General features: G+C 72.1%; 47 protein-coding genes and 1 pseudogene (1 of these 48 cut by a window edge). 16 read left to right on the top strand and 32 right to left on the bottom strand.

Annotation, left to right across the window (positions count from 1 at the left end; translation table 11 throughout):
- A protein-coding gene (locus tag EJF31_RS12785) for a Calx-beta domain-containing protein (RefSeq protein ID WP_125037394.1) crosses the window boundary here: on the bottom strand, nt 1-371 show its 5' portion. Its footprint begins 1,702 nt before the window's first position; 371 of the gene's 2,073 nt are visible here — the first part of the coding sequence; its start codon is at nt 369-371; the stop codon falls past the left edge of the window.
- Between the two features lie 166 nt (nt 372-537).
- On the opposite strand from EJF31_RS12785, the gene EJF31_RS12780 reads away from it, so the two are divergent.
- On the top strand, nt 538-2,439 hold the full coding sequence (locus EJF31_RS12780) for a glycerophosphodiester phosphodiesterase family protein (RefSeq protein WP_260430813.1): 1,902 nt from the start codon (nt 538-540) through the stop codon (nt 2,437-2,439).
- A complete protein-coding gene (locus EJF31_RS12775) occupies nt 2,436-4,058 on the top strand; it encodes a phosphodiester glycosidase family protein (protein ID WP_125037393.1) in 1,623 nt (540 codons plus the stop codon). Before EJF31_RS12780 ends, EJF31_RS12775 begins: the two co-directional genes overlap by 4 nt.
- 108 nt (nt 4,059-4,166) lie before the next feature.
- On the opposite strand, the gene EJF31_RS21890 is transcribed toward EJF31_RS12775, so the two are convergent.
- Entirely contained in the window at nt 4,167-7,838 is a 3,672-nt protein-coding gene (locus EJF31_RS21890; protein WP_185736235.1) for a hypothetical protein, read from the bottom strand.
- A gap of 156 nt (nt 7,839-7,994) precedes the next feature.
- On the opposite strand from EJF31_RS21890, the gene EJF31_RS12770 reads away from it, so the two are divergent.
- The 3 genes from EJF31_RS12770 to EJF31_RS12760 all read left to right on the top strand — a co-directional run bounded on the left by EJF31_RS12770 (nt 7,995) and on the right by EJF31_RS12760 (nt 13,791).
- Nucleotides 7,995-11,201, top strand: coding sequence for a response regulator (locus EJF31_RS12770; protein ID WP_185736234.1), 3,207 nt, complete (start codon nt 7,995-7,997; stop codon nt 11,199-11,201).
- A 38-nt stretch (nt 11,202-11,239) separates the two neighbouring features.
- Nucleotides 11,240-12,610: a hypothetical protein gene (locus EJF31_RS12765; protein ID WP_125037391.1), complete on the top strand. Its 1,371-nt coding sequence runs from the start codon at nt 11,240-11,242 to the stop codon at nt 12,608-12,610.
- 89 nt (nt 12,611-12,699) lie between these two features.
- Complete coding sequence (locus tag EJF31_RS12760) at nt 12,700-13,791, top strand: Glu/Leu/Phe/Val dehydrogenase (RefSeq protein WP_125037390.1); 1,092 nt, start codon at nt 12,700-12,702, stop codon at nt 13,789-13,791.
- A gap of 99 nt (nt 13,792-13,890) precedes the next feature.
- Here the strand turns inward: EJF31_RS12760 and EJF31_RS12755 are convergent, their stop codons facing one another.
- From EJF31_RS12755 to purF, 3 genes are all read right to left on the bottom strand, one after another.
- Complete coding sequence (locus EJF31_RS12755; RefSeq protein WP_125037389.1) at nt 13,891-14,076, bottom strand: DUF3073 domain-containing protein; 186 nt, start codon at nt 14,074-14,076, stop codon at nt 13,891-13,893.
- A gap of 177 nt (nt 14,077-14,253) precedes the next feature.
- On the bottom strand, nt 14,254-15,330 hold the full coding sequence (purM, locus tag EJF31_RS12750; protein ID WP_125037388.1) for a phosphoribosylformylglycinamidine cyclo-ligase: 1,077 nt from the start codon (nt 15,328-15,330) through the stop codon (nt 14,254-14,256).
- 34 nt (nt 15,331-15,364) lie between these two features.
- Complete coding sequence (gene purF / locus EJF31_RS12745; protein ID WP_185736233.1) at nt 15,365-16,909, bottom strand: amidophosphoribosyltransferase; 1,545 nt, start codon at nt 16,907-16,909, stop codon at nt 15,365-15,367.
- Nucleotides 16,910-17,104: 195 nt separating this feature from the next.
- Here purF and EJF31_RS12740 point away from each other — a divergent pair, with 195 nt between their 5' ends.
- Complete coding sequence (locus tag EJF31_RS12740; protein ID WP_185736232.1) at nt 17,105-18,916, top strand: ATP-binding protein; 1,812 nt, start codon at nt 17,105-17,107, stop codon at nt 18,914-18,916.
- Nucleotides 18,917-18,931: 15 nt separating this feature from the next.
- Here the strand turns inward: EJF31_RS12740 and EJF31_RS12735 are convergent, their stop codons facing one another.
- The 6 genes from EJF31_RS12735 to EJF31_RS12710 form a co-directional block, all read right to left on the bottom strand.
- On the bottom strand, nt 18,932-19,408 hold the full coding sequence (locus EJF31_RS12735) for a (2Fe-2S)-binding protein (protein ID WP_125037386.1): 477 nt from the start codon (nt 19,406-19,408) through the stop codon (nt 18,932-18,934).
- Nucleotides 19,409-19,418: 10 nt separating this feature from the next.
- On the bottom strand, nt 19,419-21,776 hold the full coding sequence (locus tag EJF31_RS12730) for a molybdopterin cofactor-binding domain-containing protein (protein ID WP_125037385.1): 2,358 nt from the start codon (nt 21,774-21,776) through the stop codon (nt 19,419-19,421).
- Between the two features lie 156 nt (nt 21,777-21,932).
- Nucleotides 21,933-23,117 (bottom strand): CdaR family transcriptional regulator, encoded by a 1,185-nt coding sequence (locus EJF31_RS12725; RefSeq protein ID WP_185736231.1) that lies wholly within the window; start codon nt 23,115-23,117, stop codon nt 21,933-21,935.
- Nucleotides 23,118-23,131: 14 nt separating this feature from the next.
- A complete protein-coding gene (locus EJF31_RS12720; RefSeq protein ID WP_125037383.1) occupies nt 23,132-24,490 on the bottom strand; it encodes a dipeptidase in 1,359 nt (452 codons plus the stop codon).
- A gap of 56 nt (nt 24,491-24,546) precedes the next feature.
- Complete coding sequence (locus EJF31_RS12715) at nt 24,547-24,906, bottom strand: sterol carrier family protein (protein WP_125037382.1); 360 nt, start codon at nt 24,904-24,906, stop codon at nt 24,547-24,549.
- A gap of 17 nt (nt 24,907-24,923) precedes the next feature.
- Nucleotides 24,924-25,496 carry a helix-turn-helix domain-containing protein gene (locus tag EJF31_RS12710; protein ID WP_125037381.1) on the bottom strand — a complete coding sequence of 191 codons (573 nt, stop codon included), beginning with the start codon at nt 25,494-25,496 and terminating at the stop codon, nt 24,924-24,926.
- Nucleotides 25,497-25,565: 69 nt separating this feature from the next.
- On the opposite strand from EJF31_RS12710, the gene EJF31_RS12705 reads away from it, so the two are divergent.
- Nucleotides 25,566-26,837: an MFS transporter gene (locus EJF31_RS12705; protein WP_125037380.1), complete on the top strand. Its 1,272-nt coding sequence runs from the start codon at nt 25,566-25,568 to the stop codon at nt 26,835-26,837.
- Here EJF31_RS12705 and EJF31_RS12700 read toward each other — a convergent pair.
- Complete coding sequence (locus EJF31_RS12700; protein WP_125037379.1) at nt 26,821-27,561, bottom strand: S9 family peptidase; 741 nt, start codon at nt 27,559-27,561, stop codon at nt 26,821-26,823. The two genes, EJF31_RS12705 and EJF31_RS12700, sit on opposite strands and share 17 nt — an antisense overlap.
- 144 nt (nt 27,562-27,705) lie before the next feature.
- Here EJF31_RS12700 and ppk2 point away from each other — a divergent pair, with 144 nt between their 5' ends.
- Complete coding sequence (ppk2, locus tag EJF31_RS12695) at nt 27,706-28,503, top strand: polyphosphate kinase 2 (RefSeq protein ID WP_125037378.1); 798 nt, start codon at nt 27,706-27,708, stop codon at nt 28,501-28,503.
- Nucleotides 28,504-28,513: 10 nt separating this feature from the next.
- Here ppk2 and purL read toward each other — a convergent pair whose 3' ends face one another.
- On the bottom strand, nt 28,514-30,775 hold the full coding sequence (gene purL / locus EJF31_RS12690) for a phosphoribosylformylglycinamidine synthase subunit PurL (RefSeq protein ID WP_373994713.1): 2,262 nt from the start codon (nt 30,773-30,775) through the stop codon (nt 28,514-28,516).
- A gap of 67 nt (nt 30,776-30,842) precedes the next feature.
- Complete coding sequence (locus EJF31_RS12685) at nt 30,843-31,394, bottom strand: TetR/AcrR family transcriptional regulator (RefSeq protein WP_125037377.1); 552 nt, start codon at nt 31,392-31,394, stop codon at nt 30,843-30,845.
- 112 nt (nt 31,395-31,506) lie between these two features.
- Between EJF31_RS12685 and EJF31_RS12680 the strand changes: the two genes are divergently transcribed.
- Both EJF31_RS12680 and EJF31_RS12675 read left to right on the top strand, forming a co-directional pair.
- Nucleotides 31,507-32,973 (top strand): MFS transporter, encoded by a 1,467-nt coding sequence (locus EJF31_RS12680; protein WP_125037376.1) that lies wholly within the window; start codon nt 31,507-31,509, stop codon nt 32,971-32,973.
- A 221-nt stretch (nt 32,974-33,194) separates the two neighbouring features.
- Nucleotides 33,195-34,565: a glycoside hydrolase domain-containing protein gene (locus EJF31_RS12675; RefSeq protein WP_125037375.1), complete on the top strand. Its 1,371-nt coding sequence runs from the start codon at nt 33,195-33,197 to the stop codon at nt 34,563-34,565.
- 119 nt (nt 34,566-34,684) lie between these two features.
- On the opposite strand, the gene EJF31_RS12670 is transcribed toward EJF31_RS12675, so the two are convergent.
- The 3 genes from EJF31_RS12670 to purS are packed head-to-tail and all read right to left on the bottom strand — an operon-like array spanning nt 34,685 to nt 36,062.
- Entirely contained in the window at nt 34,685-35,125 is a 441-nt protein-coding gene (locus EJF31_RS12670; protein ID WP_125037374.1) for a DUF3817 domain-containing protein, read from the bottom strand.
- Nucleotides 35,122-35,790, bottom strand: coding sequence for a phosphoribosylformylglycinamidine synthase subunit PurQ (gene purQ / locus EJF31_RS12665; protein WP_125037373.1), 669 nt, complete (start codon nt 35,788-35,790; stop codon nt 35,122-35,124). Before purQ ends, EJF31_RS12670 begins: the two co-directional genes overlap by 4 nt.
- Nucleotides 35,787-36,062: a phosphoribosylformylglycinamidine synthase subunit PurS gene (gene purS, locus EJF31_RS12660; RefSeq protein WP_125037372.1), complete on the bottom strand. Its 276-nt coding sequence runs from the start codon at nt 36,060-36,062 to the stop codon at nt 35,787-35,789. The genes purQ and purS overlap by 4 nt, the downstream gene beginning before the upstream one ends.
- 71 nt (nt 36,063-36,133) lie before the next feature.
- Here purS and EJF31_RS12655 point away from each other — a divergent pair, with 71 nt between their 5' ends.
- Nucleotides 36,134-36,631: a general stress protein gene (locus tag EJF31_RS12655; protein ID WP_221767581.1), complete on the top strand. Its 498-nt coding sequence runs from the start codon at nt 36,134-36,136 to the stop codon at nt 36,629-36,631.
- 9 nt (nt 36,632-36,640) lie between these two features.
- Here the strand turns inward: EJF31_RS12655 and EJF31_RS12650 are convergent, their stop codons facing one another.
- Nucleotides 36,641-38,233, bottom strand: coding sequence for a long-chain fatty acid--CoA ligase (locus EJF31_RS12650; protein WP_260430811.1), 1,593 nt, complete (start codon nt 38,231-38,233; stop codon nt 36,641-36,643).
- A gap of 92 nt (nt 38,234-38,325) precedes the next feature.
- Here EJF31_RS12650 and EJF31_RS21885 point away from each other — a divergent pair, with 92 nt between their 5' ends.
- Nucleotides 38,326-38,499, top strand: a complete 174-nt coding sequence (locus EJF31_RS21885; RefSeq protein ID WP_185736230.1) for a hypothetical protein — start codon at nt 38,326-38,328, stop codon at nt 38,497-38,499.
- Here the strand turns inward: EJF31_RS21885 and EJF31_RS12645 are convergent.
- From EJF31_RS12645 to EJF31_RS12630, 4 genes are read right to left on the bottom strand one after another with little or no spacing between them, the layout of a single operon-like run.
- On the bottom strand, nt 38,496-38,903 hold the full coding sequence (locus EJF31_RS12645; protein WP_221767536.1) for an SRPBCC family protein: 408 nt from the start codon (nt 38,901-38,903) through the stop codon (nt 38,496-38,498). The genes EJF31_RS21885 and EJF31_RS12645 overlap by 4 nt on opposite strands.
- Nucleotides 38,904-38,908: 5 nt before the next feature.
- Nucleotides 38,909-39,793 carry a phosphoribosylaminoimidazolesuccinocarboxamide synthase gene (locus EJF31_RS12640; protein WP_125037369.1) on the bottom strand — a complete coding sequence of 295 codons (885 nt, stop codon included), beginning with the start codon at nt 39,791-39,793 and terminating at the stop codon, nt 38,909-38,911.
- A gap of 9 nt (nt 39,794-39,802) precedes the next feature.
- Entirely contained in the window at nt 39,803-40,702 is a 900-nt protein-coding gene (locus tag EJF31_RS12635) for a hypothetical protein (protein WP_260430810.1), read from the bottom strand.
- A gap of 37 nt (nt 40,703-40,739) precedes the next feature.
- A complete protein-coding gene (locus tag EJF31_RS12630; protein WP_221767535.1) occupies nt 40,740-41,267 on the bottom strand; it encodes a hypothetical protein in 528 nt (175 codons plus the stop codon).
- Nucleotides 41,268-41,323: 56 nt separating this feature from the next.
- Here EJF31_RS12630 and EJF31_RS12625 point away from each other — a divergent pair, with 56 nt between their 5' ends.
- Nucleotides 41,324-41,935, top strand: coding sequence for a hypothetical protein (locus EJF31_RS12625; RefSeq protein WP_125037368.1), 612 nt, complete (start codon nt 41,324-41,326; stop codon nt 41,933-41,935).
- Nucleotides 41,936-41,945: 10 nt separating this feature from the next.
- Here EJF31_RS12625 and EJF31_RS12620 read toward each other — a convergent pair whose 3' ends face one another.
- The 6 genes from EJF31_RS12620 to EJF31_RS12595 all read right to left on the bottom strand — a co-directional run bounded on the left by EJF31_RS12620 (nt 41,946) and on the right by EJF31_RS12595 (nt 49,333).
- A complete protein-coding gene (locus EJF31_RS12620) occupies nt 41,946-42,503 on the bottom strand; it encodes an antibiotic biosynthesis monooxygenase (protein WP_125037367.1) in 558 nt (185 codons plus the stop codon).
- A 91-nt stretch (nt 42,504-42,594) separates the two neighbouring features.
- Nucleotides 42,595-42,879 carry an acylphosphatase gene (locus EJF31_RS12615; protein WP_125037366.1) on the bottom strand — a complete coding sequence of 95 codons (285 nt, stop codon included), beginning with the start codon at nt 42,877-42,879 and terminating at the stop codon, nt 42,595-42,597.
- 34 nt (nt 42,880-42,913) lie between these two features.
- Nucleotides 42,914-45,169, bottom strand: coding sequence for a M57 family metalloprotease (locus EJF31_RS12610; protein WP_125037365.1), 2,256 nt, complete (start codon nt 45,167-45,169; stop codon nt 42,914-42,916).
- A 70-nt stretch (nt 45,170-45,239) separates the two neighbouring features.
- The gene (gene purB, locus EJF31_RS12605; protein WP_125037364.1) at nt 45,240-46,658 is read right to left on the bottom strand and encodes an adenylosuccinate lyase; all 1,419 of its coding nucleotides are present in this window, start codon (nt 46,656-46,658) and stop codon (nt 45,240-45,242) included.
- 1 nt (nt 46,659) lies between these two features.
- Nucleotides 46,660-47,895, bottom strand: coding sequence for a phosphoribosylamine--glycine ligase (gene purD / locus EJF31_RS12600; protein ID WP_125037363.1), 1,236 nt, complete (start codon nt 47,893-47,895; stop codon nt 46,660-46,662).
- Between the two features lie 151 nt (nt 47,896-48,046).
- Entirely contained in the window at nt 48,047-49,333 is a 1,287-nt protein-coding gene (locus EJF31_RS12595) for an adenylosuccinate synthase (protein ID WP_125037362.1), read from the bottom strand.
- Nucleotides 49,334-49,497: 164 nt separating this feature from the next.
- Here EJF31_RS12595 and EJF31_RS12590 point away from each other — a divergent pair, with 164 nt between their 5' ends.
- Entirely contained in the window at nt 49,498-50,409 is a 912-nt protein-coding gene (locus EJF31_RS12590) for a diacylglycerol kinase family protein (protein WP_125037361.1), read from the top strand.
- A 13-nt stretch (nt 50,410-50,422) separates the two neighbouring features.
- Here EJF31_RS12590 and EJF31_RS22485 read toward each other — a convergent pair whose 3' ends face one another.
- Nucleotides 50,423-51,415 carry a LuxR C-terminal-related transcriptional regulator gene (locus EJF31_RS22485; protein ID WP_125037360.1) on the bottom strand — a complete coding sequence of 331 codons (993 nt, stop codon included), beginning with the start codon at nt 51,413-51,415 and terminating at the stop codon, nt 50,423-50,425.
- 276 nt (nt 51,416-51,691) lie between these two features.
- Here EJF31_RS22485 and lysS point away from each other — a divergent pair, with 276 nt between their 5' ends.
- Nucleotides 51,692-53,422 (top strand): lysine--tRNA ligase, encoded by a 1,731-nt coding sequence (gene lysS, locus EJF31_RS12580; RefSeq protein ID WP_125037359.1) that lies wholly within the window; start codon nt 51,692-51,694, stop codon nt 53,420-53,422.
- 21 nt (nt 53,423-53,443) lie between these two features.
- Here lysS and EJF31_RS12575 read toward each other — a convergent pair whose 3' ends face one another.
- Complete coding sequence (locus EJF31_RS12575; protein ID WP_125037358.1) at nt 53,444-53,872, bottom strand: DUF3151 domain-containing protein; 429 nt, start codon at nt 53,870-53,872, stop codon at nt 53,444-53,446.
- A gap of 37 nt (nt 53,873-53,909) precedes the next feature.
- On the opposite strand from EJF31_RS12575, the gene EJF31_RS12570 reads away from it, so the two are divergent.
- Nucleotides 53,910-55,436, top strand: coding sequence for a DHA2 family efflux MFS transporter permease subunit (locus EJF31_RS12570; protein WP_125037357.1), 1,527 nt, complete (start codon nt 53,910-53,912; stop codon nt 55,434-55,436).
- Nucleotides 55,437-55,458: 22 nt separating this feature from the next.
- Here EJF31_RS12570 and EJF31_RS12565 read toward each other — a convergent pair.
- Nucleotides 55,459-56,423: pseudogene (locus tag EJF31_RS12565) on the bottom strand (IS481 family transposase).
- Between the two features lie 182 nt (nt 56,424-56,605).
- Entirely contained in the window at nt 56,606-57,640 is a 1,035-nt protein-coding gene (fbaA, locus tag EJF31_RS12560) for a class II fructose-bisphosphate aldolase (RefSeq protein ID WP_125037356.1), read from the bottom strand.
- Between the last annotated feature and the right edge of the window lie 31 nt (nt 57,641-57,671).

The following is a 57,671-nucleotide window of genomic DNA, read 5'->3' as shown; positions in this document are numbered from 1 at the left end:
GTGCCGGAGGTGCGCTTGGCGAAGGTCGAGTACTCCAGGCGGGTCAGCTCGGAGAGCGCGGTGCCGTCGTACTTCGGGGTCCGGTAGAGCTCGGTCTGCACCGTGGACTGACCGATGTCGATCTGGTGGCTGCCCGTGCCGAACGGCGTGCGCTGGGGCCCGTCGACCTCCGACTGCTGGGGGTCGAGGTCGGCGCCACCGTTGCTCGACTCGTAGGCCTGCTCGACCCAGTCGGCGTGCCCGGTGACGGTGGACGTGGGCCGGGGGTCGCCGTCGGCGAAGGCAGTGCTGCTGAGGGGGGCGGTGACGCCGGCGATGACCAGCGACCCGACTGCGAGCACGCTGAGGCGGCCGCGAAGGGGGGAAGTCATGGATCTCCTTGGTGTCGGTTGATGCGTCGAATGCGCTCGTTCCCGACATCCCGGTGTGGACGCTTCTGGCTCCGAGATGCCGAACCGTCAAGACGTTGCCGCTGCTGGCCCGTCGTGGGGTAACTCCACCCCTAACACACCTCCGGACGACACTTCGAATGCGGGTGTGAGCCATCCCACGCTCCCCGCAGCACTCTCCACGCGCAGGTCGCCCGGCGTCCGGCAGCCGTTCACCGCGGGGTCCGACGGCCTGCGCATGGTCGAGCGCATGTCATCTCGGAACATCTCGGGCGCCGCCGCCCTCCTCCTCGGCGCGGCCCTCGTCGCCCCCCTCCACCCCGCGGCCGCGCAGGCCGCCACCGACAGGCCGACGTTCGACGTGCAGGCCCACCGCGGCGGCATCGGCCTCACGGTCGAGAGCACGCTCGCCTCCTTCGACAAGGCGATCCGGCTGGGCGTCAGCACCCTCGAGCTCGACGTCCAGATCACCGAGGACGGCCAGGCCGTCGTCACCCACGACCGCAAGGTCAACGGCTCGAAGTGCCAGGACACCGGTCCGGCGACGCCGGGCGACCCGGAGTACCCCTACGTCGGGAAGTACGTGAACACGCTGAGCCTCGCCCAGGTGCGCACGCTCGACTGCGGCAGCCAGACGCTGCCGGACTTCCCCGGTCAGCAGGCCTCCCCCGGCGAGCGGATGCCGCTGCTCAGCGAGGTCTTCGACCTCGTCAAGGCGTACCACGCCAACGGCCTCAAGCTGAACGTCGAGACCAAGGTCGAGGCCGGCGCCCCCAGCGAGACCGCTCCGATGGAGCAGTTCGTGCAGGTCACCGACCACGAGATCCGGGCCGCCGACATCGCGCCCCAGGTCACCATCCAGAGCTTCGACTGGGGCTCGCTGATGCGGATGCGCCAGGTCGACCCGCGGCTGCCGCTGGTGGCCCTGACCAACTACGACTTCCTCCAGGTCGACCAGCCCGGCAAGTCCCCGTGGCTCGGCGGCCTCGACATCGACGACTACGACGACGACCCAATCAAGGCGATCAGCTCGTTCGGCGCCGCGGCGTTCTCGCCGGTGCACGGCTTCCCGCAGAACGGCAAGGTCACCGACCCCGGCTACAAGCCCTACGTCACCAGCGCGATGGTCGACGAGGCGCACGCGGCGGGGATCAAGGTCATCCCGTGGACCGTCGACGACAAGCCCACGATGAACAAGCTCATCGACGACGGCGTCGACGGGATGATCACCGACTACCCCGACCGACTCCGCGAGGTCCTCGCCGACCGCGGCTTCGAGCTCCCGCGCGCCTACGGCACGGCCCGCCAGGCCAAGCCGCTCCAGCAGGCGCACGCGCACAACGACTACGAGCACAGGCACCCGCTGACCGACGCCCTCGACCACGGCTTCACCAGCGTCGAGGCCGACGTCTGGCTGGTCGACGGCCAGTTGCTCGTCGCGCACGACCGTGACCAGGTCGTCCCGGGCCGCACGCTCGAGAGCCTCTACCTCTCTCCGCTCGAGGCGCGCCGGAAGATGAACGGCGGCACGGAGTACCCCGGCTGGCACGGCAACTTCCAGCTGCTCGTCGACGTGAAGTCCGACGCGTCGACGACCTGGCCGGCCATCGACCGGGTCCTGCGCGAGCACCCCAACCTGATGACGACGTACACGCCCTCCTCGACGAAGCCGGGCGCCGTCAGCGCCGTCATCAGCGGCAACCGGGACCGCGCGGCGATGCTCGCCCAGCCCACGCGGTACGCCGGCTACGACGGTCGCCTGGCCGACCTCGACCAGGGCACGTCCCCGTCGTTCATGCCGCTGGTCAGCGACAACTGGACCAACACCTTCACCTGGGACGGCACCGGCCCGATGCCGGCCGCCGAGGAGCAGAAGCTGCGCGACATCGTCGCCCGCGCCCACCAGCAGGGCTACCGCCTGCGCTTCTGGGCCACCAACGACGTGGCCGGCGCCTCGCGCACCGCGCTGTGGTCGGAGCTGGTGAAGGTCGGCGTCGACCAGATCAACACCGACGACCTCGCCGGGCTGCAGAAGTTCCTCACCCGATGACCGGCCGGAGGAGGACCGTCCAGCGCACTGCCGCAGCCCTCGCCTGCGGGCTCGCCGTCGCGGCCGTCGGCACGACCGGGAGCGTCAGCCCTGCGGTCGCCGGGACGTCGGGGGGCACGACCGGGCACCTGGACCTGGGCCCGGCCGACCTGCCCGAGTCGCGCACGACCACGACGCTCCAGCCCGGGGTCACGCTGACCCGGATCACCCGCGGGGGCACGGATCCCAGCCTGCGCTGGACCGAGGAGGTCGCGATCCCCGCGACCAGCACGTCCCCCGACCCGGACGCGCCACCGAAGGCGATCTCGGACGAGGCCAGCGCGCGTGCGGAGGCCGACCGGCTGACTGGCCAGGGCTTCATCGCCCGGGTCGAGCAGGTGCGCCAGCCGCAGACCGCGGACGTCGCGGCCGGGGTCCTGGGCTACCGGGTGCGCGTCGGCAGCTTCACCACCAAGGCCGACGCGGACGCCGAGAAGGCCCGCCTCGTCGCAGCCGGCGAGACCGCGTCGTCGGTCTACACGGGCTGGGAGGGCAACGCCTCGGACCGCGGCCCGTGGCACGTCAACGTCCTGCGCATCGACCCGCGCACGTTCTCGGGCCACCTGGGCGGGTCGTTCGGCCCCGACCTCTACCAGCGGGAGAAGACCTCCGACCTGGCCCACGCCGGCGGCGCGACCGCCGCGATCAACTCGGGCTTCTTCGTGCTCGACCCGGCCGCCGGCGCGCCCGGCGACCCGGCGGGTGCCGGCGTCTACGACGGCCGAATCGTCTCGGAGTCCACCGACGACCGCCCGGCGCTCGTGCTGCACGACGACGCCCGCGGGAGCGCCGTACGGCGTCTGGTGTGGGGTGGGACCGCCGAGGTCGACGGGCGATCCCTCGACCTGGACGGCATGGACCGCGTGCCCGGGCTGATCCGCAACTGCGGCGGCGACGCGACCGACTCCCCCACCGACCTGCCGCTGCACGACACGACGTGCACGGACGGGAGCGAGCTGGTGGCCTTCACCCGTGAGTACGCCGCGTCCACGCCGCCGGGCGCGGGGCGCGAGGTCGTCGTCGAGGACGGCGTGGTCACCGCGGTGCGCGACTCGCGCGGCACGACGCTGGCCCCCGGTCAGACGACCGTGCAGGCGACCGGTGACGACGTGTCGCTCCTCGCAGGGGTCAGGGTCGGCGACCAGGTCTCCCTGCACCCCCGGCTGGAGTCCAGCGGCCAGCCGATCGCCACCCCGCGCGGCACCACCATCACCAACGGCGGGCCCATGCTGGTGCGCGACGGGAGGATCGACATCACCCAGAGGCGCGACGGGTTCGTCCACCCGGGTGACCCGAGCTTCGCCTACGGCTGGTTCATCAAGCGCAACCCGCGCACCATCGCGGGCATCGACGGGCAGGGCCGCACCGTGCTCATCACCGTCGACGGGCGCACCGACCAGGACCTCGGCCTCTCCGGCCCCGAGGCCGCTGCGGTGGCGAAGTCGCTCGGACTGGTCGATGCGATCAACCTCGACGGCGGGGGCTCGACCACGATGGTGGTCGACGGCCAGGTCATCTCGCACCCCTCGGACGCCACCGGGGAGCGCCCGGTCGGGGACGCGCTGCTGATCCGTCCTTGACCATCGCGACAACACAGCGGCGGTGACCCACGTGGGTCACCGCCGCTGCTCGTCTCACCGGGTTTCGAGGCTCAGGCCCCCAGGGGGCCTTCGCACCTCAACCAGCGGTCAACCGGCGGCGCCGAGGCGCACGTCGTCGACGTGCACGCCGTCCCAGCCGGACGTCGAGGAGCACAGCGGCCCGCCGATCGCCGAGCAGAGGGAGTCGGAAGTGAAGTGGAAGCGGACCTGGACGTTCCCCGCCGGGGCGGTGAACTTCAGGGCGTAGCGCGACCAGCCGGGGGCGGCGGGGTTCTTGCCGGAGAACTCCGCCAGCTGCTTCCACGTCGTCCCGTCGGAGGACCACTCCACCGAGACCGGGTCGAAGCCGCCCTCGGTGTCCATCTTCATCCACCACTCCACGACCGTCGCGCCGCCGGTCCCGGCCGTGGCCGGGGAGGTCAGCGAGGCGTCCATGTTGTCGACGTACCCCGTGGGGCCGGCGATGGCCCAGGCCTGGCCGGAGTCGTCCGAGGCCGCGTCGGCACCGTGGCCGGGTGAGCCCTGCGACCACGTCAGCGGGACACCGTCGGCGGTCCAGGACTGGGCACCGCTCTCGAAGTCCCAGTGCGCGTACTCGTGGCCGATAGTCGGGGTCGGCGGCGGGCCCGGGTCGACCGGGACCGGGATCCGCTTGGCGAAGTCGTAGGTCCACACGCCGCGGCCGAACATCGCCAGCACCGCCTTGTTGGGGTTGCCCGGCTTGGTGGTGATGCTCGCGACCGGCGCGTTCGGCAGGCCGCCGAGGCGGGCGAACTTCGGCGTCGACTGGGTGGTCCCGCGCGGGCCCGAGGCGAACGCGCCGACGTCGGTGGCGACGAGCAGCTGCTTGCCGCGGATCGAGACCCACGTCGCCGGCGCGTCCGGCAGGTTGCCGGTCGCGTTGCGGAACGTGCGGCCACCGTCCTTCGAGACGAACAGGTGGCCGGTGCCGATCTGCTTGTTGGCGTCTCCCACCGCACCCGGCGGCAGCCAGCGCCGCGTGTAGCCACCGAGGGTCACGAAGACGTGCTTCTTGTCCTTCGGGTCGATGGCGACCGACGTGATGTAGCGGTTGGGCAGGCCCTTGGCCGGCACGACGTGCCAGCCGTCGGCCTTGCCCTTCTTGCCGGGCTTGGACCCACCGACGTTGGTGGCCAGGCCGTTCTTGAAGTAGGTCTTCGACGTCGACAGCTTGTTGAGGGTGTCGCAGTAGCCGCAGTAGCCGACGTACTCCGCGTTGCCCCGGACCGCGACCGCGGACATCGAGTTGTCCGGGTCGGTGGCCGACGACGTGGCCGACGCGTCGCCCGGGTGGCTGCGGGTGCCGAGGTCGAACACCTTGATCCACGTGGTCGTGCTGCCGTCGGAGGAGGCCGCGTCGGTCATGCCTGCGTCGGTGCGGGGACCGACCAGCGTCTCGACGACCTCACGGCCGGCGGTCAGCAGGTGGTCGCTGTCGAGCGGGTCCATCTGGAACGGGTTGGAGAACTTCGAGGACGTCAGGCCCGGGTCCATGTCCTTCCACGAGGTGCCACCGTCGGACGTGCCGGAGACGGCGCCGTTGGTGTACTCCTCGTAGGCGACCTTGGAGTCGTCGGGGTCGACCGCGCTGAAGAAGCCGTCGCCGCCGTACGTCTCGTACTGCTTGCGGGTCTTGCCGTCGATCTTCAGGTTGCCGTTGTCCTGCAGGCCGCCCCAGACCGTGCCGTCCTTCGCCATCGCGGCGAAGTAGGGCATCAGCGTGTAGAAGCCGGTCTGGTTGCCCTTGCCCCAGTGGGAGTTGTCGAGCTCGGCGTCGTCGTCGTTCTCGAACTGGTAGCGGTAGGAGCCGCCGTCGTTGCCGACGACGAGCTGCACGCCGCCCTGGACCGACTTGTCGGCGAACCAGATGCCGTCCTGCTGGTCCGGGTGGGTCGTGTTGTTGTTGTCGGTGGGCTCACGGTCGCCGGGGCAGGTCGGGAGTCCGGTGGAGAGCAGCAGGCAGGAGCTCCCGCCGAAGTACTTGCCGACCACGCGGAAGTGCACCGGGGTGCTGCCGTCGAGCGGCTGCGCGACACCGGTCGACTCGTTGGTCCAGATCTCCTCGAGGCCGAAGGCCAGCCGCGTCGGGATGCCGTTGGCGTCCTGGCGGGTGGGGTCGGGCTGGACCCAGAGGTTGTACCAACCCTGGACGCCCGGCTGGTAGCCGGTCGCCGTGCCGGTGCCGACGAGGGCCGAGCCGGTGGTCGGGTCCCCGGCGAGCTGGGTGCCGCTGGCCAGCTCGCTCCACGTGGCGCCGAAATCGCTGGAGACGTAGAGGCCGTTGAGGACGGTGCTGCCGACCGGCGGCTTCGCCCCCTCGGGTACGTCGATCCCCGAGACGCCGCCGTTGTTGAGCAGGTTGGCGTCCTGGACCAGCGCGTAGAGCACGTCGTGGTCCTGCTGGGGTCCCACGGCGTTGCCGAGCTCGACCCGGCCGATCGCGTCCTGGGCGGCGAATCCGGTCACGGCCAGCTTCTTGAACGTGCCGGGCTTGCCGGTGCCGGAGCGGTAGACGCCGTTGCGGGGGCTCTGGACGGTGCCGTCCTGGTTCTTCCGCTGCCCGCCGCGCCAGCCGATGGTCGCGACGACGGTGCCTGCCTTCGTCGTGGTGCCCTCGCCGCCGGGGGCCGCGACGACCACGTCGGTGACGACGTTGCGCAGCGCGCAGCGCGGGTGGGTCACGGAGTCGGTGACGCCGGTGCAGCGACCGGTCGGGAGCTTGAGGTTGCGGTAGGTGCGGCCGCCGTCGGTCGATCCGAAGAGGCCGAGCTGGGTGGCGGCGTACACGCGCTGTGGGTTGGCCTGGTCGACCGCGATCGCGAAGCCGAGCGCGCCGGAGGGCACGCCCTTGGACCGGGTCCAGTGCTTGCCGAGGTCGCCGGACCAGTAGGCGCCCAGGCCGGTGTAGGCCGAGGAGCCGAAGGTCGGCTCACCGGTCAGCGCCAGGAGGGTGCCGCCGCGGGCCGGGGACCAGCCGACGGCGCCGGTGACGGTGGTGGGCAGGTTGCCGTTGGCGTTGTGCCAGGTGGCCGCCTTGTCGTCCGAGCGCCAGATGCCGCCGTTGCCGACGGCGGCGAACAGCCGGCCGGCCTTCGCGTCGTAGACGTAGGAGTCGATGCGCCCCATGTCGTGGGAGAGGCCGAGGCCGTTGACCTCGGGGTAGGCCGGGTCGTCGACGACGAGCGGGCCCTTGCCGTACTGGTGTGCGGTGCCGGCGGTGCCGGGCACCGAGCCGGGGGTCAGGGCGGCGGCCTCGCGGGCCGCGTTGACCGCCGCGCCGTCCCGGTAGGCGCCGTAGGGCGCGAGGCGGGAGATGGCCCGCGCGCCGAACATCGCGGAGAGCTCCTTGAGCGACTCGGGCCGCTTGCTGCGCACGCAGAGATGTCCCCAGTCACCCGGGTCGGTGCCGGCGAGCATCGGGAGCTCACGCTCGGCCTCGCGCACCAGCTCGGGGTCCAGGCCGGACTCCCCGTGGTCAGCGTCGGCCTCGCGCTCGGCCTCCTGCTCGGCCTCGGCCTCCGCGTCGCCCTCGCCGCCGGACGCGCGCTCGTTGCGCATCTCGGAGCGGACCTCGGTGATCGCGGCGAGCACCGGCTGGTAGCCGCTCGCGCAGGAGCCGGAGGCCTCCGCGTCGCGCCCCGCGCGGTCGGCGGACCGCAGGGCCAGGGCCGACAGGGCCCCCGCCACCACGAGGGCCAGGACGGTGGCGATCAGGATCCATCTGTTGACGTGGCGCATGCAGGCTCCTCCGTGGGCGGGCGCGACTACCCGGCATCATGGGGCCCAACGGTGGACGACGTACATGGTTATGAGTCGTTCACTGGGGGAATGCGCGCAAACTCCCCTTCTCCCGCGCGCGTGGGGAATGATGGGGCCCTCGGAAAGAGGGGACACATGCAGGAGCACACGGGGATGCTCCGTTGGATCGCTGCGGCGAGCACCGACGGTCTGTGGATCCTTGACGAGCACGGACGGACGGTCTTCGCCAACGACCGCTTCGCCGAGCTCATCGGCCGCTCCCCCGCCGAGCTGGAGACGATCTCGGCCCTCGAGCTGCTCGACGAGGAGGGCCAGGTCCAGTTCCGCAGGCACCTGGCCGACATGGCCGCCGGGCACCCCGGCGAGGAGAACCTCGAGACGCTCTTCGTGCGCCCCGACGGCAGCCCGATGTGGTGCCTGGCCAGCTGGGGGCCCGTGCACGACGACGAGGGCACCCGGCTGGGCTGGCTGCACCGGATCACGCCGTACGCCGAGCGCAAGGAGCTGCTCGGCGAGCTGCAGCACCGCAGCGAACAGCTGGCCACCGCCCAGCGGATCGCGCACCTGGGCAGCTGGGAGTGGGACGTCGCGAGCGACACGGTGACCTGGTCCGACGAGCTCTACCGGATCTACAACCTCGAGCCGCAGGAGTTCGAGGCCACCTACGAGGGCTTCCTGCAGTTCGTGCACCCCGAGGACCGACCGGCGGTGAAGGGCCACGTGGAGTCGACGTTCGCGGGGGTCGACGAGTTCGCGTGGGACGCCCGTATCGTCCGCAAGGGCGGCGAGATCCGCTGGGTGCGCGGCCTGGGCCTGGTCGAGCGCGGCCCCGACGGGATGCCGGTCAAGATGGGCGGCACCGCCCAGGACATCACCGACCTGAAGCGGGCCGACGAGCTCGCCGCCGAGGCCACCCGGCGGCTCGAGCTGCTCCAGCAGATGGCGATGGCCGCCAACCAGGCCGACAGCCTGGAGGAGGCCATCACGATGATGGCGCTCGGCCTGCCGCTCCACACGGGCTGGGCGGCGACGTCGGTGTTCCTGGTCGGGAAGGACGACGGCGTGCTGCGCCCTCGTCCCCTGCCCCACGACCACGTCGCGTGGAGCCTGCCGCCCGACCAGGTCCTCGCGGAGCGCGCCCGCATCTCGCGCCGGATGGAGGTCGGTCGGCCGCCGATCCACCAGGACACCCACAGCGTGGTGGCCATCCCGATCCTGCTCGGGGGTGACAGCGTCGCGGTGGTCCAGGTGCTGGCCGACGAGGTCCCGCCCGACGACAACTCCCGCTTCCTGATCGGCCAGATCGCAGGCCAGCTCAGCCTGGTCGCCGAGCGCGAGCGCAACGCGGCCCAGCTGGCCGAGGCCCGGGACGAGGCGATGGAGGCCTCCCGGCTGAAGTCGGAGTTCCTGGCCACGATGAGCCACGAGATCCGGACGCCGATGAACGGCGTGATCGGCCTCAACGACCTGATGATGCGCACCGACCTGGACGCCCACCAGCGGCGCCTCGCCGAGGGCTTGCAGAGCGCCGGCCTGACCCTGCTCGGGATCATCAACGACATCCTCGACCTGTCCAAGATCGAGTCCGGCAAGCTCGAGCTCGAGGAGGCCGACTTCGACGTCCGTGCCGTCTTCGAGCAGACTGCCGCGGTCCTGAGCGGGCCGGCCCACGACAAGGGGCTCGAGCTGGTCGTCGCCTGTCACCCGGACGTGCCGCTCTTCCTGCGGGGCGACCCCGTGCGGTTCGGCCAGGTGCTGACCAACCTGGGCTCCAACGCCGTGAAGTTCACCGACTCCGGCGAGGTGGTCGTCCAGGCGACCCTCGAGAGCCAGTCGCACGACGTCGTGGTCCTGCGCGTCGACGTCACCGACACCGGTGTCGGGATCCGTCCCGATGCCCGCGACCGGCTCTTCGACGCGTTCACGCAGGCCGACCCCTCAACGACCCGGCGCCACGGCGGCACCGGCCTGGGGCTGACCATCTCCCGCCAGCTGGTCGAGGCGCTCGGCGGCGAGATCGACCTGCGCAGCGAGCTGGGCCGCGGCAGCACCTTCACGTTCACCGCGCGGTTCGCGCGGGCGACCAGTGCCCCGCAGCGCCCGCAGGTCTCCCCGCACGTGCTCAACGCCAAGCGGGTGCTGGTCGTCGACGACAACGAGACCAACCGCTTCATCCTCACCGAGCAGCTCGCCGCCTGGCAGCTCCGGCCGGTGGCCGCCGCCGACGGGCGCGAGGCCCTGATGCGGCTGCGCGAGGCCGCCGAGGAGGGGCAGCCCTTCGACGTCGCCCTGCTCGACATGGTCATGCCCGGCATGGACGGCCTCGAGCTGGCCCGCCGGATCGGCGCTGACCGGTCGCTGGGCCGCCCGGCGATGCTGCTGCTCTCCTCCGACCAGGGCGTCGGCCCCCAGCTGGTCCACCAGGCCGGCATCCAGGCGGCGCTCAGCAAGCCGGTGCGGCACTCCGAGCTGTTCGACACGCTGCTGGACCTGCTCGCCTCCGGCGCCGCCGCCGCACCCCGGGAGGTCGAGCACGAGTCGGCACCGGCGATCGACGTACGCGTGCTGGTGGTGGAGGACAACCAGGTCAACCAGCTCGTCGCGATGGGGCTCCTCGAGTCGATCGGCTGCAAGGTCGACATCGCCAACGATGGCGCCGAGGCGGTCGAGATGCTGGCCCGCCCGCACTCCTACGCCGCCGTCCTCATGGACTGCCGGATGCCGCGCCTCGACGGCTTCGACGCCACCCGGGCGGTCCGTGCCCACGAGCCGCCGGGCCGGCACGTCCCGATCATCGCCATGACCGCCTCGGCCCTCGAGGGCGAGCGCGAGCGCTGCCTGGCCGTCGGCATGGACGACTTCCTGACCAAGCCCGTGGACGCAGCCGAGCTGGAGCGGGTGATCCGCCAGTGGACCGGGGTGTCCGACCCGCCGCAGGCTCCCGCGCGCCCGGTGGAGGCGCCGCGGGCGCGTCCGGTGGTGCCCGAGTCCTCGATCCTCGACCCCGACCGGCGGCGGATGCTGGAGGAGCTGAAGAAGGACGGCGTCAGCTTCTTCGAGCGCACGTCGGCGTCCTTCATGTCCCGCGTCGGCGACCAGGTGGTCGCGATCCGGGACGCCATCGACTCCCGTGACGCCCACCGGCTGATGAGCGCGGCACACCAGCTCAAGGGCAGTGCCCTCAACCTCGGGCTGCCGCTCGTGGGCGCGACGGCCGCGCGGCTCGAGGCCCTCGGCGACGGCGGTCGGACCGACGGCGCGACCGAGCTGCTCGCCGAGCTCGTCGTCGAGATCGACCGGGCGGTCGCCGCCCTCAAGACCTCGATCGGCAGCCGGGGCTGACCGCTCCCCCGACACGGGGCGACTGCCAGACTGCAGGGGTGCTGCCCCGCTTCGAGATCGTCGGCCGGCGCCGGCCCGTCGACCTCGTCTCCCCGGGGTCCGCCCTCGTCGACGCCACGACCGCCGGAGCCGTCGAGTGGGCCACGCCGCACCCCGCGCCGTACGCCGCGGTCGTCGCGACGGGCCCGCCCACGAGCGGCACGCTCAGCCTGTCGCTCGCGGGCGGGGACGTGCGCCTCTCCGGGGAGTACGACGCGGCGCGGGGTGCCGTGGGGCTCACCGTCCGCGCGGGCGGTGCCACGACGACCCACGCCAGCCGCCGCAGCGGTCGGGCGACCGCGCCGGTCGAGGGCGTCGCCCTGGCCCTGACCGGCACCCACCTGACCGTGCTCACCCACGAGGCCGGCGCCTGGCTGGCGCGCGGCCGCGTGGACCTCGCGGAGCGGTGCGACACGCGGGACGAGGCCTGGCTCGCCTCCCTGGTCACCGCCGTCGACGGACCCGTCGCGCACCTCACGGCCGGCGGCTTCGGCCAGCTCGGGCTGCGCGACGTCCGGCTCGTCACTCGGGAGGACGGCAGTCCGGTCCGCGACGGCGACGACCTGCTCCTCAGCGCCACCAGCGCGGGGCCGGGCTTCTTCGACACCGCCCACACCTCGCTGTGGCGGCTGTCCTCCGCGCTCGACCTCACCCACGTCTCCGACCTGTTCTTCCGGCGCCCCGACCGGCCCGGGGTCTTCGGCGACCACGCGACCCACGTGGTGCGCCGCGAGGACGACTGGCTGGTCGCGACCAGCACGTGGGGCGACTTCGACCGGCGCCGGCCCGGGGCATCGGTGGCGATCACGCTCGCCACGACACGTGCCGACCTGCTCGCCGGCCGGCACGTCCTCGACACCCGTCCGCTCGCGGTCCCCACCACGGGGTTGCGCTCGGTCGGCGTCTGGGACCCGCACCTGGTCCGGATCGGGGACACCTGGCACGTGGGCTTCGTCAGCGCCCCGAAGTTCTTCCGCTTCCACCCCGCCCTGGCGGCGGGCCCGTCCCTCGACGAGCTCACGCTGGTGGGCGCCGACACCGGCCGGATCGCGACCGAGGGCACCACGCTGGTCCGCCTCGACGACGGGTGGCGGGTGCTGGCCAGCGACGGCCGCGACGGGCGCCGGGGCCAACGCCGCGGCTACCCGGTGTACGACCTCGCGCTGGCCGAGGTCGGCGGGCTCGACGCGCCGTACCCCACCAACATCCCGTGGCCCACGCTGGTCCGCGAGGACGACGGCTGGCTGATGGTCGGCTTCAACGGCGCGCCGTACGGCGGCCGGCTGGTCGGCTACGGCAGCCACGGCGACGTGGTGCTGATGCGGACGTCACCGGCCGACCGAATCGGAATACCCGCCGGTCACGACTAGCCTTGTGAGCACGGACACGCGCCACCCCTGCGGGTCCGGTACGCACGCCACTCACCCGTGGCCGACACACAAGAAAGTGGGCAGCACCCATGTCTACGCAGACCTCCGGTGTCGACGTGTTCGATCTCGGTTCCGAGCACGAGCAGGTCGTCTTCTGCAACGATCCCGCGACCGGCCTCAAGGCCATCATCGCCATCCACTCGACCGCACTGGGCCCCGCTCTGGGCGGCACCCGCTTCTACCCGTACGCGTCGACCAACGACGCGATCACGGACGTCCTGAACCTCTCCCGCGGCATGTCCTACAAGGCCGCGCTCGCCGGCCTGGACCTCGGCGGCGGCAAGGCGGTCATCATCGGTGACCCGGCGACGCTGAAGAACGAGGCCCTGCTGCGTGCCTACGGCCGCTTCGTGCAGTCGCTCGACGGGCGCTACTACACCGCCTGCGACGTGGGCACGTTCTCCGAGGACATGGACCACATCGCGCGCGAGTGCGACTACGTCACGGGCCGCACGGTCGCCCACGGCGGCGCCGGCGACAGCTCGGTGCTGACGGCGTACGGCGTCTTCCAGGGCATGCGCGCCGCGGCCGAGGTCGTGTTGGGCACCGACTCGCTCGCCGGTCGCACCGTGGGCGTGGCCGGCGTGGGCAAGGTCGGCCGCCATCTGGTCCGCCACCTGATCGAGGACGGCGCGACCGTGGTCGTCACCGACGTGCACCAGCCGTCGGTCGACGCGGTGCGCGAGGAGTTCCCGCAGGTCACCAGCGTGGAGTCGACGCAGGCCCTGGTCGCCTCCGAGCTCGATGTCTACGCCCCCTGCGCGCTGGGTGGCGCGATCACCGACGAGGTCGTCGACGTGCTGTCGGCCAAGATCGTCTGCGGCGCGGCCAACAACCAGCTGGCCCACCCCGGCGTGGAGAAGGCCCTCGAGGACCGCGGCATCCTCTACGCCCCCGACTACTGCGTGAACTCCGGCGGCCTGATCCAGGTCGCCGACGAGCTCGAGGGGTTCAGCTTCGACCGGGCGCACCAGCGCGCGACCGGCATCTTCGACACCACGCGCCAGGTCTTCGAGCTCGCGAAGACCGACGGCGTCGCTCCCGCGATCGCGGCCGACCGGCTCGCGGAGCGGCGGATGCGCGACGTGGGACGCCTGCGCGGCCTCTGGCTGAACAGCTGAGGCCAACAGGCCGGCAACAACGAGACAGGGCCTCGCGTTCACGGATGTGGACGCGAGGCCCTTCTCATGTGGGCAGGTAGCCCCAGATGACGAGGAGAGTCAGTCGCGCCGGGGCTCGACGTAGTCCGACCACTTGTCGAGCACCTCAGGGTCGACCTGGTCGGTGTCGTTGTTCTCTTCGCCATGCAGCTCATTGGCCAACGCACCGAAGTCCGTCTCGTGAGTGCGGTACTTCAGGTCGCGTGCGACCTTGGTCTGCTTGGCTTTCGCTCGGCCGCGCCCCATAGGGTCAGCCCCCTCGCACACTCGGCCGGGGCTCGTTGGCACCCGGGCTGTCCTCAAAGATTTCTCGTGGGGGTAACGCTACCTGCTGGGCGGCTGTTCCCGCACACCGAGGGAGCGTTTCGGCTGCGGATCACACCGAATCACCCAGATTCGGAGTGATTCGGCCGGATCCGGCCCTCACCAGCCGGGGTGCTGGCCCGTCAGGGTGACCCGGCCGCCCCCGCCATCGCCTGCCTCGTCGGCGCGGACCTCGCCGGCGACCCAGGCCCGGATGCCGTGGGTGGCCAGCACCTCGATCGCGGTGTCGACGTCCTCGGGGTCGGTCAGCGAGACCATCCCGACGCCGCAGTTGAGGGTGGCCTCGAGGTCGGCCTGGGGCACCGAGCCGACCCGGCGGACCAGGTCGAAGACCGGCTGCGGGGTCCAGGTGCCGCGCTCGAGCGTCGCAGACAGCTCGGCCGGCATGACCCGCTCGAGGTTGGCGGCCAGCCCACCGCCGGTGACGTGGGCCATCGCGTGGGTGCGGGTCCGGTCGGCGAGCTCGAGGCACGCCTTGGCGTAGATGCGGGTCGGCTCGAGGAGCTCCTCGCCGAGGGTGCGGCCGAGCTCGGGGACGTCGCGGTCCAGCTCCCACTTGGCGGTGTTCAGCAGCACGTGGCGGACCAGGGAGTAGCCGTTGGAGTGGAGGCCGCTGGCCTCCATCGCGATGACGGCATCACCGGGCCGGACCCGGGCGGGGCCGAGGAGCTTGTCGGCCTCCACGACCCCGGTGGTGGCGCCGGCGACGTCGTACTCGTCGGGGTCCAGCAGCCCCGGGTGCTCGGCCGTCTCGCCGCCGATGAGGGCGCACCCGGCGACCACGCAGGCCTCGGCGATGCCCTTGACGATGGCCGCGATCCGCTCGGGCACGACCCGCCCGGTGGCGATGTAGTCGGTCATGAAGAGCGGCTCGGCGCCGCACACGACCAGGTCGTCGACGACCATGCCGACCAGGTCGAAGCCGATGGTGTCGTGGACGTCCATGGCCTGCGCGATCGCGACCTTGGTGCCGACGCCGTCGGTGGAGGTCGCGAGGAGCGGGCGCTCGTAGCGGGTCAGCGCCGAGGCGTCGAAGAGTCCGGCGAAGCCGCCCAGGCCGCCGATCATCTCCGGCCGGCGGGCCTTGTCGACCCAGACCTTCATCAGCTCGATCGCCTTGTCGGCGGCCTCGATCGAGACTCCGGCGGCGGCGTAGGCGTTCTGCTGCTCGGTCACGGGTGCTGCTCCTGGGCTGGTCGTCCGGCGGGGATCAGGGGTTGTTCAGGACGGGGAGCGACTTGCCCAGCGTCGGGGCGCTCAGCGTCGACTCGAGGAGGTGCTTGCCGAGCATGCTCTCGTCGGGGAGCTCGATGGGGTACTCGCCGGTGAAGCACGCCTTGCAGAGCCGGTCCGCGGGCTGCCTGGTCGCGTCGATCATCCCGTCGAGCGAGATGTAGCCCAGGGTGTCGGCGCCGACGCTGGCGGCGATCTCCTCCGGGGTGAGGCCGTTGGCGATCAGCTCGGCGCGGGTGGCGAAGTCGATGCCGTAGAAGCACGGCCACTTCACCGGCGGGCTGGAGATCCGGACGTGCACCTCGAGGGCGCCCGCCTCGCGGAGCATCCGGACCTGGGCGCGCTGGGTGTTGCCGCGCACGATCGAGTCGTCGACCACCACGATCCGCTTGCCGCGGATCATGTGCTCGAGGGCGTTGAGCTTGAGCCGGATGCCGAGCTGGCGCAGCGTCTGGCTGGGCTGGATGAAGGTGCGACCGACGTAGGCGTTCTTGACGAAGCCCTGGCCGAAGGGGATCCCGCTCTCCTCGGCGTAGCCGGCGGCGGCCGGGGTGCCGGACTCGGGCACCGGGATGACCAGGTCGGCCTCGACGGGGAACTCGCGAGCCAGCTGGCGGCCCATCTCGACCCGGGACTCGTGGACGCTGCGACCACTGATGGTGGCGTCGGGCCGGGCGAGGTAGACGTACTCGAACACGCAGCCCTTGGGGGCCGGCTCGGCGAAGGTGTGGGAGCGCAGGCCGTTCTCGTCGATGACGATCATCTCGCCGGGCTCGACCTCGCGGACGACGCTCGCGCCGATGGTGGCCAGGGCCGCGTCCTCCGACGCCACGACCCAGCCACGGTCCAGCCGGCCGAGGACGAGCGGGCGGATGCCCTGCGGGTCGCGCGCGGCGTACAGGGTGTTCTCGTTCATCCAGACGAACGAGAAGGCGCCGCGCAGCGACGGCAGCACCTCGAGCGCCCGCTGCTCCAGCGAGGTGTCGGGGTGGTGGGCGAGCAGCGCGGTCACGAGGCCGGTGTCGTTGGTCGACGCCTCGTGGTTCTTGGCGTGCAGCTCGAGCTCGTCGGCGGGGCCCGGCAGCGCGGCGACCATGTCGCGCAGCTCGTGGGTGTTGATCAGGTTGCCGTTGTGGCCCAGCGCGATCGACCCGTCGGCCGTGGGCCGGAAGGTGGGCTGGGCGTTCTGCCAGGTGCTCGCGCCCGTGGTCGAGTAGCGGGCGTGGCCGATGGCGAGGTGGCCGTGCAGGGAGGCCAGCGTCGTCTCGTCGAACACCTGGGAGACCAGGCCCATGTCCTTGTAGACCAGGATCTGGCGGCCGTTGCTGACCGCGATGCCGGCCGACTCCTGGCCGCGGTGCTGGAGGGCGTAGAGCCCGAAGTACGTCAGCTTGGCGACGTCCTCGCCCGGGGCCCACACCCCGAAGACGCCGCAGGCGTCCTGAGGTCCCTGGTCCTGCGGGTCGAGGGCCAGGGTCAACCGGCCGTCGCCGCCCTTGCGGCTGGTGCTGGGGTGGGGCACGGTCCGAGTGTAGGGGGCGGGGCAGACGCGTCCCATTCGCCGGACCCGCCGCCGCCCAGCCGGTCGACGACACCCCAATGGTGGTCGACTACCGGAAACCGCCGCGCCGGGGCGTTCGAACACCGGAATCTTGCGGATTCCTTGAAAGTAAAGACCGGGAACGGTGACGCACGTAACATGGCTCGGCAACCACCCATGAAGACGCGAGGGACGATGACCGGGGACATCACCGAGCACCAGCCGGATGCCGCCGACGCGGCCGAGCTGTCCGAGGCGCCTTCGCGGGATGCACTCCAGACCATCGCCGAGGGCGTCACCCAGCTCGCCGGCTTCGGCATCGCCGCCATCAGCGTGGTCCGCGACGACGGCCGCCTCGAGGTGATGGCCGTCGCCGGGTCCGACGAGGCCCGCCGCGAGCTGCAGGGACGCCGCACCCCCGTCGACAAGCTGCTCACCGAGATCGAGAAGGCCGACGAGTGGGGCCTGCTGCGCTTCGTCCCGCACGAGCGCCTCGACCTCGGTCCCGAGGGCGACGCCTGGGGCTGGGTCCCCGACGTCGAGCCCATCGACGACCCCGACGCCTGGCACCCCATGGACCTCCTGGTCGCGCCCCTCCTCGACGAGTCCGGAGCGATGCGCGGCACGCTCGCGATGGACCTGCCCCTCGACGGCCGGCGACCCGGCGCCGAGCAGCGCCGCGTCCTCCAGAAGTACGCCGAGCAGGCCGGCCGCGCCGTCCTCACCGCCCTCGAGCGGGAGGCCCTCGCCCACCAGGTCCGGCTCGCCGACGCCGCCCGCCACATCGTCCGCAGCGCCAGCGCCCAGCTCAGCATGAGCCGGATCCTGGCCGACAGCCAGGCGGCGCTCGTCGAGGGCTTCCAGGCGCGCGGCATGTGGATCCAGACCTTCGACGAGGACGGCCTGGGGACCGGCGCGATCTACTCCGCCAACGGCACCACCATCCAGCTGCCCGACGAGCTGGTCAGCATCGCCGACAACGCCGCCCACCGGGCGTGGGAGCTGCAGCGGACCGAGGTCGTCTCCCCGGACCGCCCCTTCGGACCCTCGATCACCGCCGGCCAGGGCGAGCGGATCCTGGAGTTCCTGGCCGCCATCGGCATCGGGTCGCTGCTCTTCGCCCCCCTGGGTGCGGGGCCCGAGTGCCTGGGCAACCTCGTGCTCACCCGGGAGCCGGGGGCGCCGGACTGGACCGACATGGAGGGTGCCACGGCCCTCGACATCGGCCACGACCTGGGCCGCGCGATCCTCAACGCGCGCGCCTTCGAGCGCGAGCACCAGCTCGTGGAGGAGCTCCAGGCGCTCGACAGCTACAAGAGCGAGCTGATCGCGACGGTCTCGCACGAGCTGAAGAACCCGCTCACCGCGATCATCGGCCACCTCGAGATGCTTGAGGCCTCGCCCGACCTGAACGGCACGACCCGCAGCTCGCTCGCGGCGATGGACCGGGGAGCCCGGCGCCTGGCCCGCGTCATCGACGACCTGCTGCTGCTCTCCAAGGTCGGCGACCCCAACAACACGATCATCCCGGCCCCGGTCGACCTGCACCGCATCCTGGACGACGTCGTCGACCTCTCCTCGGTCGCGGCCGACCGCAAGCACCTGACGGTCCGGATCGAGGCTCCCGACGCGCCGGTGCTGGCGCTCGGCGACGCCGACGAGCTCGACCGGGTCTGCGCCAACCTGGTCAGCAACGCGGTCAAGTACACCCCCGAGGGGCGCTCGGTCACGGTCTCGCTCACCCGCGTCGGCGACCAGGTCATCCTGGAGTGCAGCGACGAGGGCATCGGCATCTCCACCGCCGACCAGGAGCAGCTCTTCACCGAGTTCTACCGCTCGACCAACCCCGAGGCGATCGCCCAGCCCGGCACGGGCCTGGGCCTGGCCATCGTCAGCCGGATCGTCGGCCGCCACCACGGCCGCATCGAGGTCGAGTCGGCGCTGGGCAAGGGCAGCACCTTCCGGATCTACCTGCCGGCGGCCGCCTGACCCGCGGCGCACGGCTCACATGTGCTGCTCGCCCTGCTTGATCGCCTCCCTGATGCGCGTGTAGGTGCCGCAGCGGCAGATGTTGCGGATCCCGTCGAGGTCGGCCTCGGTGATCGAGCGACCCTCGCGCCGGGTCTTCCGCACGAGCGCCACCGCGGCCATGATCTGGCCCGGCTGGCAGTAGCCGCACTGGGCCACGTCGCGGTCCAGCCAGGCCTGCTGCATCGGGTGCAGGTCGCGCCCGACGGTGCCCGGCAGGCCCTCGATCGTGGTCACCTCGTCGTCGCTGCTCAGGTCGCCCACGCGCACCGAGCACGGGTTGAACGCCTTGCCGTTGATGTGCGAGGTGCAGGCCTTGCAGACGTTGATGCCGCAGCCGTACTTGGGGCCGGTGACCCCGAGCAGGTCGCGGAGCACCCACAGGACGCGCACGTCGTCGTGGACGTCGACGGTGATGGACTTGCCGTTGAGGACAAAGGTCTGGGTCGGCATCGCGCGCTCCTCAGTAGGTCTTCTTCAGGCCGTTGGTCGGCGACTGCGGGATGGGCGGGACGACCGGCTTGGGCCGGAACCGCAACGGGTCGCGGTGGTTGATCGGGAAGTACGTCGGCAGCTCGCCCGTCGCCCGTGCGAAGGCGCACGCGACCGCCGCGAACGACGCCGCGACCCCCGCCTCGCCGGCGCCACCGGGCTGGCCGGAGTCGGACGGCATCAGGATGACCTTCACCTCGGGCGGGGTGTTCCACTGGCGCGTGTAGAAGTAGTTGTCCCAGCTGGCCTCGAGGAAGTGGCCGTCGCGCAGGTGCAGGCTCGAGGTCAGCGCCAGCGCGATGCCGTCGTTGATGCCGCCCTGCATCTGGGCCTCCATGCCGCGCGGGTTGATCACCAGGCCGGCGTCGATGGCGAACACGACCCTGGTCACGCGCGGACCGGTCGTGGCGTCCGGGACGTCCCGGTCGACCGTCGCGGGCCGGCAGTCGATCTCGACCAGGCATGCGCTGGCGCCCTTGTACTCCTTGTGGATGGCGATGCCCTGGGCGGTGCCGGCCGGCATCGACCTGCCCCAGTCGCCCACCTGGGCGACCTTGTCGAGCACCGCGGCCACCCGGTCGTTGCGCAGGTGGCTGCGGCGGAACTCGTAGGGGTCCTTCTTGAGCTTCTTCGCCAGCTGGTCGACCACGAGCTCGCTGGCGCAGCGCACGTCGGGTGAGTAGATGTTGCGCATGCTGCCGGTGTTGAAGCGGTCGTCGGTCTCGGTCAGTGTCTGGGAGACCACCCCGAAGTCGTAGGGCACCTCCTGGGTCAGCGAGAAGATCGTCTCGGCGTACCCGAGGTTGCCGTAGCCCGCGGGGAGGTCGGCGGCCATGGCGCTGATGATCTCGCCGAGGCCGTGGCGGTAGTCCGTCTCGACGCTCGTGTGGGTCTGCTGGAAGGCCAGCACCTCGTCCCCGGCGTGGGTGACCCGCACCCTGTTGGTCGACATCGGGTGGCCGCGGCCGACCCGGGCGTCGTCGGCACGGTGCCACATGAGCTTGACCGGCTTGCCCATCGCCTGGGAGATCTTGGCAGCCTCGAGGGCCCCGTCGAAGAAGAGCCGACGACCGAACGATCCTCCGGCGGTGACGACGTTGACCGTGACCTGGTCCTGGGTCATGCCCAGCGCCTCCGCGATCCGCTGCTGGGCGGTGATCGGGGACTTCAGCCCGGCCCAGATCGTCGCGCGGTCGGCCCGGACGTCGGCGATGGCCGAGTTGGTGTCCATCGCAGAGTTGCTGCGGAAGTAGAAGAGGAAGTCGGCCTCGAGGGTCTCGGCCAGCGGGTTGTCGGGCGGGGCCGGCAGCGCGAGCTCGGCCGCCCTGAGCTCCTGGACGATGTCCTCGTCGGACTCGCCGGCGACCGGGCCGTCGTTCCACTCGACCTTCATCGCGCGGATCGCGTCGATGCACTGGCCGAAGGTGTCGGCGCGAACGGCGATGCCGGTGTCGACCTTCGCGAGGTCGCGGACGCCCGGCATCCGCGCGATCTCGGCCTTGTTGGTCAGCCGCTTCGGCGTGCCGTTGAGCGTGGGGGCGCGGCAGACCATGGTCGGCAGGGCGCCCTTCACCTGCTTGTCGGTGGTGAACTCCTTGCGCCCGGTCACCGCGTCCAGCGCGTCGACGCGGCCCTGGCCGACGCCGATCACCCGGAACTCCGAGGTGTCCTTGAGCTGGACCCCGACCGCCCTGGTGGTCGGGCTCGCGGCCTTCGACGCCAGCTCGGCGTAGGTGACGCTCGATCCGTCGGGGGCGTGGACGACGCCGTTGCGGGCCCGGAGGTTGGCCACGGTGTCGCCGAGCACGATGGCCGCGGCGTCCATCAGCGCGCTCTTGGCGACGGCGGCGGCCACGCGGATCGGGGTGTACGTCGAGATCGTGGTGTTGGAGCCGCCGGTCAGCTGGTTGAACTGCAGCTCGGGGCGGGCCGGGGCCAGCGTCACCTTCACCTTGCTGACGGGGAGCTCGAGCTCCTCGGCGATCAACATGGCGCTCGAGGTGGTGATCCCCTGGCCGACCTCCATGCGGGGCAGCGCGAACGACGCGGTCCCGTCGTCGTGGACGGTGACCGTGATCAGGTTGGCGGTCGGCCGGCACGAGTCGGTGAGCATGTCGTTGAGGTCGTAGAGCTCGGCCGGCTGGGGCGCGGTCGGCGCGGCCGCAGCGGCATCGACGAGGCCCAGGTCGGCGGCGGCGACGAGGGTCGCCCCGCCGAGGACGTAGCCGAGGAAGCTGCGTCGTCGGACCGAGATCCGGTGGGCATCCTCCTCGAGATCGGCGGCGGGGCCGTCGGGCTGGTCGGTGCGGGCGCGTGGTTCCACGGTCATGCGATGTGCCTCCAGAGCGTCGGCCGCGGGCCGCCGAGGCGGTCCGGGCGTCGTGCTCCCTCCCTGGCTCCAGCGTGACAGCCGTCACGCGGACGCGCCATGCGCGCGGTGCCCACGATTGGAGCGCCTGCTCTGTGCAGACTGCACAGCCAAGGGTCAGCGGTGCAGGCCGCTGCGGAGGGCGCGGAGGGCCAGGCCGAGCTCGAGAGGGGGCACTCCGTCCAACGATTCCCGTCCGACGAGCCGGGCGACCCGACGTAGCCGGTTGATCACCGTGTTGCGGTGGCAGTGCACCCGGGTGGCGGTGTGGGTGGTCGAGCCGCCGGTCGCGACCCAGGCGTCCAGGGTCGCCAGCAGGGAGGCCTGCTCCCCTGCCGGCAGCGCCAGCAGCGGGCCGAGCCAGACGGCGACCAGCCGCCCGGCGACCTCCGGCGAGGTGAGCAGCAGCGCCTCGGGGAGCCGCTCGTCGAAGGCGGCGACCCCGGGCTCCCCGTCGAGGGTGCGGACGGCCAACGAGGCCTGGCGGACACCGGTGTCGACACCGGCGAGGCCGGAGACCACCACCGACACCCCGACCGGCCAGGCCACCGCACCGCGGAGCACCGCCAGCGCGCCCTCGGGGTCGGCCCGGTCGTCGGGGCCCAGCGCGACCAGCCCCACCGTGCCCCCGGTGCGGCGCACCCAGGCGGTGGTGCGGGGTGCGAGCGCCTGCTCCAGGCGGGGGATGTCCAGGCCCTCGCCGGTCACGACGAGGTAGTGGCCGCCGACCGGCACGTCGAGGATGCGGGCGGCCTCGTGGGCGAAGCCCGGCTCCTTGGCCCGGCCGCTCAGCACGCCCTCCCAGAGCTCGGCCCGCAGCTGCTCGTCGGCGCGCACGGCCGCCCGCTCGGTCGCATGGTAGGCCGCCGCGACCTGGGCCGACGTCTCGTCGACGACCTCCCAGAGGCGGGTGCCGACCTCGCGCAGCTCCTCGGCGTCCAGCGCGGCCCGGGCCTGTTCGACCAGGTCGTCCCAGATCAGCCGCCCACCGATCCGGAACGAGCGCAGGACGTCGTCCAGTGGGAGGCCCTGCTCGGCCCGGCGGCGCCCGGTCGCCCGGGCAGCGTCGTACGCCGCCTCGGACTCGTCGGGGGCGGAGGCACCCCGGACGGCGACGCCGAGCAGCTCGAGGACCCGGCCGATGTTGTCGTGGCAGGAGCTCCGCAGGTCGGGCAGCGGGACGACCCGGGTCGCGCGATAGCCGGGGTTGCTGTCGACGATCGCGTCGACGAGCCGGTCGGTGAGGGGCTCGACCCGTGCGGCGCGATGCCCCGCCAGGAAGGCGAGGGTCGCGTCGCGCACGGGTCGCGGACCCGTCAGCGCTCGGTGAGTGCGCCGAGGTTGTGCAGCAGCAGCGCCTCGGCCAGCACGACCCGCTCGAACTCGGCGAGGTGCAGGCCCTCGTTGGCGCCGTGGGCGCGGGTGTCGGGGTCCTCGACGCCGGTGACCAGCACGCTGGCCTGCGGGAACGCCTCGAGGAACTCGGCGATGAACGGGATCGAGCCGCCGACGCCCATGTCGACGGGCTCGGTGCCGTCCCAGGCGGTGGTGAACGCGGCGCGGGCGGCGTCGTACGCCGGTCCGGTGGCCTCGATCTGGGTCGCCTCACCGGTGTCGACGACCGTGAAGGTCAGCTCGGCGCCCCACGGGACGTGGGCCTCGAGGTGGGACCGGAGGCACTGGACGGCGTTGGCGGTCGTGTCACCGGGGGCGATGCGCATCGAGATCTTGGCGCGGGCCGAGGCGACGAGGGTGTTGCTGGCACCCTCGACCTTGGGGGCGTCGAGGCCGGTGATGCTGAGCGAGGGCTTGGTCCAGAGGCGCTCGACGATCGGGCCCTCACCGATCCACTCGATGCCCGGGTTGGCGCCGGACTCGGCACGGAGGCGCTCCTCGGGGTACTCCACGTCGGCGGCCAGGCCGCTGTGCAGGCCCTTGACCGCGACGTTGCCGGCGTCGTCGTGCAGGGTGGCGATCAGGCGGCTCAGCGTCATCAGCGAGTCGGGGACCAGGCCGCCCCACATGCCCGAGTGGACGGCGTGGGTCAGAGTGCGGACCGTGACGTCGGCGCGGACCAGGCCGCGGAGGCTGGTGGTCAGCGCGGGGACGCCGATGTCCCAGTTGCCGGAGTCGGCGATGACGATGACGTCGGCGGCGAGCTTGTCCTGGTGCTCCTTGAGCAGCGCCGGCAGCGTCTCGGAGCCGACCTCCTCCTCGCCCTCGATGAACATCGTGACATTGACGGGCAGGTCGTCGCCGTACACGCGCAGCGCGCCGAGGTGGGCGGCGATGCCGGCCTTGTCGTCGGCCGCGCCGCGCGCGTAGAGGCGGTCGCCGCGCTCGGTCGGCTCGAACGGCGGGGAGTCCCACTCGGCGTGGTCGTTCTCGGGCTGGACGTCGTGGTGGGCGTAGAGCAGCACGGTCGGTGCGCCCGCTCGGCCCGCCTTGTGGGCGATCACGGCCGGGGCACCACCGTCGGCGCTGACGATCTCGACGGAGTCGAAGCGCTCGGCCCGGAAGAGCTCGGCGACGGCCTCGGCACTGCGCTGGACCTCGCCCGCGCGGGCGGGGTCGGCGCTGACGGACTCGATGCGGACGAGGTCCTCGAGGTCCTGGCGGATGCCGGGGAGGACGCCCTCGACCCGGGCCTTGATGCTGTCGATCTCGCGGCTCATGGGCGCCAACCTACCCACGGGCCCGTCCGGGCGGGAATCGGGATCCGAGGGGCCTGCTACCCCAGCGGGAGGTACGGCGCGAGGTTGGTGCGCTCCCCGCTGGCCCGGAGCAGCGCGGACTCCTCGGCCTCGGCCCAGGCGAGCGCGCCGGTGGCGAGGGCGACCCAGGTCGCGGGGTCCATCTCGACGACGGCGGGCGGGGTGCCGCGGGTGTGGCGGACGCCCTCGACGACCTGCACCGCGGCGTACGGCGGGACGCGGACCTCGACGGACCGGCCGGGTGCGCGCGTCTCGAGCAGGGCGAGGTAGTGCTTGGTCAGCAGCTTCAGGTCGGCCGGGGCCGCCGCGTCCGCGGCGAACCGGGCGGTGGCCTCGGCGAGGGCGGCCGGGTCGGCGGGGCGGAGTCGGGCGGGCACGGGTCGAGCCTAGGAGGCTAGGACTCGTCGAGCCGGGGCTGGGGCTGGAGCACCTGCATGAGGAGGTAGGTGCGGCGGGCGGCGTCGTCGCGCCCGCGGGTCCGCGCCACCCACGACTCGACGAGGTCGGCGAGCTCGGTCGCCATCTCCTCCGCCTCGGCCTTCGTGAGCTTGACGGTCTGGTTCATCATCGTGCGGATCGTGTCCTCCTCCTTGTCGTCGGAGAGGACGAGATCGATGAGGTGGTGGGCCCAGTCGGCGGTGTTGCGGCGGAACACCGCGACCGCGGCCCGGCCGCCGGGCGCCTTCGACAGCTCGCTCAGGTCGGCGCGCAGCCCGCTCTCGGAGCTGGCCTTCCAGACCCGGTCGCGCTTGTCGCGCGCCTCTTCGGGCGCCTCCTCGACCAGGCCGTACTTGGCCAGCTGGCGCAGGTGGAAGCTCGCCTGGTTGGCCGGGATGTCCAGGACCCGGGCCAGGTCGGCCGCGCGGGTCGGGCCGCCGGCGGCGATCTCGCCGAGGATCTGGGTGCGCACCGGGTGGGCGATCGCGCGCAGCAGCCGGGGGTCGTGGATGGGGCGGTCCGCGGGCATGGCCGAATCCTACCGAACTTTCGCAAGAACTATTGCGCAACATTACTTGCGCATCATATGGTGCGGGACATGACCGGATACCGCTCGCTCGCCCGCAACCACGACTTCTCCGTCCTGTGGGTCGGGCAGACCGTCTCGGAGCTCGGCAGCGCCGTGAGCATGTTCGTCTTCCCGCTGCTGGCCTTCGCGCTGACCCACTCGCCCGTCCAGGCGGGTCTGGTGGAGGCGGCGCACCTGCTCGGCATGTGCGCGGCACTCCTGCCGGCCGGGGTCCTCGCCGACCGCACCGACCGGCAGCGCGTCATGCGGATGGCGAGCGCGGCTGGGGTCCTGCTCTACGCCTCACTCGTCGTCGCCGGACTGATGCACGCGCTGACCATCCCCCACCTCGTCGTCGTCGCGCTGCTGACCGGCGTCGCGACCGGGTGCTTCGGCCCGGCCGAGACCTCCGCGGTCCGCGCCGTGGTGTCGACCGAGGAGCTGCCCACCGCGCTGAGCCAGAACCAGGCCAGGCAGCACGTCGCCTCGCTGGTCGGCGGCCCGATCGGCGGCCTGCTGTACGGCGTCACCCGCTGGCTGCCGTTCGCCGCCGACGCCCTCAGCTTCGCCGTCTCGTGGGTGATGCTCGGCCGGATCCGCACCGACCTCTCCGCACCGGTCCACGAGGGCCCGCGACCCAGCCCGCGCCAGGACATCGCCGAGGGGCTGCGGTTCATCCTGGCTCGACCGTTCTTCCGGGCCCTGCTGGTCTACGCCGCCCTGTCGAACCTTGTCGTCAACGGGATCTTCTTCGTCGCGATCATCCGGCTGATCCGCGCGGGCTTCCACCCCGCCGAGATCGGCCTCGTCGAGACCGCCGCCGGCATCGGCGGCCTCCTCGGCGCGGTGGCGGCGCCCACGATCATCGACCGCATGGCCACGGGCCGACTCACGGTGATCGGCGCGTGGAGCTTCGTGCCCCTGGTCATCCCGATCATCTTCTGGAACAACCCGCTGGTCGTCGCGTTCGCGCTCGGCGTCGGGCTCCTGCTCAACCCGGCCGGCAACGCGGGCATCAGCGCCTACGCCATCGCCCAGACCCCGGACCACCTCCAGGGCCGGATGGGGGCAGCGACACGCTTCCTCGCCATGTCGGTGATGCCGCTCGCACCGGTGCTGGGCGGCGTGCTGCTGAGCACGCTGGGAGGTCCTGCCGCCGTGGCCGCGATGGCGGTCGCGACCGCGCTGTGCGCCCTCGTCCCGACCCTGGCGCGCAGCGTCCGCGACGTGCCGCGCCCGATCCACTGGCAGGCCGAGCTCGCCGCGGCCGCACCCGCCGAGGCGGTCAGCGCAGGTCGTTGAGGATCGCCAGCGTCCGGGTCCACGCGGCGGAGCCGGCGTCGATCAGCGTGAAGTGGTCGCCGTCGACCGCCACGAGCTCGGCGCTGGCGCCGGCGGCCGTCGCGTGGGCTACGTACTGCTCGGACTGCGAGATCGGCACGATGTCGTCGCCGGTGCCGTGGATGCAGACGACCGGGACGTCCAGCGGCACCTGCTGCATGGGGTCGGCGGGCGCGTCGTCGGGGCCCGGCGGGTGGCCGAGGAACGCCTCGACGGCCCCGCTCCCCAGCCCGTCGTCGTACGCCGCGCGCAGGTCGAGCACGCCGGCCTGGGACACGACGCCGGTCAGCGGGACCTTCGCGGCCCAGCGGTCGAAACGGCCGCGGCTCGCGGCGAAGGCCGCGAGGTGGCCCCCGGCGGAGTGGCCCAGGGCGAGCACCGTGGAGGTGTCGACGTCGAGCTCGGCCAGCTCGTCGATGCCGGCGGCGACGTCGTCGAGGGTGGCCGGGGCGCCGCCTCCTCCGCCCGATCGGGCGGGCCCGACGCGGCGGTACTCCAGGTTCCACGCGACCCAGCCGTCCGCGGCCAGCGACGCGGCGAGCGGCCGACCCAGCGACAGGTCGTAGGCGGACTTCCAGAAGCCGCCGTGGATGACCACGACGACCCCCTTGGCGGTGCCCTGGGGGAGGTGGAGCTCCCCGAACTGGCTGGGGTCCTCACCGTAGGCGTGGGTCTTGCCGGGCATGGCGGTCTCCCTGGTCGATCCGTCCCCGCAGGCTGTGAGGAGTCCGAGGCCGGCCAGGACGAGGACGCTCCTCCGGCTCGGCTGCACGGCCCCATGATGGCAGCCGTCCGGCGCTAGCCTGAGCAGGAGCGAGGGAGGTCGGTCGTGGCGGACAGGATCGGCGGCAAGGTCTACCAGGCGGAGCTGCTGCGGCTCCAGGAGGACCTGGTCGACCTCCAGGAGTGGGTGCGCGACACCGGGCAGCGGGTCGTCGTGGTCTTCGAGGGGCGCGACGCGGCCGGCAAGGGCGGCACGATCACCCGGATCACCGAGTACCTCAACCCGCGGCACGTCCGCGTGGTCGCGCTGCCCACGCCCAGCGACCGCGAGCGCACCCAGTGGTACTTCCAGCGGTACGTCGAGCAGCTGCCGGCGGCCGGCGAGATCGTGCTGTTCGACCGGTCCTGGTACAACCGCGCGGTCGTCGAGCCGGTGATGGGCTACTGCACGCCCCAGCAGCACCGGCTCTTCCTGCGCCAGTGCCCGACCTTCGAGCGGATGCTGATCGACGACGGGATCGTGCTGCGCAAGTACTGGTTCTCCGTCAGCGACGAAGAGCAGGAACGTCGGCTGGTCGCGCGCCTCTCGGACCCGCTGCGGCGCTGGAAGTTCTCCGACAACGACCTGATGATCCGCGAGAAGTGGGAGGCCGTGTCCCGGGCCAAGGACGAGATGTTCGTCCACACCGACCTCGACGAGTCGCCGTGGTACGTCGTGGAGGCGGACGACAAGCGGCGCGCGCGCCTCAACATGATCGCCCACCTGCTCTCGACGATCCCCTACGTCGCGCCGACGTGGGGTCGGGTCGAGCTCCCGCCCCGGCCTCCCGGGCACGACTACGAGCGGCCGCCGCGCGAGCTCTTCCGGGCGGTGCCGGACCACGCGGCCACGTTGAAGGGCTGAGCCCTGCTGCTCAGCCCAGCGCGGCCGGCAGCGTCGCGGTCCACGCCTCGCGCAGCTCCGCGAGCGGCGCCTCGAACTGGCCGTCGACCACGAGCGCGTCACCGCCGGTGACGCCGAGACCGGTGAGGGCGACGCCGTGGCGGGCGGCGAGGTCGGCGAGCCGGTCCTCGTCACCCGGGGCGACGGTCACCAGGACGCGGCCGGCGGACTCGGCGAAGAGCCCGAGGAACGCGTCGCCCGGGACCGTGACGGTCGCGCCGACGCCGTGCCGCAGGGCGGCCTCGACCAGCGCCTGGCCCAGCCCGCCGTCGGAGAGGTCGTGCGCCGAGGTCAGCAGGCCGACGCCCTCGCGGAGCAGCTCGGCCAGCGCCTTCTCGGCGGCCAGGTCCACCACCGGCGGGCGTCCGCCGAGGTGGCCGTGGACGACGTGCGCCCACTCCGACCCCGACAGCTCCTCGCGGGACTCACCGAGCACGAAGACCTGCTGGCCGGCGGCACTCCAGGCCGACGGCGTACGGCGCGTGACGTCATCGATGACGCCGAGCACGGCGACCACCGGGGTCGGCAGGATCGCGGTCTCGCCGGTCTGGTTGTAGAGGCTGACGTTGCCGCCGGTGACGGGGATGCCGAGCTCGAGGCAGCCGTCCTTGAGGCCCCGGCACGCCTCGGCGAACTGCCACATGACGTCGGGGTCCTCGGGCGAGCCGAAGTTGAGGCAGTCCGAGATCGCGAGCGGGGTAGCCCCACCGGTGGCGACGTTGCGATAGGACTCGGCCAGGGCGAGCTGCGCGCCGGCGTACGGGTCGAGCTTGGCGAAGCGGCCGTTGCAGTCGGTCGAGACGGCGACGCCGAGGTTGGTCTCCTCGTCGACGCGGACCATGCCGCTGTCGGAGGGCTGGGCGAGCACGGTGTTGCCGCGGACGTAGCGGTCGTACTGGTCGGTGATCCAGGACTTGTCGCACAGGTTGGGGCTGGCGACCAGGCGCAGCAGCGTCGCGCGCAGCTCGTCGCCGGTCGTGGGCCGCGGCAGCGCCTCGGCGGCGTCGGCCTGGAGGGCGTCCTGCCAGTCCGGGCGCGCGAACGGGCGGTGGTAGGTGGGCCCGTCGTGGGCCACCGAGCGCGGCGGCACGTCGACGACGCGCTCGCCGTGCCAGTCGATCTGGAGGCGGCCCGTGTCGGTGACCTCGCCGACCACGACCGCCTCGACGTCCCACTTGGCGCAGATCGCGAGGAACGCCGCGACGTCGTCGGGCTCGACGACCGCCATCATCCGCTCCTGCGACTCGCTCATCAGGATCTCCTCCGGCGCGAGCGTGGAGTCGCGCAGCGGCACCCGGTCGAGCTCGACGTGCATGCCGCCGTCGCCGGCGCTGGCCAGCTCCGAGGTGGCGCACGAGAGCCCGGCGCCGCCGAGGTCCTGGATGCCCGCGACCAGGCCGGCCGCGAAGATCTCGAGGGTGCACTCGATGAGCAGCTTCTCCATGAAGGGGTCGCCGACCTGGACGCTGGGCCGCTTGGCGGGGCCGTCCGCGTCGAAGGTCTCGCTCGCGAGCACCGAGACGCCGCCGATGCCGTCGCCGCCGGTGCGGGCGCCGTAGAGGATCACCTGGTTGCCGACGCCGCTCGCCTTGGCCAGGTGGAGGTCCTCGTGGCGGAGCACGCCGACGCAGAGCGCGTTGACGAGCGGGTTGCCGAGGTAGGTCTCGTCGAAGACGGCCTCGCCGCCGATGTTGGGCAGGCCCAGGCAGTTGCCGTAGCCGCCGACGCCGGCCACGATCCCGGGCAGCACCCGGTGGGTGTCGGGGGCGTCGAGGGGGCCGAAGCGGAGCGGGTCCATGACCGCGACCGGGCGGGCGCCCATCGCGAGGATGTCGCGGACGATGCCGCCGATGCCGGTCGCGGCGCCCTGGTGGGGCTCGACGTACGACGGGTGGTTGTGGCTCTCGACCTTGAACGTGACGGCGTAGCCTTGGCCGATGTCGATGACGCCGGCGTTCTCGCCGATGCCGGCCAGCATCTTGCCGGCTGGGGTCTCCTGGGGGATCTCGGAGAACTGCTTGAGGTGCACCTTCGAGCTCTTGTAGGAGCAGTGCTCGCTCCACATCACGGAGTACATCGCGAGCTCGGAGGAGGTGGGTCGACGGCCGAGGATCTCGCGGATCCGCTGGTACTCGTCGGCCTTCAGCCCCAGGTCCGCCCACGGCTGTGCGTGGTGGGGGTCCTCGGAGGCGACGGCAACGGTGTCGAGATTGGCGATCCGGGTCTCTGGCACGGGCGTCAATCTACCGGCGGCGCCGGGCGGGCGCGGAGCCGGAGTGGTGCGGCGGACGCTCCGGCGACTACGGGGCCAGGACGCCGTCGGCGACGACCTCGAGGAGCGGGCGTACGACGGCCGCGTCGAGCTCGCCCTGGTCGGCCACGGTGGCGACCCCGCCGACCAGCCGGCACATCTGCACGGAGTCGACGTCGGGCCGCAGCGCACCGGCCTCGCGGAGGTGGTCGAGGACCCGGTCGTTGGCCGCGGCGAGGGTCTGGCACTTGGTGCGGATCGGGGACTCCTCGTGCCCCATCGCGCTGGTGATCTTGGCGGGGCCGCCCTTGTGGACCGAGATCAGCCCGACGTAGGTCTCGAACCAGGCGAGCAGCTGCTCGCGCGGCGTCCCCTCGCGGGTCACCGCCTTGTCGGCGGCGTCGTTCACCCGGTCGACCCAGCTCTGCATGATCGCGTCGAGGAGGTTCTCGCGCTGCGGGAAGTGCCGGTAGAGCGTGCCCGCGCCGACGCCGGCCCGCTTGGCGACCTCGTCGAGCGACGCGTCGTACCCCTGCTCGCGGAAGACGTCCCTCGCGACCTCGACGATGCGGTCCCGATTGCGCTGTGCATCGGCGCGCATTCACTCACCCCTTGCTAAACGGAGACGGTCTCCGTATGGTTGACCCCAGAACCGGAGTCATTCTCCGTTAAGTCTACGTCGGCCGCAACGGCCAGAACAGGACAACCGCCCCATGTCTTCCACCACCTCCTCGCCGGGCCTGCCCACCGAGCTGCCGGCCAACGCCGGCCGCGCGGCGACGGGTGTGGCGATCGTGCTCGTCGCCCAGCTCATGCTCGTGCTCGACGCGACCGTCGTGAACGTCGCCCTCCCCCGCATCGACACCGATCTCGGCTTCGGCCCCGCGTCGCTGTCGTGGGTGCTCAACTCCTACACGCTCGCCTTCGGCGGGCTGCTCCTGCTCGGCGGACGCCTCGGCGACGTCCGCGGCCGGCTCCGCCTCTTCGAGATCGGCCTCGCGCTCTTCACCGTGTCCTCCCTGCTGGGCGGGCTCGCCCAGACCCCGGGCCAGCTGGTCGCCGCCCGCGCCCTGCAGGGCGTCGGTGCCGCGATGGCCGCCCCGAGCGTGCTGGCCCTGCTCACCACCAGTGCTCCCGACGAGGCCGCCCGCAACCGGGCCTTCGCCCTCTTCGGCGCCGTCTCGTCCGGTGGCGCCTCGATCGGGCTGATCCTCGGCGGCCTGCTGACCGACGTCGGCTCGTGGCGCTGGACGCTCTTCATCAACGTGCCGCTCGGCATCGCCGTCGTGCTGCTCGCCCGCCGTTTCGTTGACGAGACCCCGCGGCGTACCGGGCGGTTCGACCTGGTCGGCGCCGCGACCGCCACCGTCGGCGCCGTCTCGCTGGTGTGGGCGCTGATCGGCACCCCCGAGCACGGCTGGACCTCCGCCCGCACGCTCGGCGGCTTCGCGCTCGGCCTCGCCCTGCTCGCCGTCCTGGCCCGCACCGAGGCGCGGCACCCGCACCCGCTCGTCCAGCCGCACCTCGTCCGCAACCGCCGCCGGGTTGGCGCGCTGGCCGTGATGGCGCTGGTGATCGGCGCCAACCTGTCGATGTTCTTCCTGGTCGTGCAGTACGTCCAGCGCGTCCTCGGCTTCGGCCCGCTCGCGTCCGGCTTCGCCTTCCTGCCCTTCAGCCTCGGCATCTTCGCGATGTCGCGGGTCACGCCGTGGCTGATCGGCCGGCTCGGCCCGCGCACGATGCTGATGATCGGCACCGCCGCGCTCGTCGTCGGCTACGCCTGGCTGAGCAGCATCGGCACCACCGACACCTACCTCGGCGCGGTCTTCGGGCCGATGCTGATCGCGGGCCTGGCGACCGGCTTCGTCTTCATGCCGATCACCGCGACCGTGCTCGGCGGCGTCGAGCCCGAGCACGCCGGGTCGGCCTCGGGCCTGCTGCAGACCACGCAGCAGCTCGGATCGGCCATCGGGGTCGCCGTGATCGTCTCGGTGTACGCCGCGGGCGCCGTGCCCGGCGCCTTCGTGCCCGGCCTGCAGGCGGCCTTCCTCACCTCGGCCACCTTCGCGGCGCTCGCCCTCGTCGTCAGCACCGTCGTACTGCGGCCGGCGCGTCGCCCGGTCGAGGCCCTGGAGGCGACCGACCCGGCCGAGTCGCTGGCGATGGCCGACGCGGCCTGACCCGCTTGTCACGCCCGGTTGTCCGGTCCGAGGCGCCCCCACAGAGGCGCCCTCGGCCGGGTAACCGGGCGTGACCTGTCTGAGGGGACGCCCGCCGATCGAATTACAGATCTGTAGTTCCCGCGACTCCTGTTACGGGTGTGACTTGTGAGGTTAAGGTCTTTCGAGCCCCTGACGACAGACCCGCCTCGGAGCAGTCCCTCGCCACCTGGAGTACCCCCATGCAGCGCCTCGCCAGCCGGACCGCCCCCCGGATCCTCCGCACCCTCGCGAGCGGGGTGGTCGCCCTCCTCACCACCCTCGCCCTCGTGCTGACGACCGGCGCGCTGACCACGCCCGCGCGCGCCGACGGCAACGTCGTGACGCCCGGCGACTTCACCGGCTACGGCTTCGACCAGTGCCTGGCGCCCAAGCAGTGGGAGATGAACCGCTGGCTCAACCACTCGCCGTTCCTCGCGGTGGGCATCTACATCTCCGGCAAGTCCCGAGCCTGCCGCAACCAGCCCAACCTGACGCCGTCCTGGGTGAGCACCCAGCTGGCCAACGGCTGGCGGCTGCTGCCGATCACCCTCGGCCCCCAGGCCTCCTGCCAGCCCCGCTTCCCCCGCTACGGCGACGACCCGACGATCAATCCCAAGCCCGGCAAGTACGGCAGGTACTCCCTCGCCCGCACGATGGGCACCGACGAGGCCGGCACCACCGTCGCGGACGCCAAGGCGCTCGGCATCGTCGCGGGCAGCACGCTGTGGTACGACCTCGAGGGCTTCGACCTCGGCAACACCAACTGCCGTGAGTCGGCACTGGCGTTCCTCTCGGCGTGGACGACGAAGATCCACGCCCTCGGCTACGTCTCCGGCGTCTACTCCAGTGCGGGCTCGGGCATCACGATGCTCGACGACGCCCGGGTCAACCGCCCCGGCACGTTCGACCTGCCCGACGCGATCTGGATCGCCCGGTGGGACGGCCACGCCAACACCTCCACGTCGTACGTCCGCAACGAGGGCTGGCAGCCGCACGCCCGGGTCAAGCAGTATCAGGGCGGCCACGACGAGACGTGGGGTCGCGTGCGGATCAACATCGACCGCAACTTCCTCGACCTCGGCCAGGGCTCCTACGCCGACCCCGAGACGCACTGCAACGGCACCAAGATCGCGTTCTACAAGTACGAGGTCCTCGAGCCGGGCACCAAGCTGCCGGTCAAGGTCAAGGCGCTGCAGTGCGTGCTGACCGAGCAGGGCGCGTACAAGGGCAAGCTCGACGGCGTCTACTCGCCCGCCGTCGTGGCGGCCGTGCACCAGTGGCAGGCCGCCCACGGCTTCAAGGTCTCCGACCGCTGGACCAAGTCCAACTGGATGTCGCTGCTCATCGCCGGCCCGCAGCCGGTGCTCAAGTACGGCTCCGCCGGACCCGCCGTACGCCGGCTCCAGCGCACCCTCAACGCCGCCAACCCGCAGACCGAGCTCAACGCGAGCGGTGTCTTCGACGCGGCGACCACCGTGGCGCTCAAGTCGTGGCAGTCCCGCGTGGGCTTCGAGACGTCCGGCGTGGCCAACGCCGAGTCGTGGGCGGGACTGGCGGCCGGGGCGCGCTGACCCGTCGCCTGTTCACCGCACAGCACGCCGACCCGTCGTGAGCTGACCGCACAGAGCGCCGACCCGTCGTCAATTGACGACGGGTCGGGACGATCTCACGTCGACAAGCGACGGGTCGGTCAGGCGGGCGGGCCCACGAGCAGGGCGACGCCGGTGAGCGCCGCGACCGCGACGAGACCGGCGACGGCTCCACGAGCCGGGTTGCGCAGCAGCCAGGCAACGGGACGGTCGAGGGTGGAGGCCGGCTCCGAGGCGACGAGACGCCACGTGTCGCCCAGCGCGCCGCGCTTCTCGGCGAAGCGGTCGAACCAGACGGTCATGAAGGGCGGGACCGCGCAGGCCAGGCCGAGCAGCACGCGGCCCCGGGACCAGCGCTGGTCGACGCCGACCAGAACCGTGACGAGGCAGTAGGAGATGAAGACGACGCCGTGGACCATGCCGAAGACGCGAACGCCGATCTCGGTGACACCGGAGTACTTCAACGTCATCCCGAACAGCAGCAGCGCCCAGGTGATGGCCTCCGCGACGGCGACGCGGCGGAAGAGGTGGAGCGGGGTCACGAGAAGACGGCCTCCGTCAGGCTGGTGAAGAAGCCGAGGCCCTGGGTGCCGGCCCCGGTGAGGTCCTCGACGGCGTGCTCGGGGTGCGGCATCAGGCCGACCACGTTGCCGCGGTCGTTGGTGATGCCGGCGATGTCGCGCATCGAGCCGTTGGGGTTGACCTCGAGGTAGCGGGCCACGACCCGGCCCTCGCCCTCGAGTCGGTCGAGGGTCTCGGTGTCCGCGACGAAGCCGCCCTCGCCGTTCTTGAGCACCACGGTGATCTCGGCGCCCTGGGCGTAGGACGACGTCCACGGCGTCGAGGTGTTCTCGATGCGCAGCAGCTGGTCGCGGCACACGAACTTGCGGTGGTCGTTGCGGATCAGCGCGCCGGGCAGCAGGTGCGACTCGCACAGGATCTGGAAGCCGTTGCAGATGCCGAGCACGGGCATGCCCTTGCCGGCCGCCTCGATCACCTCGGCCATGACCGGGGAGAAGCGGGAGATCGCACCGCAGCGGAGGTAGTCGCCGTAGGAGAAGCCACCGGGCAGCACGACCGCGTCGACGCCCTTGAGGTCGTGGTCGCCGTGCCACAGCGCGACCGCCTCGTTGCCGCCGATCCGGACCGCGCGCTGCGCGTCGACGTCGTCGAGCGAGCCCGGGAAGGTGACGACCCCGACCTTCACGCGACGGTCCCGGCGGGCGTCCCGGCGGGGGTCTCGACGGAGACGGTGAAGTCCTCGATGACCGGGTTGGACAGGAGGGTCTCAGCCATCTGGCGGACCTGCTCGAGGACCTCGTCGGTCAGCTCGCCGGCGACCTCCAGCTCGAAGCGCTTGCCCTGGCGGACCTCGGTGACCCCGGAGAAGCCGAGGCGCGGCAGCGCGCCGAGCACGGCCTTGCCCTGGGGGTCGAGGATCTCGGGCTTGGGCATGACGTCGACGACGACTCGGGGCACGGGTGGCTCCTGGGTGCGGGGGCAGGTGCGGCCTCATCCTACGGAGGTTCGGTCACACTGGATGCATGAGCATCCCCTCCGGACTCCCCGGCCCCGCTGCGCTGCGGCTGGAGTTCCCCCAGTCGCTCGCGGTGTACGACGACTACGCGGCCGCCCAGCGCACCGTCGACTACCTCTCCGACAACAAGTTCCCGGTCGAGCAGTGCATGATCGTCGGCACCGACCTGAAGCGGATCGAGCGGATCACGGGGCGTCTGACCACCGGCCGGGTCGCCGCCGGCGGCGCCCTGTCGGGGCTGTGGCTGGGCCTGTTCGTCGGCCTGGTCTTCACCCTCTTCACCGACGGCAACGGGCTGGCGACGATCCTCTCGACGCTCCTGTTCGGCGCCGTCTTCGGCCTCGTGTGGGCGCTCGTCGGCTATGCCGCGACCCGGGGACAGCGCGACTTCTCCTCGGTCACGCAGGTCGTCGCGACCCGCTACGAGGTGCTGGTCGAGCACAAGTCGGCAGCCCGGGCGCGCGAGCTGCTCGCCGGGCTGCCGGGCTCGTTGCCCGACCCGTTCGCCTGAACCGGCCGGTCAGGCCAGCTCGCGCTTGAGGATCTTGCCGGTCGCGGTCATCGGGAGCGCGTCGACGAACTGCACGATGCGCGGGTACTTGTAGGAGGCCATCTGCTCCTTGCCCCACGCCACCAGCTCCTCCTCGGTCACGGTGGCGCCCGGGTTGCGGATCACGACGGCCTTGATCTCCTCGCCGTGGCTCGCGTGGGGGACGCCGATCACCGCGGCGAGCGACACGTCGGGGTGGGTCAGCAGGACCTCCTCGATCTCGCGCGGGTACACGTTGTAGCCGCCGCGGATGATCATGTCCTTGGACCGGTCGACGATGTAGTACCAGCCGTCCTCGTCGCGCCGGCCCAGGTCGCCGCTGCGGAACCACCCGTCGCGGATCGCCTCGTCGGTGGCGTCGGGCCGGTTGTAGTAGCCCTTCATGATGTTGTGGCCCTTGATCGCGATCTCGCCGACCTCGCCCTCGGGTGCCTCGTCCCAGCTGTCGGCCTGCAGCAGCTTCATCTCGACGCCGGGGATGGGGTGGCCGATCGAGCCGACCCGCACCGGCTCGCCGTGCGGGGAGAAGCTCGCGACCGGGGAGGTCTCGGAGAGGCCGTAGCCCTCCAGGATGGTCACCCCGAACTTCCTCTGGAAGTCCTTGTGCACCTCCACCGGCAGGGCCGAGCCGCCGGCGGCGGCGATCCGCAGGTTGCGGGCGAGGCGGTCCACGTCGACCGAGGCATCCAGCGCGCCGAGCAGGCCCCAGTACATCGTCGGGACTCCCGCGAAGAACGTCACCTCCTCCTGGCCCATGACCGCCAGCGCCTGCTGGGCGTCGAACCGCGGCAGCATCACGACGGTGCCGCCGAAGGCGAAGGCGCCGTTCTGGATGACGGTCTGGCCGAAGGAGTGGAAGAGCGGCAGCACGCAGAGGTAGGTGTCGGGGTGATCGGCGTCGGCGCCGAACAGGTCGCGGCCGGCCAGCGCGTTGTCGCGCATGTTGCGGTGCCGCAGCTCCGCGCCCTTGGGCTGGCCCGTGGTGCCGGAGGTGTAGAGGATGACGGCCGTGTCGTCCTCGTCGGTGTCGACGGTGTCGAAGGTCGGGGGCTTGCCGGCCAGCGCGCTGCCGAGCGTCTCGGCGCCCTCGATCGGCGACGCTGCGGCCGGGTCGACGGTGATGAGGAAGAAGGAGTCGCAGCCGTCTGCCTGCTGGAACCCGGCGTACCCCTCCTGCCCGATCGGCAGCTCCGCGGTGCCCTCGAAGCAGAGGTAGGCCTTCGCCTCGGCGTCGCCGAGGTGGTAGGCCACCTCGCGCGCCTTGAGCAGCACGTTGAGCGGGACGACGGTCGCGCCGGCCTTGAGGATCCCGTAGTAGGCGATCGTGAAGTACGGCAGGTTGGCGCAGCTCAGTGCGACCTTGTCGCCGTGCTCGATGCCGCGCTCCACCAGGAGGTTGGCGACCTGGTTGGCCGCGCCGTCGACCTGGGCGTAGGTCAGCCGGGTGCTCCCTCCCTGAGGAGTGGCCAGGACGATGGCCTCGCGGTCGGGGTAGGTCTCGGCGCTGTGCTCGAGCAGGGTTGCCAGGTTGTACGCCGTGGTGCTCACGGTGGCCTCCGTCACGTCGGGATCGGTGGGGCCAACCTACTCAGGGGTCCGAACACCTGCACCCGCGTCCGCTGACAGGACGCCTGCGGAGGCGTACCGTGCCGGACATGGTGTGGCTGATGCTCGGGCTGATCGCCCTCTCACTCGTGGTCCTGGGTCGGATCTCCCTCCGGCGGCACGAGCACGACCCGCTCGTGATGCCCTTCCGCACCGGTCACATCGGGGCCCTGGGCGAGGCGCCCGTCCCGACGCACCACCGGCTCGGCGCCCGCCGCTCCTAGCGTTTCCCGAGGATCTCCGCCGCGCGCCGCAGGTCCGCGCGCACGGCCGGTCGCGACGCGACCGTCAGCAGGCGCAGCGCCGGGCCGAGCGGCCCGCGCCCGGTGATCGCGAAGTCCGCGTGCACGGTGCAACCGCCGGGAGCGTCGGCGAACGTCAGCGTCAGGGTGGCGGCGACGCCGCGCCAGGTGCCCCGCTCGGACCACCGGCGCGGCCGCTCGAGGACGGTCGTCTCCATCGCCGGGCGGAGGCCGGGCACCGTCACGTCGGTCCAGGTCTGGCCGACCCGCGGCTCGCCGTCGACGTCCTCGACGCGCCGCAGCGACGACTGCCACTCCGGCCGGTGGACCGGGTCGACGAGGTAGTCGAAGGCAGCCTCGGAGGACACCGGGAACGGGACATCCACGACGGCTACCAGCGCAGCCCGGTGAGGAGCTCGTAGGCCTCGACGTAGCGGGACCGGGTGCGCTCGACCACCTCGGGCGGCAGCGGCGGCGGGGCCTCGCCCGAGGCGCGGTCCCAGCCCGAGGCCGGCGAGAGCGCCCAGTCGCGCACGATCTGCTTGTCGTACGACGGCTGCGCGCGACCCGGCTGCCACTCGGCCGCGGGCCAGAAGCGCGACGAGTCGGGCGTCAGCACCTCGTCGCCGAGGACCGTGACGCCGTCGGCGCGACGGCCGAACTCCAGCTTGGTGTCGGCCAGGATGATGCCGCGCTCGCGGGCCATCGCCTCGGCCCGGCCGTAGACGGCCATGGTGAGGTCGCGCAGCGCGGCCGCGTCCGCCTCGCCGATGGTGCGCGCGACGGCGTCGTACGAGACGTTCTCGTCGTGCTCGCCGAGCTCGGCCTTGGTCGCCGGCGTGAACACCGGCCCGGGCAGCCGGGAGCCGTCCACGAGACCCGGCGGCAGCGCGATGCCGCAGACCTCGCCGGTGGCCCGGTAGTCGAGCAGGCCGGAGCCGGTGAGGTAACCGCGGGCCACGCACTCGACGGGGAACATGTCGAGCCGCTCGCAGACGACGGCGCGGCCGCGAACCGCGTCGGGGACGTCGGTCGAGACCACGTGGTTCGGCACGAGGTCGGTGAGCTGGTCGAACCACCACAGCGACATCCGGGTGAGGATCTCGCCCTTGTCGGGGATGGTGCTGTCGAGCACGAAGTCGAAGATCGAGATCCGGTCGCTGGCCACCATCAGCAGATGGCCGTCGGCGAGCTCGTAGAGGTCGCGCACCTTGCCGGAGTGGAGGTGGGTCGCGCCCTCGAGCACGGGGGCGTCGGGGATGTTGAGGTCGGCCACGGGGGCAGCCTACGGGCGGAGCATCGTCACGAGGTCGTGAGCGCCGTCGGGCCGAGACGCCTCGACGTAGAAGCGGGTCCGCCCGTCGGGCAGCCGCACGGCGCTGGCGTAGCGCAGCGCCCCGTCGGAGTACGGCGACCTCAGCGGCCCGACGGTCCGGTCCGGCACCAGCCGGGCGCCGTCCCAGCGCGCGAGCCCGGTCGTCTCGTACCAGTTGGAGGCGGCGTCCGGGCGGCCGTCGTAGAGGAACCAGCCGTCGCCGAGCGCCGTCGTCACCCGCGCCCCGCGGGCGTCCCACTCGCCCGGCGTGCCGGCGAGCACCTCGCCGTGGTCCTGCCAGGCGAGGCCGTCGGCCGAGGAGAGCCGACGCGTGGTCATCCGGTCCTCGTGCCCGGGCAGGTCCAGGGGGTGGCAGCACAGCCACATCTCCCAGCCGCCCGGCCCGTGCGTGACCACGGGGTCCTTGACGCCGACCAGGTCCGATCCCGGGTGCACCACCCGCCGCTCGCCGGCCGGCAGGCCCTCGACCGTGGTCGCGGTCAGGCTGTCGACCCACCAGTGCTTGCTGTCCGGCGTCGCGCACGAGAGGTAGAGCCGCCAGCCGCCCGGCACCGGCACCAGCACCGGCTTCTCGAAGGACTCCGCCCCGAAGGCGTCGCGATGCACCTCGGCGACCGGCTCGGAGGCGACGCCGTCCTGCGACCGGGCCACGACCACGGTCACGCCGCGCCCGTCGGTGAGCGGCCGGCGTACGCGGTAGGTGAGCCAGTAGGTGCCGTCGACCAGCAGCGCGGAGGCCGCACCGGCCCAGTTGCCCGGGCCGGGCCCCGGCGCGGGCACGACGAGGGCGACGCTGTCGTCGAAGTCCTCGACGGAGGGGGCCAGGGTGGGGAGCGCGGGCAGGGCCACGCCCCCCACCGTAGTCAGGCTGGCGTCCCGCAGGGCGTCAGCAACCGCAGGTGTAGTAGGTGACGTCCCAGTGACTGCCCTCGTCGGCGTAGATGTTGCCCGAGGCCGCCTGGTACTGCGGCGCACCGTCGCCGCGGAGGCCGATGGAGGTGTAGGTGTTGTGCACCCAGCTGGTCAGGCAGGTGGTGTGGGTGAAGTCGAGCTTGTAGCCGTTGTAGTGGCTGTAGGTGCCGGACGCGTGGCCGACCTCCGTGCCGCCGGTGATGTTGAGGGCGCAGCCGCTCGCACCCTTGAGCGTCCTGGCGCCGTCGATGGTGGCCTGGCGGATGCCGTCGAAGGACGTGCAGGTGGAGTTGCTGCGCGTCGTGCAGTTGCCCGACGAGCTCCAGGTGATGCCCGCGGCGCTGAACTGCGACTCGGCGCTGGCCTGCGTGACGGCCGAGGCGGCGCCGGCGAGGCCGAAGGTGCCGGCGGCGGCCAGGCCCAGCGCGGCGAGGCCGGTGCCGGTCCGGCCGAGCCGGGCGCGGGAGGAGGGACGGTGGGTGGTTCCCGAGAGAGTGGTCATGTCGTCTCCCTCCCCCGGGGACGCCTCCTGAAACATCCGGATGGCAGGGTGAGGCCATGCCGGAGAGTGCCGAGGAGATCCACGCCCGAGTCGTCGCCGCCGTCGGTGAGGACGGCCGCCTGCCGATGCCCTCGATGGGCGAGTGGGACGTCTTCCCCTGGGAGGTGGTCGACGGCGCGATCGCCCCCAAGCGCCTCGCCCGGCCGGCCCCGGAGAAGCCCCGGCAGGGCGAGGGCGGCGAGGGCTGCCACGCCTGCGCCGGGTTCAGCGGGGTGATCTGGGAGAACGAGCGCTGGGTCGTCACGCACCCCCGGGAGCGGGGCGGGCTGCCGCTGCTGCTGTTCCTGCAGCCCAAGGAGCACCTCGACCTCACCGACCTCGACGACGCGATGGCCGCGGAGTACGGCCGGCTCCAGGTCTGGCTGCACCGGATCATGGGCAACCTGCCGAACATCGCGCGCGTCCACGTCGACAAGTGGGGCGACGGGGCCGAGCACCTGCACCTGTGGTTCATCGCCCGGCCCGCGGGGCTCGGCGAGCAGGTCATCGGCTCCTACGCCGTGGAGTGGTACGACATCCTCCCCGCGGGCCCCGAGGACGTGTGGCGGGAGGACCTCCGCACCGTGGCGGCCAAGCTGGCCAACCACGACGGGCACGCCCGCGTCTGACCCGGCGAGGTCAGCGGTTGAGCCACCACGCCATGCGCCGCGTGATCCACGGGAGGGCGACGTACGTCATCACGGGCGTCATCAACGCGACCGTGACCAGCACGCGCAGCGGCAGCAGGAGCGGCGCGACGTGCGGCCCGAGCAGCCAGTTGACCAGCACGCTGAGCGGGTAGAACACCAGGAAGATCACGCTGGCCTGCTTCCAGCGCGGCGGCGCCGATGGCGTGACGGAGAGTTCGCGGACGTCGCGGTTGGCCGGGTCGTCGAACCACCCCTCGATGCCCGTACGTCGCTCCACGCGGGAGTCGACGACGCCGAGCCCGGCGCCCGCGTCGCGCCACCACTGCCGCTGGTGGGAGGACTCCCACGTGGCCAGCGAGTCGGCGTCGGCGAAGCGGTAGAGCACGTGCCAGGTCTCGGAGTCCTGCTCCGGCCGCACCCAGCCGGCGCCGAGGAAGCCCGCGAAGCTCCCCGCGAGCCCCTGGCCCGCCTGCATCCAGCTGACCATCTCCGCCTCGCGGTCGGGGTCGACGTGGCGGGTGATGGAGACCGTGACGGGGGTGTTCATGCGGTCCATGGTCGTCGGCGGGCGCGGGTGGCCCCAAACGACCGGCGACGCGCGCTTGGTCACACGTCCGGTCACACGGCCGGTCACATGGTCAGTAGCGGACCTCGAACCGGTGGTGCCCGGCGACCGGCGCCGGGCTGCTGGCGACCCTCCGGACCGTGGCGTACGGCGATCCCTGGTGGCACCACGCCACGAGGGCGTCGACGTCCGGTTGCGGGCCCTCGAAGTGCCCGGCGACCGACCCGTCGGGCTCGTTGCGGATCCAGCCGGTGACCCGGAGCCGCCGGGCCTCGGCCTCGGCGTACGCCCGGAACGACACCCCCTGGACGCGGCCGCTCACCACGACGTCGACGGCGATGGTCGGGGTCCCGGTCATGGGCCCATGATGCCGCTCGCGGGCGGGCCGCTGGCTACAGCTGCTTCTTGGTGACCGCTCCGACGACGCCGTCGGCGTTGTAGGCGAAGAACGCCAGGCACGGGTGGGCGTGCGCGACGGGCATGTCGATCCTGACCTGCGTGCCCGTGCCGGTTGCGTAGTAGTAGGCCTGGTAGGTGGCGGGATCCTCGCCGGCCGGGAACGAGCTGACGCAGCTGCCCTGGGCGCCCTCGATGACCGCGATCGCGAACAGGTCGAGGTCCAGGTTGGTCACGCCCTGGACGTAGCCGGAGTCGAGGGTGAGCCCGGTGATCGACAGCGTCGGCGGCGCTGGCGCGGCGGGCACCGGCCAGGTCGTGCCCGGCCCGACCACGCCGTCGTCGTTGACGAGGAAGAACGACAGGCAGTCGGGGTGCGCGGACGGGTCGACGTACATCTCGAAGACCGTGGGGTCGTCCCAGGTCGGCTGGAGGACGTAGGCCGAGGGGTCGAGGTCGCTCCAGGTGGTGATGCAGCCGCTGTCGACCTGGGAGACCAGCGAGAAGCGCGTCGCGTCGAAGGTCGCGTGGATCCGGAAAGGCCCGCCGGGCGCACGGGTCACCGACGTGATCGTGGGGGCACCGGGCGCGGGCGCCGCGGTGACCTGCCGGACCACGGCGGCGCCGGCCCCGCCCGTCGCGTTGAACGTGAAGAACGACAGGCAGGGGCGGACCAGTCCGGGGGCCTCGACCTCGCCCCCGATGGGCTCGTGGGCGAGCGGGTCCTCACCGGCCGGCCAGGTGGTCGCGCAGCTGCCCTCGGGCTGGACGAGCACGGCGAGCCGGGCGACGTTGTAGTCCCAGGTCGCGGTGAAGGAGTAGCGGTCGGAGCCCACCACGTGCCGCACCGAGGACACGACGGGCGGCGCCGGCGCGGGTTCCTCCCCCACCTGCCAGGTCGCAGCCGTCTTGCTCGCGCGGCCGCCGTCCTGGCGCACGGTGAAGAAGGACAGGCACGGGTCGGTGACGTCGGTGTGGACCTGGACCGGCTCGCCCGCAGGGGCGTAGACGAGGTGCTTGGCGAAGGGCTCGCCGTCCGGCCAGGTCGTGGCGCACTGGCCGGCGGGGCGGCTCAGGACCGCGAGGTTGACCTTGTCGCTCGGCCAGGTGACGCCCGCGAAGTAGTCGCCCGGCGAGCCGAGGGCGCGGCGGACCACGTCGAGGGTCGGCGGTGCCGGGGCCTGGACCCAGCTGGTCAGGGTGTGCGTGACCGGGCTCGGCCCCGCACCCGACTGGTTGACCGGCTGGACGCCGTAGCAGTTGGTGTCGACGTAGGTGAACGTCTGGTGCCAGACGCCGGCAGTCGGGTCGACGCGCAGGACCCGGACGTTGTCGGAGTACGTCGCCTCGCCCCAGTAGTCCTTGACGACCGGGAAGTTGCACGTCCCGCCGGGCGCGATGAGGACGTCGACCTTGCCGCCGGGCGGCGGGTTGGACGGCGGGGTCCAGGTGATCGCGATCGGCTTGTCCGCCGCGAGCCCGCCGGCGAAGTCGACCCCGGAGAGGGCCTGGGGGGCCGGGTCGAGCGGGCACGCCTTGGCGGCCAGCCGCCGCGTCCCGCCGTACAGGCTGACGGTGCGGTCCAGGGCCTGGGCGTCGACGATGCGGCAGGCGTAATAACCGATCTTGTCGGCCATCATCGGGCAGTCCGGCAGGTAGAGGATCGGCGTCATCAGGTGGCAGCCGTCGGTGTGCTCGAGGCCGAGGTTGTGGCCGAGCTCGTGGGTGATGATGTGGGCCGCCACCACGCGGACGTAGGCCTCGCTCGCGCTCGGGATGGGGTTGAGGAGACCCGGGGTGAGGTGCACCCAGTTGGAGGACTGGTAGCCGACCGTGGCCAGCCCGTCCGAGCCGCCGGTGTCGCCGACGAAGATCCGGAGCTTGGCCTTGGACTTCGGGACCTGCTTGAAGGTCATGTCCAGGCCGGTGTCGTTCCAGGCGTGGATCGCGGCCCTGAAGGACCACATGAACTTGTCCGGCAGCTTGACCCAGTAGGGGATCGTGCGGCCCGGCCACTTCCTGATCGATGCACGGCTCGGCAGGACGCCGTCCCCGGCGAGGGGTCTGGCGACCGGGGCGACCCGTGGGTCTCCGCTCGCCTCCGGGTCGGGCGCTCCTGCCGAGTCTGCCGTGTGGACCACCGCTCCGCGCGCGGCCGTCGCGGCCCCCTGGCTCAGGGCGAGGGGGACCGCCAGCACCGCGAGCGTCGCGAGGACCGCGACGAGGAGCGACGCGGAACGGGGCCTGGGCATGCGTCACGGTAGGCGGATACGCACCCGGGCCACATGCTCAGATCTGGTGAACCACCCCTGGGCGGGGGTCTCAGAGGATGGCGCCCGGCGTGTAGGCCGCCGCCTCCGGGTGCCGGGCGGCGAGCTCGGCCACGCGGCGTACGACGGTCTCGACCTGCTGGACCGCCGCCCCGGTGAAGGTGATCGGCTCGGCGACCAGCGACTCCAGCTGGGCCGTGGTGAGGCCGAGCCGGTCGTCCGCGGCGAGCTTGGCGAACACGTCGTTCTCGGCCTGGCCCTGGCGCATCGCGAGGGCGGTGCCGACGGCGGCCTCCTTGATCGCCTCGTGGGCGGTCTCACGGCCGACGCCGTTGCGGACCGCCGCCATCAGCACCTTGGTGGTGGCCAGGAACGGCAGGTAGCGATCGAGCTCGCGCTGGATGACGGCCGGGAACGCGCCGAACTCGTCGAGCACGGTGAGGAAGGTCTGGAAGAGCCCGTCGGCGGCGAAGAACGCGTCGGGCAGGGCCACGCGGCGTACGACGGAGCAGGAGACGTCACCCTCGTTCCACTGGTCGCCGGCGAGCTCGCCGACCATGGAGAGGTAGCCGCGCGTGATGACGGCCAGGCCGTTGACGCGCTCGCAGGAGCGGGTGTTCATCTTGTGCGGCATCGCCGAGGAGCCGACCTGGCCCTCCTTGAAGCCCTCGGTGACGATCTCGTTGCCGGCCATCAGCCGGATCGTGGTCGCGAGGTTGGACGGGCCGGCCACGAGCTGGACCAGGGCCGACAGCACGTCGAAGTCGAGCGAGCGCGGGTAGACCTGGCCGACGCTGGTGAGCACCCGGTCGAAGCCGAGGTGGGCCGCGACCCGGGACTCGAGGTCGGCCAGCTTGGCGGCGTCGCCGTCGAGCAGGTCGAGCATGTCCTGGGCGGTGCCCATCGGGCCCTTGATGCCGCGCAGCGGGTAGCGAGCGAGGAGGTCCTCGACCCGCTCGACGGAGATCATCATCTCGTCGGCGACGGTCGCGAAGCGCTTGCCGAGGGTCGTGGCCTGGGCCGCGACGTTGTGGGACCGGCCGGCCATCACGGTGGTCTCGTGCTCGGCGGCGAGCCGGGCCAGCCGGGCGAGCGTGGCGACGGCGCGGTCGCGGAGCAGCTCGAGGGACTGCTTGACCTGGAGCTGCTCGACGTTCTCGGTGAGGTCGCGCGAGGTCATGCCCTTGTGGATGTGCTCGTGCCCGGCGAGCGCACAGAACTCCTCGATCCGCGCCTTCACGTCGTGGCGGGTGATCCGCTCGCGGGCCGCGATCGACTCGAGGTCGACCTTGTCGACGACGTCCTCGTAGGCCTCGACGACGCCGTCGGGCACCTCGATGCCGAGGTCGCGCTGGGCCTTGAGCACCGCGATCCAGAGCCGGCGCTCGAGCACGATCTTGTGCTCGGGCGACCAGATGTGGGCGAGGTCGGCCGCCGCGTAGCGGGTGGCGAGGACGTTGGGGACGCTCAAGTCAGATTCCTGCCGCGATGTCGGAGCGGTGCTGGGCTCCCTCGAATTCTACGTGGGTCACGCCGGCGTACGCCGCGGCCCGGGCGGCCGCCACGTCGGCCCCGGTGGCCACGACGGCCAGCACCCGGCCGCCGGCGGTCACCAGGTCGTCACCGGACATCGCCGTGCCCGCGTGGATGACGTGGACGTCCTCGACGGCCTCGACCGCGTCCAGCCCGGTGATCAGGTCACCCGACGAGGAGCTCTCGGGGTAGCCCTTGCTGGCCACGACGACCGCGACCGCGGCGCCGTCCTTCCAGCGCGGTGCAGGCACGTCGGCGAGGGTGCCGGTGGCGGCACCGACGAGCAGGTCGGACAGCGGGGAGTCGAGCAGCGCCATCAGCGGCTGCGTCTCCGGGTCGCCGAAGCGGGCGTTGAACTCCACGACGCGGGTGCCGCGCGAGGTGAGCGCGAGGCCGGCGTACAGGAGTCCGGCGAAGGGGGTGCCACGGCGAGCCATCTCGTCGACGGTCGGCTGCAGCACGGTCTCGAGAACCTCCGCGACGAGGCCGGGCGGCGCCCACGGCAGCGGCGTGTAGGCGCCCATGCCGCCGGTGTTGGGGCCCTGGTCGCCGTCGTGGATGCGCTTGAAGTCCTGGGCGGGCTGGAGCGGGTGGACGGTGGTGCCGTCGGTGATCGCGAACAGGGAGACCTCGGGGCCGTCGAGGTACTCCTCGATGACCACGCGCTCGCAGCTGGCCGCGTGCTCGACCGCGGCGTCGCGCTCCTCGGTGACGACGACGCCCTTGCCGGCGGCCAGGCCGTCGTCCTTGACGACGTACGGCGGCCCGAACTCGTCCAGCGCGGCCGCGACCTCCTCGGGCGTGGTGCACACGTACGCCCGGGCGGTCGGGACGCCGGCCGCCTCCATGACGTCCTTGGCGAAGGCCTTGGACCCCTCGAGCTGCGCGGCCGCGGCGCTCGGGCCGAAGACGTGGATGCCCCGGGCGGTCACCGCGTCAGCCACGCCCGCGACGAGCGGCGCCTCCGGGCCGACCACGACGAGGTCGACGCCGAGCCGCTCGGCGAGGTCGGCGACCGCGGCGCCGTCCATCGGGTCGACCGGGTGGAGCGTGGCGACCGCGGCCATGCCGGGGTTGCCGGGGGCCGCGTGCACCTCGCTCACCGACGGGTCCTGGGCGAGGGCGCGGGCTAGGGCGTGCTCGCGGCCTCCGGTGCCGATCACGAGGGTCTTCACGGGCGTCAACGTTAATGCCCACCGGCCTTACGCCTCGCCCCGCGCCGCCCGTCGAAACGCCGACCCGTCGCTTGTTGTCCTCCAGGAGCTCCGAGCCGTCGTCAATTGACGACGGCTCGGGGTCGTACCGGGTGAACAGGCGACGGGTCGGTCAGGCGGGGTGGACCTCGATGGTCTGCTCGCGGCCGGGTCCGACGCCGACGCCCCAGATGCGGGTGCCGGACATCTGCTCGAGCGCCTGGACGTAGGTCTGGGCGTTCTTGGGCAGGTCGTCGAAGGAGCGGCAGCCGGAGATGTCGGTCTTCCAGCCGTCGAAGTACTCGTAGACCGGCTTCGCGTGGTGGAACTCGGTCTGGGTCATCGGCATCTCCTCGACCCGCTTGCCGTCGATCTCGTAGGCCACGCAGACCGGGATCCGGTCCCAGTGGTCGAGCACGTCGAGCTTGGTGAGGAAGTAGTCGGTGAGGCCGTTGACGCGCGAGGAGTAGCGGGCGACGACGGCGTCGTACCAGCCGCAGCGCCGGGTGCGGCCGGTCGAGACGCCGATCTCGCCGCCGATCTTCTGCAGGTTGATGCCGTCCTCGTCGAAGAGCTCGGTCGGGAAGGGACCGGAGCCGACGCGGGTGGTGTAGGCCTTGATGACGCCGATGACCCGGTCGATCCGGGTGGGGCCGACGCCGGCGCCGACGCAGACGCCGCCCGCGACGGGGTTGGAGGACGTCACGAACGGATAGGTGCCGTGGTCGACGTCGAGCATCGTGGCCTGGGCGCCCTCGAAGAGCACCGTCTCGCCCCGGTCGAGCGCGTCGTTCAGCAGCAGGGAGGTGTCGGCCACCATCGGGCGGAGGCGCTCGACGTAGGAGAGCAGCTCCTCGACGACCGCGTCGGCCTCGATCGCCCGGCGGTTGTAGACCTTGGTCAGCAGGTGGTTGCGGACGTCGAGCGCGGACTCGACCTTCTGCCGCAGGATGCCCTCGTCGAACAGGTCGGCGATCCGGACCCCGACCCGGTTGATCTTGTCGGCGTACGCCGGTCCGATGCCGCGGCCGGTGGTGCCGATCTGGTTCTTGCCGAGGAAACGCTCGGTGACCTTGTCGATCGTGGAGTGGTAGGACGCGATGACGTGGGCGTTGGCCGAGACGACCAGGTTGGCGACGTCGACGCCCCGCTCGATGAGCGAGTCGAGCTCACGGAACAGCGCCTCGGGCGAGACCACGACGCCGTTGGCGATCACCGAGGTGGCGCCGGGCGTGAGGATCCCGCTGGGCAGCAGATGGGTCGCGAACTTCTCGCCGTTGACGACGATGGTGTGGCCGGCGTTGTGGCCGCCGCTCGTCCGGACGACGTAGTCGATCGTCTCGGTCGTCGCGAGCTGGTCGGTCGCCTTGCCCTTGCCCTCGTCGCCCCACTGGGCGCCGAGAATCACGATGGCGGGCATCGCTGCCTCCTTCATGGGTCATGCGTCAGCCGACGGCGCACGACCGGGGAGCTCCTGCATCGGTAAATGCAAGCGGCCCCGGCAACAGCGCACCGGGGCTCTTGCGGCCACACGTTACCAAAGGGGTGCCTCACCACCCCTCGCGCTCGGATAGTGTCCGGCGAATGGACCCACTCCTCGTCATCACCAACAGCGACGCCGGCACTGCCGACGAGGAGTCGCTCGAGCAGGCCCTGACGATCCTGCGCGCCGAGGCCTCCGTCGAGGTGCAGGCGACCTCCAACCCCGGCGAGCTCGACGGTGTGCTGCACCGGGCGGGCAGCCGCCGGATCGTGGTGGCCGGCGGCGACGGCAGCCTGCACGCCGTGATCGCGGCCCTGCACCGCCGCAACGACCTCAAGAACGCGGTCATCGGGCTCCTGCCCCTCGGCACCGGCAACGACTTCGCCCGCGGCAACGCCATCCCCCTCGACATCGAGCAGGCCGCGAGGCTTGTGCTGCACGGCGAGGTGCGGCCGATGGACCTCGTCGTCGACGAGGTCGGGCAGATCGTGGTCAACAACGTGCACGTCGGCGCCGGCGCCAACGCGAGCCGACGCGGCGCCCGCTGGAAGACCCGGCTCGGCTCGGTCGGGGTCGGCAAGGCCAACCTCGGCAAGCTCGGCTACCCGATCGGCGCGGCCATGACCGCCTGGAACCCGCCCGTCACCCGGCTGCGGGTCGAGGTGGACGGCAAGGTCGTCAACGACTTCCACCAGCCGGTGCTGATGGTGGCCGTCGGCAACGGCTCGTCGGTGGGCGGTGGCGCGGAGATCACCCCCGAGGCCGACACCGAGGACGGCCGCCTCGACGTGATGATCAGCCGGTCCACGGGGCCGGTGGCGCGACTCCTGTACGCCGTGCGGCTGGGCCGCGCCACGCACCACGAGCGCGAGGACGTGGAGTACGTCCGCGGCACCCGCGTCTCCGTCGCGGGCGAGGAGTTCTGGTGCAGCGCCGACGGCGAGATCTACGGTCCCGAGCGGCAGCGGACCTGGCACCTCGAGCCCGCGGCGTACTCCATGGTCCTGCCGTGACCGGCAGAACGGCCTAGAGCCAGCCCCGCCTGCTGGCCTCGACGCCCGCCTGGAAGCGGGTGTCGGCACCGAGCTCGGTCAGCACGTCGGCCACCCGGCGGCGCACGGTCCGCAGACTGATCCCCAGGGTGCGGGCGATCTGCTCGTCCTGGGCGCCGGTGGCCAGCTGCTGCAGCAGGAAGCGCCGCAGGTCCGGCCGTGCCTCGCCACGGTCGAGGGAAGGCACCGGCGCGGCCCGCTCCCACAGCAGCTCGAAGAGCAGGGTGAGCGCCTCGACCAGGCCGCGTTGGCGCACCAGCGAGCGCGGCTCGTCGGCGAAGCCCATCGGCTCCGGCAGCACCGCGTGGGTGGTGCCGATGATGAACATCCGGGTGGGGAGGTCGGGCAGCACCCGGATCTGCTCCCCCACCTCGGCGCGGGCGGTGAGCGTCGCCGGCGCCTCGTGGAGGGCGCGGACCGGGTAGATCGCGCGGGACTTGCGGCCGCTGGCGATCAGGTCCCCGACGACCTTCAACATCGCGTCCTCGCGCGGGATCCGCCACTGGTCGGGCCGCAGCCAGAGCATGTCCCCCTTGCTCTGCGCGATCAGGGCCGCGATCAGCCCGACCGGCTGGCCGCCGGAGCTGATCTCGCCGTCGATCGGGGTGATGTCGTGGACGTCGCCGGGCGCCGGGCGGACCGCGCCGGCGGTGAGGAACGGGATGGCTGCAGCCAGGCCCTCGAGCCGGTCGTGCGCCTCGCCCGCGCGGGCGGCGGAGACCGCCGCCATCCGGGCCAGTGCCTCGGCCGGGGAGTCGATGTAGAGCCGGGAGTCCTCGACCCGGGCGATCCCGGTGTCCAGCAGCGGCCTGAGCTCGGCCAGCAGCTGGTCGGGAGTCGACATGAGCGCCGAGGCGACCCACAGCAGCTCGCGCCCCGACTGGAGCTGCACCTTCTGGTAGATCCGTTCGACGGACGCGGGAAAGCCGAGGGCGGTCATCATGCTGTCCGGGGCAGGGCGAGGCATGGTGGCAGGTTAATGACAGCGACAGGTGCTAGCCAACTGGCATGGACCTGTCAGTTCTACGCTGGGCGGGCGCGTCAGGTGGTCGTGCGTCTCGGGACATGTCTCGGGGATGGGCACCACCACTCGCACGACCCACATCGGGGGATGAGGTCGAGCAGACAGCGCCGGAAAGGGCACCGGAATCGCCACAGGGGACGGTTCCGGTGCCCTTCCTTCTGCCCCGGCCCGATAGCCTTGCCGCTCACCCCCGCCCCCTTTCGCAGGAGCAGCAGAGCCATGGCACGAGGCGGACAGGCCTCCCAGCAGAACCCCACCGACTGGGTCACCCGCGCCGCCGACGACGCGATCCGGCACGCGGAGCAGACCCGTGCGCACCGCGGCGACACCGACCGGTTGATCACGTGCGCATCCGGGGCGAGCCCGTCCGGACCGATCCACCTGGGCAACCTGCGGGAGTTCCTCACCGTGCACTTCGTCGCCGAGGAGATCCGCAGCCGCGGCATCCCGGTGCGGCACCTGCACAGCTGGGACGACTACGACCGCTTCCGCAAGGTGCCCGCCGGCGTCGACGAGGCGTGGAACGAGCACATCGGCCGCCCCCTCTCGGCCGTGCCCGACCCGTGGGAGTGCCACGCGTCGTGGGCCGAGCACTTCAAGGCCCCGCTGCGCGCCGCGCTCGCCGAGCTCGGCGTGGAGATGGAGGAGGTCTCGCAGACCGAGCAGTACCGCGCCGGCACCTACCGCGACCAGATCCTGACCGCCGTCCAGCGTCGGGGCGACATCGAGACCGTCATGTCGCGCTACCGCACCAAGGCCGCGCCCGTCGCCGAGTCCGAGGAGGAGGCCGAGTCGCTGGCCGACTCGGTCGCCATCGACGACGAGCCCGCCGGCACCGGTGATGACGACCTGGCGCGCTTCCCCTACAAGCCCTACTGCCGCGACTGCGGCCGCGACACGACCACCGTGACGTCGTACGACGACGAGACGACCGACCTGGCCTACACCTGCCGGGTCTGCGCGTTCGAGGGCGTCACCAACCTGACCACGCAGCACGAGGGCAAGCTCGTGTGGAAGGTCGACTGGCCGATGCGCTGGGAGTTCGAGGGCGTCGACTTCGAGCCGGGCGGCGTCGACCACGCGTCGCCGGGGTCGTCGTACACCGTCGGCAAGGAGCTCGTGAAGGACGTCTACGGCGGCCGCGCGCCGTCGTTCGTCGGCTACTCCTTCGTCGGCGTGGCCGGGATGGCGAAGATGTCGTCGTCCAAGGGCGGCGTGCCCACGGCCGCCGACGCGCTCAAGGTGCTCGAGGCCCCGATCCTGCGGTGGCTCTACGCCCGCCGCCAGCCCAAGCAGGCGTTCACCGTCGACTTCGGGCCGGAGGTCGTGCGCCTCTACGACGAGTGGGACGCGCTCGGCAAGAAGGCCGCCAACCCGGCCAAGCGGGACGCGCAGGTGCTCGCGTTCGAGCGGGCCTCGGCCACCGCGGCGGCCGGCACCCTGCCGACGCCCGCCGTCGTCGTGCCGTTCCGGGTGCTGTCGTCGGTCGCCGACGTGACGGCCGGCTCCGCCGAGCTGATCTCCACGACGGTGACCAACGTCGGCCACCCGCACGAGACCGTCGCCGAGCTCGAGCCGCGGCTGACCAAGGCGATGACGTGGACCAGCGAGTTCGTGCCGGCCGAGGACCGCACCACCGTGCGCGCCACCGCCGACACCGAGCGCCTGGCGGGGCTCAACGAGGACGAGCAGCTCTGGCTGGCCCAGCTGCTCGACCGGATGCCCGACGAGCTGCACCTCGACGAGATCACGACCCTGGTCTACGGCGTGCCGAAGCTCGCCCGCGGGCTCGGTCTCGACGACGCCCCGACCGACCAGGTGAAGGCCGACCAGAAGGCGTTCTTCAACCTGCTCTACAACCTGCTCGTCGACGCCGACCGCGGACCGCGGTTGCCGACCCTGTTCGTCGCGCTCGGCGCGGAGAAGGTGCGCTCGCTGCTGCAGGCGTGACGCACCTCCTCCCGCTCGGCCTCAGCCCAGGAGCGCGGCGTACGCCGTGGGGCTGGAGTCGCGGAGGAACTCCGAGCACCGCTCCCACTCCTCGGTCTCGCCGATGACCTTGGCGGACAGGGCGAGCAGGGCCAGGCAGGACAGGAAGCCGCGGTTGGGCTCGTGCTCCCACGGGACTGGGCCGTGGCCCTTCCAGCCGTTGCGGCGCAGCAGGTCGAGGCTGCGGTGGTAGCCGACGCGGGCGTAGGCGTAGACCGTCACGGGGTCGAGCTCCGCGTCGGCGGCCTCGCCCCCGAGGGCGGCCCAGGCGACCGGCGACGCCGGGTGGGCGCGCACCACGTCGACGGGTGCGGCACCGGCCGCGAGCTCCGCGCTGGCGGGGTCCACGGGGAGGTGGGTGGGCGGGGGGCCGGCCATCAGGTCGCCGAAGCCGTTCGGGGGGGAGGTCATGGGAGTAATTGTCCATGCAGGGGTGTTGAGTAGTGCCATGACCCACGCACCCGCTTCCCCGGTCTCGGCCGCACCCGGCGCGGAGAAGGACCCGTGGCCGGCCCTGTTCGCCCTGTGCCTCGGCTTCTTCATGATCCTGGTCGACTCGACCATCGTCTCGGTGGCGACGCCGGCGATCATCGAGGACCTCCATGCCGGGGTCAACGACGTGGTGTGGGTGACCAGTGCCTACCTCCTGGCCTACGCCGTCCCGGTGCTGATCACCGGCCGACTGGGTGACCGGTTCGGTCCCAAGAACCTCTACCTCGCTGGCCTGACCGTCTTCACGCTGGCCTCGCTGTGGTGCGGCCTGACCAACACCGTCGAGGGACTGATCGTGGCCCGCGTGGTGCAGGGCCTGGGCGCCTCGATGATCACGCCGCAGACGATGGCGATCATCACCCGGATCTTCCCGGCCCAGCGCCGCGGGGCCGCGATGTCGCTGTGGGGCGCCACCGCCGGCGTGGCCACGCTGGTCGGCCCGATCCTCGGCGGCGTCCTGGTCGACGGCCTCGGCTGGGAGTGGATCTTCTTCATCAACATCCCCGTCGGCATCATCGGCTTCGCGCTGGCCTGGCGCCTGGTCCCGACGCTGCCCACCAACAGCCACCGCTTCGACTGGCTGGGCGTCGCGCTGAGCGGTGCCGGCATGTTCCTGCTGGTCTTCGGCATCCAGGAGGGCCACCAGTACTCCTGGTCCACCGAGATCTGGCTGATGATCGCCGCCGGGCTCCTCGTCTTCGCCGGCTTCGTCTGGTGGCAGGCCCGCAACAGCGCCGAGCCGCTGGTGCCGCTGCACCTCTTCCGCGACCGCAACTTCTCGCTGGCCAACATCGCCATCTCGGTCATGGGCTTCGCGATCACCGCGATGGCGATCCCGCTGATGATCTGGGCGCAGGTGGTGCGCGGGATGAGCCCGACCCGGTCCGCGCTGCTGCTGGTGCCGATGGCGGTCATGACGATCGCGCTGGCCAAACCGATCGGCTCGCTGACCGACCGGGTCCACCCCCGGCTGATCACCTCGATCGGCTTCGGCCTGATCGTCGGGTCCCTGGTGTGGCTGTCCTTCGTGATGACCCCGGACATCACGATCTGGGCGCTCGTCCCGCCGATGCTCGTCTTCGGCGCCGGCAACGCCGGCGTCTGGGCGCCCAACTCCGCCACCGCGACCCGCAACCTGCCGATCCAGCTGGCCGGCGCGGGCGCCGGCGTCTACAACGCCACCCGCCAGGTCGGTGCGGTGCTCGGGTCCGCGGCGATCGCCGTGCTCATGGACTCGCGGATCGCGGCGCACGGCCTCCCGGCCTTCAACGGCAAGGCGGGCGCGTCCGGCGCGGGACTCCCGGCCGCGATCGCCGACAAGTTCAGCAGCGCCATGGCCGACTCGATGCTGCTGCCGCCGCTGGTGCTGGTCGCCGGCTTCGTGGCCGTGCTGTTCTTCGAGAAGCCGCGCCACCAGGGCTGGGGCGGTCCGGCCGCCGCCCCGGGCGCGACGGTGGCGACCCCGGCGGCATCCGCCGACTAGCTGTACCCGGCCACCAGGTTGGTCACAGGCGGCTGATCGGCGGTAGGCCTCCGAGTGCGCTGTGGCGGCGTCGAGTGTTGTAGAGCTCGAGCCAGGGGGCAAGTGCGGCGGCGCGTTCGTCGTTGCTGACGAAGACCTGGCAGTAAGCCCACTCGTCTTGCAGGGTGCGGTTGAACCGTTCGACCTTGCCGTTTTGCCAGGGGCAGTGCGGCTTGATGAAGAGCTGCCGCACGCCCAGGTCGGCGCAGGTCTGGCGCATGGCGGTCGAGTGCCGGTAGGCGAAGGCGTTGTCGGTGATCAGGTCCTCGACGCGAGTGATCCCGTGGACCGCGAAGTAGGCCACCGCGCGGGCCAGGAAGTCGGCGCAGGTGGTGCCCTTCTCGTCGGGCAGGATCTCGGAGTAGGCCAGTCGGGAGTGGTCGTCGACCAGGGAGTGCACGTAGTCGTATCCGATTCGCTGCTTCTTGTGCCGCTGATCCACGGTGGCCGCGCGACCCCAGGCGGCCCAGCCGCCGCCGTCGGGGATCTTGCCGAGCTTCTTGACGTCCATGTGCACCAGCTCGCCGGGCCGGCCGCGTTCGTAGCGGACNCGMGGTGGTCTTTGACGCCCGGATTACCTCGCCGGTCATCGGATCGCACTCGCGCAGGTAGGGCACCCCGTGCCGGCGCAGGATCCGGGCGACCGTCCGCGCTGGCACCCCGAGCTCGGGGCCGAGCCAGTCCTGACCCCGACGATGCTNCGGCGCGGGCCCGGAGCACCCGTTCCTCAATCTCTGGCGCGGTCTTAGTGGGCATGGTGTGCGGCTGCGAAGACCGGTCGTGCAGGCCGGCCTCGCCCTCGGCGGCATACCGCCCAATCCACTTCAGCACGCAGCCGCGGGATACCCCCATCGCGTCGGCGATGTGGGCCTTCTTCCAGCCCTGCTGGTGACGTTCGACGATCAGCAGCCGACCACGAAAGGTCAGCCGCGCATTAGCGTGGGACACGAGAGCCTCCGGTTTGGAGTCGGACCTAGACAAGCCACACCCCAACCGGGGGCTCTCCTCACGTCAAGACACCTGCACCGTCACCAACGTCCCGGCCGGGTACAACTAGCCCGGACCCACACCACGACGTACGCCCCGGCCGCTGCTGCGACCGGGGCGTACGTCGTTGCAGGCTGGGTGCGTCAGGCGCTGATGCTCTTGCCTGCCGACCGGAGGTTCGCGCAGGCCTCGCCGACGCGGGCGGCCATGCCGGCCTCGCCCGCCTTGCCCCAGGCGCGCGGGTCGTAGGCCTTCTTGTTGCCGACCTCGCCGTCGACCTTCAGGACCCCGTCGTAGTTGGTGAACATGTGGGCGGCGACCGGACGCGTGAAGGCGTACTGGGTGTCGGTGTCGACGTTCATCTTCACCACGCCGTAGTCGACGGCCGCGCCGATCTCCTCGGGCGTCGAGCCCGAGCCGCCGTGGAAGACGAGGTCGAACGGCTTGGCGCCGGCGGCCAGGCCGAGCTTCTCGACCGCGGCGTCCTGCGCCGAGCGGAGRATCTCGGGACGGAGCTTGACGTTGCCGGGCTTGTAGACGCCGTGCACGTTGCCGAAGGTCAGCGCGGTCATGTAGCGGCCGTTCTCGCCGGAGCCGAGGGCGGCGATCGTGGCGAGGGCGTCCTCGGGCGTGGAGTAGAGCTTCTCGTCGATCGCGCCGACGACACCGTCCTCCTCGCCACCGACGACGCCGACCTCGATCTCGAGGATGATCCGGGCCGCGGCGCACTGGGCCAGCAGCTCCTCGGCGATCTTGAGGTTCTCGTCGAGCGGCACGGCGCTGCCGTCCCACATGTGCGACTGGAAGAGCGGCGCCTCACCGCGGGCGACCCGCTCGGCGGAGATCGCCACCAGCGGCCGGACGAAGCCGTCGAGCTTGTCCTTGGGGCAGTGGTCGGTGTGCAGCGCGATGTTCACGGGGTAGTTCTTGGCGACCTCGGCGGCGTAGGCCGCGAAGGCGACCGAGCCGGTGACCATGTTCTTCACGGTCGGACCGGAGAGGTACTCAGCGCCTCCGGTCGAGACCTGGATGATGCCGTCCGAGCCGGCGTCGGCGAAGCCCTGCAGGGCGGCGTTGAGCGTCTGCGAGGACGACACGTTGATCGCCGGGAACGCGAAGGCGTTCTTCTTGGCGGTGTCGAGCATCTCGGCGTAGATCTCGGGGGTTGCGATGGGCATGGGGACTCCTCGGGCGGTGTTCCAACGGCGC

This window comes from Nocardioides sp. LS1 (assembly GCF_003865225.1).
GTDB classification, from domain to species: Bacteria; Actinomycetota; Actinomycetes; order Propionibacteriales; family Nocardioidaceae; genus Nocardioides; species Nocardioides ginsengisegetis.
This window is presented reverse-complemented; position numbering and strand designations above follow the sequence as displayed.

Coding starts and splice junctions, on each gene's coding strand:
- EJF31_RS12775 (WP_125037393.1), top strand. CDS start 2,436: ATGACCGGCCGGAGGAGGACCGTCCAGCGCACTGCCGCAGCCCTCGCC.
- EJF31_RS21890 (WP_185736235.1), bottom strand. CDS start 7,838: ATGCGCCACGTCAACAGATGGATCCTGATCGCCACCGTCCTGGCCCTC.
- EJF31_RS12770 (WP_185736234.1), top strand. CDS start 7,995: ATGCAGGAGCACACGGGGATGCTCCGTTGGATCGCTGCGGCGAGCACC.
- EJF31_RS12760 (WP_125037390.1), top strand. CDS start 12,700: ATGTCTACGCAGACCTCCGGTGTCGACGTGTTCGATCTCGGTTCCGAG.
- EJF31_RS12755 (WP_125037389.1), bottom strand. CDS start 14,076: ATGGGGCGCGGCCGAGCGAAAGCCAAGCAGACCAAGGTCGCACGCGAC.
- EJF31_RS12740 (WP_185736232.1), top strand. CDS start 17,105: ATGAAGACGCGAGGGACGATGACCGGGGACATCACCGAGCACCAGCCG.
- EJF31_RS12735 (WP_125037386.1), bottom strand. CDS start 19,408: ATGCCGACCCAGACCTTTGTCCTCAACGGCAAGTCCATCACCGTCGAC.
- EJF31_RS12730 (WP_125037385.1), bottom strand. CDS start 21,776: ATGACCGTGGAACCACGCGCCCGCACCGACCAGCCCGACGGCCCCGCC.
- EJF31_RS12720 (WP_125037383.1), bottom strand. CDS start 24,490: ATGAGCCGCGAGATCGACAGCATCAAGGCCCGGGTCGAGGGCGTCCTC.
- EJF31_RS12710 (WP_125037381.1), bottom strand. CDS start 25,496: ATGCCCGCGGACCGCCCCATCCACGACCCCCGGCTGCTGCGCGCGATC.
- EJF31_RS12705 (WP_125037380.1), top strand. CDS start 25,566: ATGACCGGATACCGCTCGCTCGCCCGCAACCACGACTTCTCCGTCCTG.
- EJF31_RS12700 (WP_125037379.1), bottom strand. CDS start 27,561: ATGCCCGGCAAGACCCACGCCTACGGTGAGGACCCCAGCCAGTTCGGG.
- EJF31_RS12685 (WP_125037377.1), bottom strand. CDS start 31,394: ATGCGCGCCGATGCACAGCGCAATCGGGACCGCATCGTCGAGGTCGCG.
- EJF31_RS12680 (WP_125037376.1), top strand. CDS start 31,507: ATGTCTTCCACCACCTCCTCGCCGGGCCTGCCCACCGAGCTGCCGGCC.
- EJF31_RS12675 (WP_125037375.1), top strand. CDS start 33,195: ATGCAGCGCCTCGCCAGCCGGACCGCCCCCCGGATCCTCCGCACCCTC.
- EJF31_RS21885 (WP_185736230.1), top strand. CDS start 38,326: ATGGTGTGGCTGATGCTCGGGCTGATCGCCCTCTCACTCGTGGTCCTG.
- EJF31_RS12630 (WP_221767535.1), bottom strand. CDS start 41,267: ATGACCACTCTCTCGGGAACCACCCACCGTCCCTCCTCCCGCGCCCGG.
- EJF31_RS12625 (WP_125037368.1), top strand. CDS start 41,324: ATGCCGGAGAGTGCCGAGGAGATCCACGCCCGAGTCGTCGCCGCCGTC.
- EJF31_RS12620 (WP_125037367.1), bottom strand. CDS start 42,503: ATGAACACCCCCGTCACGGTCTCCATCACCCGCCACGTCGACCCCGAC.
- EJF31_RS12615 (WP_125037366.1), bottom strand. CDS start 42,879: ATGACCGGGACCCCGACCATCGCCGTCGACGTCGTGGTGAGCGGCCGC.
- EJF31_RS12610 (WP_125037365.1), bottom strand. CDS start 45,169: ATGCCCAGGCCCCGTTCCGCGTCGCTCCTCGTCGCGGTCCTCGCGACG.
- EJF31_RS12595 (WP_125037362.1), bottom strand. CDS start 49,333: ATGCCCGCCATCGTGATTCTCGGCGCCCAGTGGGGCGACGAGGGCAAG.
- EJF31_RS12590 (WP_125037361.1), top strand. CDS start 49,498: ATGGACCCACTCCTCGTCATCACCAACAGCGACGCCGGCACTGCCGAC.
- EJF31_RS22485 (WP_125037360.1), bottom strand. CDS start 51,415: ATGCCTCGCCCTGCCCCGGACAGCATGATGACCGCCCTCGGCTTTCCC.
- lysS (WP_125037359.1), top strand. CDS start 51,692: ATGGCACGAGGCGGACAGGCCTCCCAGCAGAACCCCACCGACTGGGTC.
- EJF31_RS12575 (WP_125037358.1), bottom strand. CDS start 53,872: ATGACCTCCCCCCCGAACGGCTTCGGCGACCTGATGGCCGGCCCCCCG.
- EJF31_RS12570 (WP_125037357.1), top strand. CDS start 53,910: ATGACCCACGCACCCGCTTCCCCGGTCTCGGCCGCACCCGGCGCGGAG.